General features: G+C 62.5%; 39 protein-coding genes and 1 pseudogene (2 of these 40 only partly in view). 28 read left to right on the top strand and 12 right to left on the bottom strand.

What is annotated here, in order from left to right; genetic code table 11:
• Positions 1–1,239, bottom strand: partial view of a hypothetical protein gene (locus U1R88_RS16785; protein WP_322432255.1) — the 5' portion only. The gene continues 213 nt to the left of window position 1, outside the view; the window shows 1,239 of its 1,452 coding nt (coding positions 1–1,239); the start codon lies at positions 1,237–1,239; its stop codon lies beyond the left edge, outside the window.
• A gap of 299 nt (positions 1,240–1,538) precedes the next feature.
• Here U1R88_RS16785 and dinB point away from each other — a divergent pair, with 299 nt between their 5' ends.
• Positions 1,539–2,810: a DNA polymerase IV gene (gene dinB / locus U1R88_RS16780; protein WP_322432254.1), complete on the top strand. Its 1,272-nt coding sequence runs from the start codon at positions 1,539–1,541 to the stop codon at positions 2,808–2,810.
• 30 nt (positions 2,811–2,840) lie between these two features.
• Here the strand turns inward: dinB and U1R88_RS16775 are convergent, their stop codons facing one another.
• Positions 2,841–3,260 (bottom strand): DUF1236 domain-containing protein, encoded by a 420-nt coding sequence (locus U1R88_RS16775; protein ID WP_068284251.1) that lies wholly within the window; start codon positions 3,258–3,260, stop codon positions 2,841–2,843.
• Positions 3,261–3,628: 368 nt separating this feature from the next.
• Between U1R88_RS16775 and U1R88_RS16770 the strand changes: the two genes are divergently transcribed.
• On the top strand, positions 3,629–3,895 hold the full coding sequence (locus U1R88_RS16770) for a hypothetical protein (protein WP_322432253.1): 267 nt from the start codon (positions 3,629–3,631) through the stop codon (positions 3,893–3,895).
• Positions 3,896–4,055: 160 nt separating this feature from the next.
• Here the strand turns inward: U1R88_RS16770 and U1R88_RS16765 are convergent, their stop codons facing one another.
• On the bottom strand, positions 4,056–5,054 hold the full coding sequence (locus tag U1R88_RS16765; protein ID WP_322432252.1) for a L,D-transpeptidase family protein: 999 nt from the start codon (positions 5,052–5,054) through the stop codon (positions 4,056–4,058).
• 211 nt (positions 5,055–5,265) lie between these two features.
• Positions 5,266–5,967 carry a polysaccharide deacetylase family protein gene (locus U1R88_RS16760; RefSeq protein ID WP_322432251.1) on the bottom strand — a complete coding sequence of 234 codons (702 nt, stop codon included), beginning with the start codon at positions 5,965–5,967 and terminating at the stop codon, positions 5,266–5,268.
• Between the two features lie 437 nt (positions 5,968–6,404).
• Between U1R88_RS16760 and U1R88_RS16755 the strand changes: the two genes are divergently transcribed.
• On the top strand, positions 6,405–7,697 hold the full coding sequence (locus U1R88_RS16755) for a S41 family peptidase (protein WP_322432250.1): 1,293 nt from the start codon (positions 6,405–6,407) through the stop codon (positions 7,695–7,697).
• 777 nt (positions 7,698–8,474) lie between these two features.
• Entirely contained in the window at positions 8,475–8,882 is a 408-nt protein-coding gene (locus U1R88_RS16750) for a tail fiber domain-containing protein (RefSeq protein WP_162275056.1), read from the top strand.
• Positions 8,883–8,966: 84 nt separating this feature from the next.
• Here the strand turns inward: U1R88_RS16750 and U1R88_RS16745 are convergent, their stop codons facing one another.
• The 3 genes from U1R88_RS16745 to U1R88_RS16735 all read right to left on the bottom strand — a co-directional run bounded on the left by U1R88_RS16745 (position 8,967) and on the right by U1R88_RS16735 (position 14,532).
• Complete coding sequence (locus tag U1R88_RS16745) at positions 8,967–11,291, bottom strand: caspase family protein (RefSeq protein WP_322432249.1); 2,325 nt, start codon at positions 11,289–11,291, stop codon at positions 8,967–8,969.
• Positions 11,292–11,595: 304 nt separating this feature from the next.
• Positions 11,596–12,885, bottom strand: coding sequence for a type VI secretion system protein TssA (locus U1R88_RS16740; RefSeq protein ID WP_322432248.1), 1,290 nt, complete (start codon positions 12,883–12,885; stop codon positions 11,596–11,598).
• Positions 12,886–13,164: 279 nt separating this feature from the next.
• Positions 13,165–14,532, bottom strand: coding sequence for a sensor histidine kinase (locus U1R88_RS16735; RefSeq protein WP_322432247.1), 1,368 nt, complete (start codon positions 14,530–14,532; stop codon positions 13,165–13,167).
• A gap of 309 nt (positions 14,533–14,841) precedes the next feature.
• On the opposite strand from U1R88_RS16735, the gene U1R88_RS16730 reads away from it, so the two are divergent.
• The 3 genes from U1R88_RS16730 to tagH all read left to right on the top strand — a co-directional run bounded on the left by U1R88_RS16730 (position 14,842) and on the right by tagH (position 19,107).
• On the top strand, positions 14,842–16,599 hold the full coding sequence (locus U1R88_RS16730; RefSeq protein ID WP_322432246.1) for a type VI secretion system Vgr family protein: 1,758 nt from the start codon (positions 14,842–14,844) through the stop codon (positions 16,597–16,599).
• A gap of 478 nt (positions 16,600–17,077) precedes the next feature.
• On the top strand, positions 17,078–17,632 hold the full coding sequence (locus tag U1R88_RS16725) for a DUF6931 family protein (protein ID WP_068284281.1): 555 nt from the start codon (positions 17,078–17,080) through the stop codon (positions 17,630–17,632).
• A gap of 146 nt (positions 17,633–17,778) precedes the next feature.
• A complete protein-coding gene (tagH, locus tag U1R88_RS16720) occupies positions 17,779–19,107 on the top strand; it encodes a type VI secretion system-associated FHA domain protein TagH (RefSeq protein WP_322432245.1) in 1,329 nt (442 codons plus the stop codon).
• A gap of 35 nt (positions 19,108–19,142) precedes the next feature.
• On the opposite strand, the gene U1R88_RS16715 is transcribed toward tagH, so the two are convergent.
• Positions 19,143–21,602, bottom strand: a complete 2,460-nt coding sequence (locus tag U1R88_RS16715; protein ID WP_322432244.1) for a M23 family metallopeptidase — start codon at positions 21,600–21,602, stop codon at positions 19,143–19,145.
• Between the two features lie 18 nt (positions 21,603–21,620).
• Entirely contained in the window at positions 21,621–22,169 is a 549-nt protein-coding gene (locus tag U1R88_RS16710; protein ID WP_082979501.1) for a DUF1036 domain-containing protein, read from the bottom strand.
• 301 nt (positions 22,170–22,470) lie between these two features.
• On the opposite strand from U1R88_RS16710, the gene tssK reads away from it, so the two are divergent.
• The 7 genes from tssK to U1R88_RS16675 all read left to right on the top strand — a co-directional run bounded on the left by tssK (position 22,471) and on the right by U1R88_RS16675 (position 34,727).
• Positions 22,471–23,805 carry a type VI secretion system baseplate subunit TssK gene (gene tssK / locus U1R88_RS16705; protein ID WP_322432243.1) on the top strand — a complete coding sequence of 445 codons (1,335 nt, stop codon included), beginning with the start codon at positions 22,471–22,473 and terminating at the stop codon, positions 23,803–23,805.
• 11 nt (positions 23,806–23,816) lie between these two features.
• Positions 23,817–25,292 (top strand): type IVB secretion system protein IcmH/DotU, encoded by a 1,476-nt coding sequence (gene icmH / locus U1R88_RS16700; RefSeq protein ID WP_322432242.1) that lies wholly within the window; start codon positions 23,817–23,819, stop codon positions 25,290–25,292.
• Positions 25,292–28,858, top strand: a complete 3,567-nt coding sequence (tssM, locus tag U1R88_RS16695) for a type VI secretion system membrane subunit TssM (RefSeq protein ID WP_322432241.1) — start codon at positions 25,292–25,294, stop codon at positions 28,856–28,858. Before icmH ends, tssM begins: the two co-directional genes overlap by 1 nt.
• A gap of 72 nt (positions 28,859–28,930) precedes the next feature.
• Complete coding sequence (gene tagF / locus U1R88_RS16690; RefSeq protein ID WP_322432240.1) at positions 28,931–29,602, top strand: type VI secretion system-associated protein TagF; 672 nt, start codon at positions 28,931–28,933, stop codon at positions 29,600–29,602.
• Positions 29,602–30,369, top strand: coding sequence for a PP2C family protein-serine/threonine phosphatase (locus tag U1R88_RS16685; protein WP_322432239.1), 768 nt, complete (start codon positions 29,602–29,604; stop codon positions 30,367–30,369). The genes tagF and U1R88_RS16685 overlap by 1 nt, the downstream gene beginning before the upstream one ends.
• The gene (locus tag U1R88_RS16680; RefSeq protein WP_322432238.1) at positions 30,369–32,801 is read left to right on the top strand and encodes a serine/threonine-protein kinase; all 2,433 of its coding nucleotides are present in this window, start codon (positions 30,369–30,371) and stop codon (positions 32,799–32,801) included. Before U1R88_RS16685 ends, U1R88_RS16680 begins: the two co-directional genes overlap by 1 nt.
• 450 nt (positions 32,802–33,251) lie before the next feature.
• Complete coding sequence (locus U1R88_RS16675; protein WP_322432237.1) at positions 33,252–34,727, top strand: PIN domain-containing protein; 1,476 nt, start codon at positions 33,252–33,254, stop codon at positions 34,725–34,727.
• A 288-nt stretch (positions 34,728–35,015) separates the two neighbouring features.
• Here the strand turns inward: U1R88_RS16675 and U1R88_RS16670 are convergent, their stop codons facing one another.
• Positions 35,016–35,306 (bottom strand): PAAR domain-containing protein, encoded by a 291-nt coding sequence (locus U1R88_RS16670; protein WP_068284305.1) that lies wholly within the window; start codon positions 35,304–35,306, stop codon positions 35,016–35,018.
• Between the two features lie 396 nt (positions 35,307–35,702).
• Here U1R88_RS16670 and U1R88_RS16665 point away from each other — a divergent pair, with 396 nt between their 5' ends.
• The 11 genes from U1R88_RS16665 (at position 35,703) to U1R88_RS16615 (ending at position 49,444) form a co-directional block, all read left to right on the top strand.
• Entirely contained in the window at positions 35,703–36,389 is a 687-nt protein-coding gene (locus U1R88_RS16665; RefSeq protein ID WP_322432236.1) for a response regulator transcription factor, read from the top strand.
• 707 nt (positions 36,390–37,096) lie between these two features.
• Positions 37,097–37,615 carry a type VI secretion system contractile sheath small subunit gene (gene tssB, locus U1R88_RS16660; protein WP_322432235.1) on the top strand — a complete coding sequence of 173 codons (519 nt, stop codon included), beginning with the start codon at positions 37,097–37,099 and terminating at the stop codon, positions 37,613–37,615.
• Positions 37,616–37,669: 54 nt separating this feature from the next.
• The gene (gene tssC / locus U1R88_RS16655) at positions 37,670–39,163 is read left to right on the top strand and encodes a type VI secretion system contractile sheath large subunit (RefSeq protein ID WP_322432234.1); all 1,494 of its coding nucleotides are present in this window, start codon (positions 37,670–37,672) and stop codon (positions 39,161–39,163) included.
• 120 nt (positions 39,164–39,283) lie between these two features.
• The gene (locus U1R88_RS16650; protein ID WP_322432233.1) at positions 39,284–39,772 is read left to right on the top strand and encodes an Hcp family type VI secretion system effector; all 489 of its coding nucleotides are present in this window, start codon (positions 39,284–39,286) and stop codon (positions 39,770–39,772) included.
• 234 nt (positions 39,773–40,006) lie between these two features.
• A complete protein-coding gene (locus tag U1R88_RS16645; protein ID WP_322432232.1) occupies positions 40,007–40,561 on the top strand; it encodes a type VI secretion system baseplate subunit TssE in 555 nt (184 codons plus the stop codon).
• Positions 40,562–40,565: 4 nt separating this feature from the next.
• Positions 40,566–42,530 carry a type VI secretion system baseplate subunit TssF gene (gene tssF, locus U1R88_RS16640; protein ID WP_322432231.1) on the top strand — a complete coding sequence of 655 codons (1,965 nt, stop codon included), beginning with the start codon at positions 40,566–40,568 and terminating at the stop codon, positions 42,528–42,530.
• Positions 42,527–43,660 carry a type VI secretion system baseplate subunit TssG gene (gene tssG / locus U1R88_RS16635; RefSeq protein ID WP_322432230.1) on the top strand — a complete coding sequence of 378 codons (1,134 nt, stop codon included), beginning with the start codon at positions 42,527–42,529 and terminating at the stop codon, positions 43,658–43,660. Before tssF ends, tssG begins: the two co-directional genes overlap by 4 nt.
• Positions 43,661–43,662: 2 nt before the next feature.
• Positions 43,663–46,296, top strand: a complete 2,634-nt coding sequence (gene tssH / locus U1R88_RS16630; protein WP_322432229.1) for a type VI secretion system ATPase TssH — start codon at positions 43,663–43,665, stop codon at positions 46,294–46,296.
• A gap of 96 nt (positions 46,297–46,392) precedes the next feature.
• A complete protein-coding gene (locus tag U1R88_RS16625; protein WP_068284326.1) occupies positions 46,393–47,472 on the top strand; it encodes a peptidoglycan-binding domain-containing protein in 1,080 nt (359 codons plus the stop codon).
• A 216-nt stretch (positions 47,473–47,688) separates the two neighbouring features.
• Complete coding sequence (locus U1R88_RS16620; RefSeq protein ID WP_068284329.1) at positions 47,689–48,528, top strand: hypothetical protein; 840 nt, start codon at positions 47,689–47,691, stop codon at positions 48,526–48,528.
• A 79-nt stretch (positions 48,529–48,607) separates the two neighbouring features.
• Complete coding sequence (locus U1R88_RS16615; RefSeq protein ID WP_322432228.1) at positions 48,608–49,444, top strand: peptidoglycan-binding domain-containing protein; 837 nt, start codon at positions 48,608–48,610, stop codon at positions 49,442–49,444.
• Between the two features lie 77 nt (positions 49,445–49,521).
• On the opposite strand, the gene U1R88_RS16610 is transcribed toward U1R88_RS16615, so the two are convergent.
• Positions 49,522–52,722, bottom strand: a complete 3,201-nt coding sequence (locus U1R88_RS16610; protein ID WP_322432227.1) for a cyclic nucleotide-binding domain-containing protein — start codon at positions 52,720–52,722, stop codon at positions 49,522–49,524.
• A gap of 485 nt (positions 52,723–53,207) precedes the next feature.
• Between U1R88_RS16610 and U1R88_RS35675 the strand changes: the two are divergent.
• The 3 genes and pseudogenes from U1R88_RS35675 to U1R88_RS16600 all read left to right on the top strand — a co-directional run.
• Positions 53,208–53,333 (top strand): annotated as a pseudogene (locus tag U1R88_RS35675) (double zinc ribbon domain-containing protein); the annotation flags it as partial.
• 30 nt (positions 53,334–53,363) lie between these two features.
• Positions 53,364–56,447 carry an adenylate/guanylate cyclase domain-containing protein gene (locus tag U1R88_RS16605; protein WP_322432226.1) on the top strand — a complete coding sequence of 1,028 codons (3,084 nt, stop codon included), beginning with the start codon at positions 53,364–53,366 and terminating at the stop codon, positions 56,445–56,447.
• Positions 56,448–56,737: 290 nt separating this feature from the next.
• Positions 56,738–57,412 (top strand): peroxiredoxin family protein, encoded by a 675-nt coding sequence (locus U1R88_RS16600; protein WP_322432225.1) that lies wholly within the window; start codon positions 56,738–56,740, stop codon positions 57,410–57,412.
• A 45-nt stretch (positions 57,413–57,457) separates the two neighbouring features.
• On the opposite strand, the gene U1R88_RS16595 is transcribed toward U1R88_RS16600, so the two are convergent.
• On the bottom strand, positions 57,458–57,671 hold the 3' portion of the coding sequence (locus U1R88_RS16595; protein ID WP_322432224.1) for an efflux transporter outer membrane subunit. Its footprint extends 1,304 nt past the window's final position; only the last 214 of its 1,518 coding nucleotides appear in the window; its start codon lies beyond the right edge, outside the window; it ends in the stop codon at positions 57,458–57,460.

The following is a 57,671-nucleotide window of genomic DNA, read 5'->3' as shown; positions in this document are numbered from 1 at the left end:
GCTTGCGAAACGGGCGGGAGGCGGCGTCTTGCGGGTCTTGGCATTCGCCTCGCGATAGACGCTGATCAGCACGTTTGCGGCTCGTTGCAGATGCTCCTGATGTTGGCTGAACAGCTTCAGCATGCGCGCGCGATTGGCGATGATGGCTTCATACTCGCCCCGCCGCAGGGATAGATCGCTGCTGATATCCTGCATCCTGTCCTGATATTCGTCTCGGACGTCTTTCAGGTTTTCATCGAGTTCCGCCCTGCGGTCGCGATAGGCGTCCCTGGCCGCTTCGAGCCGGTGCTGAACTTCTGCATAGCCGGGATAGGCGTCCGAAAAGGTCAAGCTGTCGATCAGCGCGACCACCGAGAACATCAGGCCGAGCCCGAAAAACAGCCAGGAATTGAGGTCGCGCAACTGCAAAGGGCTGGTGGCCATGACCTGCATGACGCGCTCGCCGCCCCCCTCCAGGAATTGGGCGGATACGTCGCGATAGTGGGCCAAAGCGAGATTGAGGCCGAGAGCGAAGGCCACGTAGAAGCAGAAGGCCAGCACCCCCAAGGCTTTGCGGAACACGCTGTTGTGGGCAATCTGCTTGACGCCGAAATGGCCGATGATGAAGGTGCCGAAGATATTGAGGGCGGCAAAGGAGATGGCTTCGGTTACGCCGCCGAGCAGGCCCTGTTCGCTGCCCTTGGCCAGGAAGTTGCCGTTCGCAAACGCTTCCACCACGAACATCACGATGAGAAGGGCGATTTTCAGGAAGGTCGTTGCGCCACCGTGGACACGGGCGGTGCGGTCGATCTTGTGCTTGCGCCGGAAGGTCTGCTGCTCTGCGTCGAGGTCGCGCAGGTTGCGGCGCAGCGCATAAAGGTCGTCGCGCCCCGCGCGGGCCTCCAGCTTGAAATCGCCGACGGCGGCCGGGGCGGTATGCTGGATCTGCGTGAACCTGTCCTCAAAATCGAGAGCCGCCAGGCGTTCGGCATAGGTGCGCAACTCGTCCTCGATGGTGGCATGAGCGGCCTTCTTGGCGGCCTCGATGCGCTCGATGATCTGGGTCTCGACAGAGTCCATCGTCTCGGACGACGTCGCAGGTTCCTCGTTGCCGCCACGTTCTCTCCCCCGGCCGGCAAGGTTGAGCTCGGCAGCGAGCCGATCCGTGTCGATATCCGCAAAGGTCTCGATCGAGGGACGCTTGTCGTGAGAAGGCTTCGTGATCCCCTGCAACAGGCGGGCGAGGGCAGTGCTCTTCAAGATGCAATATCCAGAAACTCAAACGAAATAATCGGTCGGGATTTCAGCCGACAGCGTAGTTATATAGGCAGTGTTGCGCGTATCATAGCGGTGGTTTTGCAGCCGTGGCCCTCGATTGCGGGGGAATGAACACGGCGCCCATCACGATGGATACGAGACTGCTCGCGGACTCCATCGAACTTTTCGGCCTCGCTGATGTACCATTCGGGCGCGCCGGGGCCGCCAGCCCCTTCCGGGACCTTGACTTTGCTCCCATTGACCAGAACAAATAGGAAACATCTGATGTGGGATTTCAGATCATGGAAACCCCTGCCACCGTCCTCCATGCCGACCTCGATGCCTTCTATGCCTCCGTCGAGCAACTCCTCGATCCCAATCTGCGCGGAAGGCCGATCGCCGTCGGCGGCGGGGTGGTGCTGGCGGCGAGCTACGAGGCCAGGGCGTTCGGGGTGCGTGGCGGCATGTCGGGCCGCAAGGCACGCGAGCTTTGTCCGCAACTCGTTTTCGTCGGCGGCCACTTTGACGAATATCAGCGCCTTGGCGACGCGGCGATCGCCATACTGGGGGACTTCACGCCGCTGGTGGAGCGCATTTCGATCGATGAGGCTTTCGCCGATGTCGCCGGCTGCACCCATCTTTTCGGGACACCGGCCGATATCGCTGCCACCATTCGAGGGCGCGTGCGCACGGAGTTGGGCCTGCCGATCTCCATTGGCGTCGCACGGACAAAGCACCTGGCCAAGATCGCTTCCCAGGTTGCAAAGCCGGATGGCCTCGTCGTCGTCGATCCCGCGCGTGAGCTCGACTTCCTTCATGACCTCCCTGTCGGCCTGATGTGGGGTGTCGGGCCGGTGACCGAAGCCAGGCTCAAGGATCGCGGCATTCTCACCATCGGCCAGCTCGCCAAGACGCCGGGCCATTCGATCGAGCGGCTTCTGGGCCGCGCAGCTGGGGAAAAGCTCCGCTCGCTCGCCTCGAACCGGGATCCCCGCCAGATCCGCACGCAGCACCGGGCCCGATCCGCCGGCGCGCAATCCGCGCTGGGGCGGCAGCCCGCCATCGCACGCGTGTTCGTGCCGGCCGTGCTTCAGCTTGCCGATCGGGTCGCCTCGCGCCTTCGTGCCAAGGCCTTGGCCGGCTGGACCGTGACAGTGCGTGTCCGGTTCGCCGACATGCGCGCCATCACGCGGTCGGTAACGCTCGAGGCGCCAGTCGCAGCGACGATTGTGCTGGCGGAGATTGCCACCAGGCTGGTGCGCACCGCGCTTGCCGACCACCCGCGAGAAACCATCATCACGCTGGTTGCGGTTTCCGTTTCCCATTTGCATAAAGAGCGGGAGACTCAGCTCGATCTTCCGCTCACCCTTCCCGGCGAGAAAAGGCGGCCCGGCGGAGTAGCGCGCGAGTCGGCCGATCGCGCCATGGATCTCATTCGCCAACGCTTCGGGCGCGACGCGGTAGGGTACGCTACGGCGGCGCTGGATCGAAAGCGATCCGTTCCGGATGCCTTCCGAGAACTTGCTCAGAAAGATTTGGGTGACCGTGAGGCGGACGGACAAGCAGGGCCATGACGAGGCACGGCCCCGCTCTCGGTAACCTGTTTATTGCACGATCTGCACGATCCGCCGCGTTCCTGGATCGACAAGGACGACCTCGTCATTCACATACGCGTATCGATAGCTGATAGGCCCATACTCTGCGGGCACTTCGTAATATTCAACACCTTCGGAGGGCAGGACCGTGCCAACCGCGACCGGTTGATCGTACGTGAATACGCGGGGATGCTGCTCGATCACATATTTCTTGAACCGAGGCCTTTCCTTAATACCAATCAAGCCGTTGATCCCGCCGGTAACTGCGCCCACCGCTCCACCGACGACACCGCCGACCGGCCCCGCGGCGTCGTTACCCTGTTCGGCCCCTTCCTTCGCTCCGGGCAATACACCCTGGGCGAATACTGCCGAAGGTGCAGCGATGCAAAGAGCCAAGCTCGTGACGAAAAGCATTGATCTTGCGGTCATTGTCGACCTCCTGTTCGCATCGGATTGTTCCCGTCGTGGGAAATTGTTCCCGTCGTGGGAATCGGGGCCCGAACCCCGCCAGCGTGACGAGGTTCCGCTCGAACTGCGGGGCCGTTGTTCACAAAGGAATACCGATTGTTACGAAAAGGCAGGGCGCATTGCTCCCGCCGTCCCATCTAGGCGAGGCATGATCTGCATGATGGCTGTCTCATAAGCGATTGCAAAATACCGCTCTGGTGGGGCACTGATCTATCGCTTTCAAAAGGATCGAAAAGGGTACCGTACGCGTTCATTGGCCACTTCATGGGTTGCCGCGCTTGTCGTCTCCTTGTTGGGTCTGCGTGACCGACAAAGGAAACGCCGATCCGATGTCGGACAACAAAGCCCAGTGCGCCGGCTTCGGCTTTACGGAGGGCACGGGTTCCTTTGCCAATTGCGTGATGCAGCTGTCATTGCGGCAGAAACGCCAACGGCCACCCGATCACGATACGCTGGTTCGCCAATATAGGGAGCGCAGCATGGCTCGGCGCGGCGACGAGCGTTACCCGGTATGCAATGCTGCAATGATGGAAAGCGAACTCGACACGTCGATCAACAAATGGGTCGGTCCCAACTGCCAGATGGCGCCGGATTAGGGCTAGGCCGGAAACAGCACGGAGCCGGCAGCAGATGGTTGTGCGCTGGCGGCGCTAAGCCGAAAGCGTCCGGTCCCGGGAGTCGAGCAAGATCCGGGCGAACGCAAAGCCGCAGGCTTCAGCCGGTAGAGGCGTGGCGCGGCGCAGGACGAGCGGACCCTTAGTGGGGACGTTCGTTCTCGCCTGGTGCCGCATCGCCCTTGAAGTCGACCTTCGTGCCCGGCTTGACCATGGAGGCGAGGTCCTCGGCATCCCAGTTGGTCAAGCGGATGCAGCCATGCGAGAAGGTCATGCCGACCTTGCCGGGGTCGGGCGTGCCGTGGATGCCATAGCTTTCGATGGAAAGGTCGATCCAGACCGATCCCACCGGATTGTTCGGTCCTGCGGCAATGGTGAAGGGGCGTTTGGTCTTGATCCCTTTGAAGGCGAATTTCGGATCGTAGTAATAGATGGGATTGTGCACCACGTGCCTGACCTCCGTCGTGCCGATCGGGGCCGGCTTCTCCTCGCTGCCGATCGAGGCCGGATAGACTGCAAGGATCTTGCCCGAGGGATCGAGCACACGGACCTGGCGGGAGGCCTTGTCGACCTCGACGCTTGCCGCGACGGGAGGTGGCTCGGTTCGGCCGACATAGGGCACCGTCAGGCTTGCGCCGATCTTTTTGAAACGGGCGCCGGGGTTGAGCATCGTCAGCAATGGCTGGCCGACATGGAAACGCTCCGCCAATTGCTCCCGCAGGTTGCGATAGCCGAGCCGCTTGAGACGAGCCATCCTTTCCATGCGCGCGGGAATTCGCCGGGTGAAGCGTCCGCGCACGTCCTTGCGCGTCACTTCATAGGTCGTCAGCGCGGGGATGACGGAGGTCGCCGTGAGCTTGTCCCAGGTCTCTCGCGTGAGCGTGCCGTCGGATGTCAGTCCGTTCGTCGCCTGGAAGGCAGCGACGGCCCTGGTGAAGCTCTCCGAAGGGCGGCCATCGATCAGGCCGGGCGAGAAGCGGGCGCGATCGAGAAGGATCTGCGCCTTGATCAGCATCGGATCGATATTCTTCGGCGCGCTTGGGCTGAATTGCGCCTGGTCGACTCTAGTGAGGTCGAGTCTGGCGGCCTGTGTCGTACCGAAGACGAGTGTAAATGTGAGGGCGAGAAGCAGCCTGAACATGGACCTCACTCCAGGACTGGGACGAAGTGCCTGTTTCTAGGACGCGGTACGGCTGATCTGGTTCCCGCCTTACTGTCGGCCTCAGCCTGCGCATTCCGCCCGCCCTCAGCGGCGCTCCCACTTGACCTGCATGGTTTTTGCGCAATGCGCCGATGCGGCCAGACCTGAGCTTCGATGCTCCAGCTTATCCTCCTCACCCGCAAGCATGCCGTCAGGAGCCGAGCCGGTGAGCGATGTATTCCTTCAAGGGGGTGATGGCATCCAGGGCATGGGCCAGGCTGCCATATGGCGCGTCGGGGGAGGGCGCGGGCAAGGCACGAGGAGCCGTCGATACGGCGCCGGGTTCCGTCCCATGCCGGCAAGCCTGCAACTGCCCGACCGTGGCGAACCGGAAGCCTCGCAGCTTGAGGGTGTGGATGATGTCAGGCACCGCCGCGATAGTGCTGGCGTGGATGTCATGCATCAGGATCACCGCCCCCGCCGGGGCCCCGGCACCGATCAGCCTGGTCAGAGGTGCTTCGTCATCGAGCCAGTCGAAGGAATCGAAGTCCCAAAGAGCCATTCGGCGCCAGAGTCCTGCACCGCGCAACGCAGTCTTGATGCGGGCGTCGATCCTGCCCCAGGGAGGACGAAGGACATCGGGCCTCTGGCCGGTTTCCGCGATGACGGCCTCATCCGTTAATTCCACTTCGGCGATGGCTTCGCCATCCGTCAAAGCGGTGAGCGCCCGATGGTCGAAAGTGTGGTTGCCAATCTCATGGCCTTCGAGAAATTCACGCCGTACCAGGCCGGGTGAATAAGCCAGCCTTTTGCCGACCACGAAGAAGGTGGCATGGACCTTCTCGCGGGCCAGAATGTCGAGAAGGAGAGGGGTCAACGTCATGTCCGGCCCGTCATCGAACGTCAGCGCCACGCAGGGCGTGAGGGCCTCCCGTGCGTCATGCCTTTGTTGGCCAGCTGAAGCGGGAGCGGCTGGCGGTACCGACGACAGGGCCATGAGGAGGGGCAGGATAGCCGTGCATATCCGGCTCGGAATGTTGCCATGCCTTTGCTTCGAAACGCCCTTCCGGATACGCGACACTGCCTTGAACCTCGCCGAGACCTCGAGGATCGATCAAAATGCTTTTCGAGGGAAAAAGCTACAACCATGACACCGTCTGTCATGGAGACCCCGGCTCCGCAGTCATTGAAGGGTGGGCACGATCTGAACGGCGAAGAATGATCAACAAAATGCAGCCATAATCGCGGTATCAGTGTTGTCGGCCTTCCCTGGGGCGATTTGGAAGAGGGAATGGGAGGCGCATCGAGTACGTTCGAACTCGAACTTGGCCGCCAACAGATGAGACCCTGATGCGTAATCTCGCCCTCATATCCACGGGAGCCGCGCTCGGCGTGCTCGGCACGGTTGCCCTGACGCAGCCCCCTTTTCTTCTCGTCGGCCGAGCCCAGGCCGCATTGGCCGACAGCTACAAGCAACTCAACCTGTTCGGCGAGGTGTTCGAGCGGGTGCGCTCCGACTATGTCGAGCAGCCCGATGACGGCAAGCTCGTTGAGGGGGCCATCAATGGCATGCTGACCTCGCTCGATCCCCATTCGAGCTACATGGACGCCAAGAGCTTCCAGGACATGCAGGTGCAGACCAAGGGTGAGTTCGGCGGGCTCGGCATCGAGGTCACCATGGAGGACAACGTCCTCAAGATCGTATCGCCGATCGACGATTCGCCGGCCTCCAAGGCTGGCATATTGGCAGGTGACGTGATCACTGCGCTCGACGGCGAGGCGGTGCAGGGATTGAGCATGCAGCAAGCCGTCGACAAGATGCGCGGGCCGGTCAACACACCGATCACGTTGAGGATCCTGCGAGCGGGCAAGGGAGCGCCCTTCGATGTCAAGCTCGTGCGCGACATCGTCAAGGTTGCTTCGGTGAGAGATGAAGAGCTTGCCGGAGACATTGGCTATATCCGCATCACTCAATTCACCGAGCAGACTTTCGACGGCTTGAAGAAGAGTATCGACAGGCTGGGCAAGAAGATCGGGCAGGACAAGCTCAAGGGCTATGTGATCGATCTTAGAAACAATCCCGGCGGCTTGCTCGACCAGGCCGTTTCGGTCTCCGGCGCGTTCCTGGGGCGCGGGGAGGTCGTTTCGACACGGGGCCGGAACGTCGACGATGTACAGCGTTTTGCTGCAGAAGGGCCCGATCTCACGGGGGGCAAACCGATCGTCGTGCTGGTCAATGGCGGTTCGGCCTCGGCCTCGGAGATCGTCGCCGGCGCCTTGCAGGATCACAGGCGCGCCACCATCGTCGGCACGCGTTCCTTCGGCAAGGGCTCGGTGCAGACCATCATCCCGTTGCAAGGCGACGGCGCGCTGCGCCTGACCACGGCGCGCTACTACACCCCGTCCGGGCGCTCGATCCAGGCCAAGGGCATCGAGCCTGAGATCGTGGTGCAGGAGAACGTGCCCGACGATCTCAAGGGCGCCGATGAGACCAAGGGCGAGTCGGGCCTCAAGGGCCATCTGGCCAATCCGGATGCCGACAAGGCTGAAGAAGGCGGCTCCTCGGCCTATGTGCCCGCCAACGAGAAGGACGATACCCAGCTCAACAAGGCGATCGGCATCCTGCAGGGACGTCCATCCTAGGGCGATGCACGTTCCGGCGTGATCGCCGATCTGCTCCGACGCGTCTTTGCGATTTGAAGCAACGCATCCAAATCGCAGGATGTTCCAGGGTGATGTCCGTGCAGCCGAGCGAAAAGAGCTGATCTTGCGCGTGTCACCTTCACGGCTGCAAGGCAGCCCGGAGGCTACTGAGCCCAAGAGCGAACGCGGTCGATCGCCGCATGATCCGATTGACCAAATCCGGGAATAAAACGCTGGCGAGGCGAGTCCTGCTTGGAGATCACGCGCTCACGAAAGGCGATCGGCTTCGACCACGATCGGAGCGAAGCCAACGCCTTGGGATTGAAGCCGTGCTTGATGAACCCGGTACGCGGCCGGCGTTGATGCCTTAAGTCATGCGAGTGCTTTGCAAAGATCGAGTACACCTATGTCAAGAACAAGTTTTGTTCTATATTTGCGCCGGGACCGTCGTCTCGGCGTTTGTTTTGTTGACCATTCGGTCAGTTCAAGGGGCGACGTCATCCTATTCGGCGCGCTCCTCTGTGCGGGCTGTCACGCCTGAATCCGCCCGGCTTGCTATGATCCATATCGGCGCGGTGTGTGCCCGCCAGATTTTAGGAGATACCGATGACGAGCAAATTTGAAGTTCGGCGGGGCCTGCTGTTTGGGGTCTTGGGAAGCGGGCTGGCCGTTGTGCTTGCCGGCTGCGCGTCAGGTTACCCCAACGAACCCATCTATGTTGACGAACCGGAGCCGCCGCGCCGGAGGATCAGGCCCACCCGACCTCACCATGCGACGATGCCCCGTCGCAGGCGCGTGATCATGGAGCCGGATGCCGGCGACGATACGCGTGACAGGATGCCCGCAGGCAGTGGCGGCGGTGGGGGCGGTGGAAATGGCGGCGGCGGAAATGGCGGCGGCGGTGGTTCGGGAGGCGGCGGCGGCTGGTCCGATCGCCGGCTCAAGACCGACATCCGTGCCATCGGCCAGTCTCCCAGCGGTTTGACGATCTATCGCTTCCGCTATGTCTGGGGTGGTCCGGTCTATGTCGGCGTCATGGCCCAGGACCTTCTGGAGACCCATCCCGACGCCGTCATCCGTACCGACAGCGGCTACTTCATGGTCGACTATGACCGCATCGATGTGAAGATGATGATGTTGGCGGACTATCAAAGGTCCACGCAGCTGCTCGGGCGCGGCGCGTAATGCTGGTGGCAGCATCGAACCTGGCGGGAAGCCAGGTTCGATGCCATGGAGAAAAGCCGCACTCTGCCGGAATGGCGGTCTGCCTCAGAACAGGTCGAGACGGGGGTTCCGCTTCTGCCAGGCCTTGCGGGCAGCCAGCACGATCGTGTCGTCGACATCCGATGTCGGAGTTACCGCATCGCTGCCCAATTCGGCATTGAGCTTGTCGATGACCTTCTTCTTCTCGGCCAGCGGCAAGGCGCTGAGGTTCTTTCCCTCGTCCTTGTGCTCGCCATAGGCATCGAGTGCGATGGCGAGGCTCGAATACCAGGCGGCCTTCTCCAGGTCGCGCTGCGCCGCCGGGCCCTTGGAATAGATCCAGCCCAGATTGGACGCCGCGTAGAAGTCGCCGCGTTCGGCGCCGATCTCATACCAGCTTATGGCGCTTGCCAGGTCCTTCTTGACGCCGTTGCCCTTGAAATACATGGCGCCGATATTGGTGGGCGCGCTGGGATGTCCGCCCTCGGAGGCTTGCTTGAACAGCTCCATCGCCATGATGGGTTTGCGCGCCACGCCTTTGCCGTCGAGATAGGCGATGCCCATATTGCGCATGGCATAGATGTCGTGCCGCGCCAGCGCCGCTTCGTAGAACTTGATGCCGCGCTTCGGATCGGCCGGCAGGTTCTGGCCGTAATAATACATGGCACCCACAGTATTCATGGCATAGGTGTGCCCGAGTTCCACGGCCCGATTGAGCAGCTTGACGCCCTCGTCCACGGATTTGGGCACCCCGCGCCCGAGGGTAAGATTGCGACCATAGGCGAGCATGGCATAGGGATCGCCACGCTCGGCACCCATTTTGAACAGCCGGTTGGCCTCGACCAGGTCCTGCGAGCGGCCGAGACCGCGTTCGGCCAGGTAGCCGAGTTCGTAGTAGGCGCGTGTATAGCTTGCATCGGCGGCCGCGTTGAAGAGTTCGATGGCGCCCGCGACGTCCTTGTCGGCGAGCTTGGCGCGGCCGAGTTCGTATTTATAGCGCGCAACGGTTGGGAATTTGGCGACGGCCTCGCTGCAGGCGGCGATGGCCGGCTTGGCATCGATCTCGTTTGGCAGCTTGCCGAGAGTGACGCCCTGCGGGTCGAGGGGCTCGCCCGCCTTGTCGTCGCAAATCGGCACGAAGGATTCGATCTTGCCGGAGACGACCTGGCCCTCGCCCCCAGGCTGCTCGACCTTGAGCTGCACGCTCTGCTCCTTGCCTTCCGAGCCGATCGAGGGTTCGAACGTGATGGACCGGACGGCGTTCTGGTCGACGATGTCGCCCTCGGCCAGTGGCGCTCCGTTGAGATACATCGTGCCGAAGCTCGGAGCCGCGGCGATCTGGATCTGCGCGCCGGTCGCGGCGCGCACCAGCGGCAGGTCATCCAGCATGGCGACCTGGCCGACGCCGATCGGAACGCGGCGCGGCTTGTTGAAGGTTTCACCGAGCAACGCGGCGACCTGTATCGGGGCCTGCTGATCGGCGAAGTTGTCCGATCCCTGCTTGGGCGCCGGGCCGATCTTCACGGTGGTATTCTTGGCAAGCTGGACGGGTGCCGCCGCGGCAATGCGAATGACCGGCTTGGCCAGGTAGACAGGCTGGGTCAAGGTACCGACCGACCAGGGGCGCTGGCGCTTGTTGGTTGCCGCCCACACATCGTCGGTCACCTTGTCGAGCGCGCGCTGCACGTCGACGCCCAGCGTGAAGGAGTATTTCACCATAGAAGCCGTGAACGGCGACTTGTCTCCGGTGCCGTCCTCCGCCACCGCGCCGGGCTGGGTCGAATAGGCAATGAGGCTGCTCGGCGGACTGGTCTGGGGCGCGAGGCCGACGCCGGCGATCGCCATCTGCTTTTCGGGCCCGACCAGGAACGAGCGGGACTGGAATGGATTGTTGCGGCACGAATCCAGATAGATGAGCTGCGTCTTGGAGTTCTGCTGCATATAGGCGAAGATCGTCTTGACGTTGATCGTCTCCACCTCCAGATCGGCTGGATCCTTCAGCTTGGCATCGATGGGGATGATGCGATTGTCGCCGCCCACCTGGATGCCGTGGCCGGAATAATAGAACACGCTGAGTTCGGCGCCCGGCAGCGAACGGATGAAGCGCTGCAGGGCCTTGTCGAACTCGTTGCGGTCGAGATCGAGCGCCGACACCACTTCGAAACCTTCGCGTTTCAGGGCGGCCGCGACGGCCTGCGCATCCTTGTCCGGATTGTTGAGCTGGGGAACGACCGTGTAATGGCTGTTTCCGACCACGAAGGCCACGCGCCGTTCCGCTGCCTTGACGCTCGCCGGCAGGGCGAGCATGACCGCGGCGAGGGCGGCGGCCGACAGCCCGGTTCTCCAGTCAAGGCAATGACGCATGTCCCGCTCCTGATGTGAGGTCAGCATCTTCACCGACGCCTCCTGTACTATATCTGATCCAATGATATCAGCTTTCGAAACAATTGCCTGCCACTCTCGAAATAGTGATATCGGCTTAGTCCGAAAGCTTAGAAGAGCAAATAAGAATATCTTACTTAGCTCCTCGAATGCCTCATGATACCAAGCTTCGAAAACGCTGGCGCAATCTCGGCTTGGGCACTTGGTAATTTCCGGCATCAAATCCAAGATTTGCCCAAAATTGCCAGAAGGGACCAGGGGCATCGATAATGCCTCCCGGTATTATTTCACCCCGATACTCGTCCTGGTTGAATCAGGACTTGTCATCCTTCTTCTCATCTTTGCGCGAGATTTCCACGAGAAGGGCATTGAAGTCCTTGGCCACCAGGGCCCGCGCCTTCTCGATCAGCATGGGAATCGGGCTCGAGGGCTCGATATTGTTGTAGAAGATCTCGATCTGGCGCATCAGGGCCGAGGCCTCGCCGCGCGTCGCCACGGAATAGGTGCGGGCCTCCGCTTCGGTCTCGTCGGGCTTGCCTTCCTCGACCGCCAGTGCCGAAAGCTGGGCGAAGTTCAAGGCAAAGGGCATGGTGCCGCCGATCTGGATCTTCGCTTTCTCGACCAGGCCGGGCGCCAATATCTTCATGACTTCGACAAAGGACTTGCCGACGAGCAGATGCGCCTGCTTGAGGAGCAGCCTTGCCGGGCTCGACGGCTCCTTGCCGGCATAGTAGGCCAGGATCGCCGCCAGCGCATTGGAAGCCTCCTTCACCGAGGCGACGTCCGAAGGCGCGAGGGGAGCGGGTGCAGAGGCAGTCTCGGCCACCTCCCGTGTGCTCTCGGCTTCAACCGGTTGCGCCGGTGCCAGGCCCGGCTCCCGCGTCGTGACGATGCCGCCGACATAGGTGCGAATGGCGCGCACCAGATCGGGCAATTGCTCGAATTGCGGTGCGGCCTCGTGTCCGGCCTTGTCGATGAAAAGCTGGCGCAGGCTGTCGAGGTTGGCGAGGATGGTCTCGAGATGAGCCGTCAGGTCCACCAATTGCTGCAGCGGCTCGAAACGCAGGAAGGCATCCCTGACACCCGAGGCCTCGACGGCGGTCTCTCCCTCGCGCGGGGGCAATTTCCCTTCCCCCACCAGGACCGAGCGCATGGACAACGCACCGAGGCGCTTGTCATTGATCAGCGTGGCGCTCTGCAGCGGCAGAACCACCGTCGGCAGGTCGTCGAGCGATTTGAGAAAGGCGGACCTCAGTTCCGCGCCGCCGGCCGCCTCGGTCGGATGGCAATGATCCCACTGCGCTAGAAGCAGGGCATTGGTCGCTGAGACGGCGTCGACGAAACCGGGCAGATCATCCGACAGAATATGATACTTGGCCGCCAGGACGAGATAGCGCAGATCGCGCGATTTATCGAGATGGACACGCAGATCTGCAAGTGTCTGCTTGGATTCGAACGACTTCTTGTTGAAACTGCGATAGCTCGCCGGCAATTGGCCTTCGGCGACGGTCAGGAAATTCTGGGCGTCGGAGTCGGCATCAGGATCCGGCCCACAGGGTGCGTCGGCTGAAATCTCCGTCTCGATGCCGGCATAGACTGCCATCTTGGCCTACCTGCTGGGGTCCCACTGGAGCAAAGGGCGATTTTTCCCAACCGCACTTCTACTCCCACTTTTTTGTCCGGTGCGTCTTTGCGATTTGCCGCGGCTCATTCAGGTGACAAAACGTCTTTGGAAATCATGCTGTTCTGCGTCTCTACCCGCAACCCCCCATATAGGGGAGGCGGCGAAAATGCTGCGCCGATCATTGCCGATGACCATGGCCGCCCGTCACAATGATTTTTGATTGGTCAGTCCTTTATTTCCGGCGTCCGAGCGCCTCCTCTACCGCTCCGCGGCCTGGCCCTCCTCCAGATTCAGCCCCTGCTTGCGGACCAGCGGCAGCCAAAGGATGGTGGCGGTGCCTTCGCCCCGTTTGCTGAGCACCTCCAGCGTGGCTCCGAGGGCGTCAGCACGTTGGAGCATGTTCCGCCGGCCGCGGCCTGTGGCCGGAGCTTCCATATTGAAGCCGCTGCCATTGTCGGCAATCTCGACGCGAAGGCCGGGCCGCCCCTGCAGCAGCGCCATCTTGCATTTGAAGGTGAGCTGCGTCGCCTTGCTGTGGCCCATGGTATTGCTGACCGATTCCTGCAGGATCCGCAGCACATGCAGGGCGCTCGGCGCGTCGAGCCAGTCGAGTTCGGGTACGTCCTCGACCATCCATTTGACGCCAATACCCGATTTTCGCAGTTCGGGTTCGTAGCGATAGCGCAGGCTGGCGAGAAGGGTGGCGACATTGCCTTCCACCGGCTCGAGCGAGTCGACCGCGACGCGAAGATCGGTCAGCGCGCCCTTGAGGGCCACGACCGCCGTCGTGCTCTCCTTGCCCTGGCGTTCGGCCGAAGCCAGTGCCGCCACGAGGCTCGAACCGATGCCGTCATGGATTTCCCGCATCAGGCGTTCCCGCTCCAGCTTCACCGCATGGGCAATTTCGAGGGCATGCCTCGCGCTTTCGCTCGCCAGCAGATTGGCCTTGGTGGTCTCGATACGTTGGCCGAGCGCCTGGTTGAGCCTTTCTCGCGCCTCGGCATTGGCCAGGATGTGCCGCAGGATGACGAAGCCACTGAAGCCGAGGAGGATCACGCCGGCATAGGGTGCGAACGACACACCTTTGCCGGGCCAGATCGTTCCGGCATAAAGATCGATGCCGACCGTTGCGAGACCGAGCGCGTTGAGGACTACCAGCGCCAGTTTTTCAGGCGTAGCGATCTGCGTTTCCGCCCTCATTGCAAGGAAGCCCAGCAGGAGCAGCGCTGCGCCCAGGCTTGCAAGACCGGCGATCCGCGTGGCTGCCAGGTCGTGAAACGGGATCGCCGCGACGCCGAGGCCGAAACAGGCCAGCGCCATCGCGACCACCAGGCCACGAGGAAGGCTTGCACCAACCAGGCTCGCTGCCAGGCCGAGGGTGGTGAAGAGCAGGGGATAGAGCAGGGCGGCCCGGCCGATCGCAAAGCCGAAGGGCGGTGTTTCAACCTGGGGCAGGCCCGCGAGGTTGAATGCACACCAGGCGATGCCCGCACAGCAGAGCCAGGCCAGGACGCTTTCCCGCCGGCGCAGCAACCAGCTCATCAGGGCAATTGCCGCGATGACGGCCAAAGTATCGGTGGCGAGCAGATGTCCCAACCGCCTCAGATCTTCCGCAACCGGGCTCATCGCACCGTCCTCAAACCGCAACTGGCGATACGCCCAAAGCGTTTTGCTCCAGGGTCGACCGGCTAAGTTGCCCATCAACTGAGTGAGAGGCGTCTAAATCATGAGGGCGACCGACCCTCTGACAAGAATAGCAAGAATGTCGAAACCCGCCAGTCCCAGATGCGGGAACTATGACTGGGACCCCCAAAATGTGGGAGGCGTCAAAGCGCCTATGGCGTAGACGTTGAACTTGAACAGAGCTAGCCTTCATTGGCCGACGTGGTAGAGCGAGGGCAGGCTGTGGCACAAATATTCGGTCAAGACACACGAATGGGCTCTTTCACGAGTAGCCTTGGCAAGGACAAGCTCGTCGTCACCCGTTTTGAAGGATCGGAGGGGCTGAGCGAGCTTTTCGAATATCGCCTCGAGGTCGTCAGCGATGACAATGAGGTCGATTTCGACAAGATCCTCGGCACCAAATGCCGCCTGGAAATCCAGTCCCACCACGAAGGCGTCAAGCGCAGCTTCAACGGCGTGCTGGTGGAGACGCAATGGATCGGCAGGGACCAGGATCTGCGCTATTACCGCCTGGTGCTCCGCCCCTGGCTGTGGCTGCTGACCAGGACCACCAATTGCAAGATCTACAGCCACATGACCGTACCCGAGATCATCAGCCAGGTCCTGAACAATCGTGGCTTCATTCAGTTCGAGCAACGCCTGTCGGAAAGCTATCCGCAGCTCGAATATTGCGTGCAGTATCGCGAAAGCGACTTTGCCTTCATCTCAAGGCTGATGGAGGAATACGGGATCTATTATTATTTCGAGCATAGCGAATCCGACCACAAGCTCGTCATGGCGGATGCGAGCGCGGCTCATGAGCCCAAGCTCGGCGGTGCGGCCCTCGAATTCGCGGCTGTCGGCCTCGACAACATCATGACCAAGGACAGGCTGAACGAATGGGCCGAGGGCCGGCGCTTGCGTTCCGGCAAGGTCACGCTCGACGACTACGACTACCACAAACCCAGTACCGACCTGATGGCGGAAAAGGCAGCCAGCGCCAGGTACCAGCATGGCGACCTCGAACTCTACGACTATCCCGGTCGCTATACGGAGAAGGGCGATGGCACCACGCTGGCCAATGTCCGGCTCGAGGCGGAGCAAGCCATCGACAAGCGCGTGATGGCTGGCGGCGACGCCGTCACCTGCTGCCCCGGCTTCACCATGACGCTCGATGGCAATCCCCCGGCCAGCAAGGGCACCAAATATCTGATCGTGCGGGCCCATCATCTCTTCCGCGCCCAGGCCTATCGCTCGATCGGCGCGTCCGGCGAGGAGGGCTATTCCGGCAGCTACGAGTTCCAGCCGCTCGACATCGCGTTCCGGGCGCCGGCCGTGACAGCCAAGCCCGTCATTCACGGCCCGCAGACTGCCCTGGTGGTCAGCGACGTGGACGACCAGTGCCGCATCGAGGTGCAGTTCTTCTGGGACCGCGACAAGAGCCAGTCCCGCTATGTGCGGATCGCCCAGAACTGGGCCGGAAACGGCTGGGGCGACGTCAAGATCCCGCGCATCGGCATGGAGGTCGTGGTCAATTATATCGAGGGTGACCCGGACCAGCCTTTGGTGACGGGCAGCGTCTACAATGCCGAGAATGTCGCGCCCTATGTGAAGGACAAGCTCAACGCCGTCTCGGGCACCAAGTCGCAGACGCTGAACGGATCAGGCTACAACGAACTGATCATGGACGATACGGCCGGAAGCGAGTTGATCCGTTTTCACGCCCAGCACGACCTCGAAGGCAAGGTCGAAAACGACGAGCGGCGCGAGATCGGCCAGAATGTCGAGGTGAAGATCGGCAACAGCCGCGACGAAACCATCATGTCGACCTGGACGGTGAAGGCCAATCAGAAGATCGAGTTCACCGTGGGGAACAGCACCCTCACCATGACCCCGGTTGGCATCAAGCTCAAATCGACCATGATCACCCTGGAGGCCGATGCCTTGATGAATCTGAAGTCGAACGCAATCGGCCAGGTTTCGGCTGCAGCACCCTTGATGGTCCAGGGGGCGCTGGTTCTGATCAATTAGAGCAAAACGCGTTCGAGTGTGAACGCTTCTTTGCTCCAACTCCCTGTTTCCAAGCCAATCCAAAGAATTGGCTGAAGCGTCTGTAACTGCTCACCGGGGTTAGGCCACCTTGGTGGTGGAGGGAGTGACTGCAAGTCTTTGCGCTTCTTATCGACTCCGGAAAAACGCGATAGGGCGTATCGCCGCCGTCCAACCGGCACGCGACACCAGAGATCCGCAGGATCGCGATGGATTTTCAGGAATCGATTGCGACCCAGCGGAGCATTTTTGGTTGGACGAAAGCGCTGGAAATTGCAAAAATACGTTTAAACAATGAGTTAGCGCTGAGAATGGTGCCGTCTTGTTGGCTCACTCGTGTCATCCCGGCCACAACTTGTTCGCAAGGTGCGGCTGAGCACGTATCGCAGCACGAAGTGATGCGATACCGAGGCGTGACCGTAAGCCAAGAGTCTGTATTCGAACGGTCGCAGGAGACGAGATGAAGCATCTTCGGTTCTCGACGGCCAGGCAGGTGATCGACGCCTTCCCGAATCTCGATGGCGAGTTTTCCGGATATAATCTCGACCTTGAGCCTTTCGCGTTCATCGAAGCCTTGCTGGCACAGGGCGGCGCGCGCAAGGCCATGGCGTTCTGCGCCTTCGTGCTGCCACGCCGCGAAGCCGTGCAATGGCTGAGCCTGGCGCTGCGCCAGCGCCAGCAACCGCCGAGCGCGGCGGAGACCAACCTGCTCCGCCTGGTCGAGGACTGGCTGAAGAAACCCATTGAGTTCACGCGCCGCGCGGCCCTCGATGCCGGCATGGACGATCCCGACAAGGGCGCTTTCGCCTGGGCTGCCCTGGCGGCGGGCTGGAGCGGAGGCAGCCTGTCGCCCAATCCCGAACAACCGGTCCCGCCGCCACCGCATCTGACCGGCCACGCCGTGAATGTCGGCTTGACGTTGCTGGTTGCCGGCCTGCCCATGGCCAAGCAGGCTGGCGGCATGGAGGATCTGGTCGGCGATGCCGTGGCGCTGCTGCGCCGCGGCGGTTCCTGACCGTGGCAAGGCGCGATTTCCCGGAAACCTATTGAGCTCTAAGCCTCTGTTTTGGCGCGTTTTCTTGATCGGAGGGCCTATCAATTCTTCCACAAAACGCTTTATTTATCGTTTGCCTCATGACGTGACAGGACGTTGCAACCGCCATGCTGACACTCAGGATCGAAAACTTTGATCGCCTGCCCGATGGCGGGCCATTGGAGTTTGCGATCGACAGGCGCGGTTTCGATTTCGGGCGCGACCAGCATCTCGACTGGACCTTGCCCGACCGCAACCGGGTGATCTCCGGCAAGCATTGCGAAGTGCGCTTCTACGACGGCGCCTATTGGCTGACCGATACCTCGACCAATGGTACTTTTCTCAACGGCGCCAGCAAGCGCCTGCAAAGCCCCTACCGTCTCGCCGATGGCGACAGGCTGGCTGTGGGCGACTATGTGCTGGCGGTATCGATCAAGCTGCCGCAGGCGCCAGTGCAGCCGGCTCCGCCGCCGCCGAGTTCGAGCCCGAACCCGTCCCTGGCAAGCGCGGATATCTGGGACAGCCCGCACGAGGCGCCACCGCCCATCGATGCGAGCCAGTTATTGCCGCCGCTGAGCGAGGCCGACCGCGGGCCGGATTTCCTGCACCAGGCCGCCTACGTGCCGCCGCCCCTCGAGGAGCCGGAGCCGATCCGCAAGCCTAGACCTTCCCTGCCGATGCCGGCCATTCCGACGTCGACACCGGCCGCAGCGCTGTGGGAAAGCGAGGATCCTCGGCCGGTCGAGCCCGCCAAGGCCGAACCGGCGACGGAAGAGGCGGCGCCGGTCGTGGTCAAACCCAGGGATCCGGTGGAGGCCCCCAAGCCAGCCGTAGCGAATAATGTCCAGGCTCCGTCTTCAGGCGACGTCGGAGCGGCCGAATTCATTCGCCGCTTTGCCGCTGGCGCCGGCATTCCCGACAACATCCTTGGCGGGGTCGATGCCGGCGACCTGGCAGAGGATGCCGGGCGACTCCTCAATATCGCCTGCCTGCATGTGATGGCGTTGCTGCGGGCGCGGGCCGAGGCCAAGGCGCTGTCGCGCGCCGGCAACCGCACGATGATCAGCGCCGAGGACAACAACCCGCTGAAGTTCATGCCCACCCCGGAGGAGGCCCTGCGGGTCATGCTCGGGCCGCGGACGCGGGGCTATCTCGACGGCAAGGCCGCACTGGAGAACGCCTTCGGCGACCTCAAGATGCATCAGGTCGCGTTCCTGGCCTCGATGCAGGCGGCCCTGACCGAACTCTTCGACGAATTGTCGCCCGATGCCATCAAGACGGCGGCGGATGCCAAGAAATCCCTGTTTTCCGGCAAGGGAAATTACTGGGAGCTTTATGCCGAGCGCTGGGCGGCCAGGGTCGGCCGGCGTGAACACGGCATGCTCGGCGCCTTCCTGGAGCTCTATGCCGAGCAATATGACAAGCTGAGCGCCTCGAACCGGAACCGGCATTCGTGAGGCAGGCCTGCATCGGGACGAGTCGGCACTCCGCATCACTGTAGCAGCGACAGCACGGAGCTCTTGAGTGCGGCGAAGGCGGGATCGCTGGCGAATTTCGCCAGCGGTTCGTTGTTGACCGCGGTGGTGCCCGTATCTTGCGATGGCGTCGAAGTGCCCGCGACCGCCGCACCCATCTTCTTGGCCGCCCAGGCGATCAGGAAACTCAGCGTCTTGCCCTGCTCGAAGGGGTTGGCCCGCACATGGGCGGCGCCGAACACGTCGGAGATCAGGCTGTTCTGCGGGCCTCGGAGCGCCTTCACCGCCCCACCCGAGCCGAGGAAATGCGCCAGATAGAGATTGCCAGGCGTGACGGCATGGCCTGCCTGCCGGATCACCGCGGCATTGTCGCGGGTATGGGCTGTCGTCATCGCCCGCGCGAGGTCGCAATTGGTGCGCATCGCCAGCACCTCCTGGCGGCTGCGGCCGACCAGAAGATCCGGGCGATGCAAGCGGATGGTGGTCATCCAAGTCGATTCGATGAACTGGCCAAGCCCGACCGCAGTGGAGAGTGGATTGGCGGCATTGCACTTGTTGCCGCTTTCGATGGTGATGATGCGGCCGACGAACTGGTCGACAGTGCCGTTGGCGCCACCGGCGGTGCTGGTGGCAGCGGTGGCGCTGGCGGTGGTGGCGGCGCTCACCTGGCTGTCGGCGACCGGATCGACCGGTACGCCATTGTTGCGAACCTCGAAATGCAGGCGCGGCTCGCGGCTGGAGGCCGGTGTGCCGACATAGCCGATGGCCTCGCCGGCCTGGACGCTGGCGCCGACGGCAAGCCCGGTCGCCGCTCGCGCGAGATAGCCATACATCGAAGTCTTGCCGTCGTCATGGGAGAGACGCACCACCGTGCCGAAGCCGCTTTCCTCGCCGATTGCGGTGACCTTGCCCGGATAGGCGGCGACCACGGGCGAACCCACCGGGGCCGTCCAATCGACGCCGTAATTCATGGACGCGGCCGAATTGTCGGAGCCCTGCGGGCCGAACCTGGCGACGATCACGCCGTTGACCGGCGTGACCATGCCGCCGCCGTCGGGCAGGCTGCCTTGCCCCGCCGACGACACGCATTCGAAGGGGGCACCGACTTGCGGTTGCATCACATAGCAATCGAGATTGCCGGTGGTGCGTCCGATGCTGACGAAGACGATGCGACCGAGGCCCTGCTTGGAATCCCGGGGGGCAGGCGAGTAGATCAGCGAAATCGTATCGCCCGGCTGCACCTTCTGTTCCAGGTCCTGGGCTCGCGACAGCAGCATGATCGCTTCGCCGATCACCGGCGACGGCAGCCGGTTGCGTAGCGCCGTGAGATAGATCGCATCGAGCAGGCGCGGCTGGTTCTCCGGATCGACCTGCACGGGCGCCAGCGGCGCCGCGAAGGGATCGCGCCGATACCAGGGATCTTCGGAACGCACATAGGTGCCGACATCGTTGAGGGCGATGGAGCCGACGAGCTCGGTCTTGGCATAGACCGACACCTGCACCGGCTGCATGCGGTTGGGATCGCCGTCCAGGGCAACCGCGCGCACCACATAGCGGTCGTCGGCCTCGAGCATGGGGCGGTTATAGAAGGTGTTGAAGGCATCGCCGGCCGCACCGGCCCGCTGGGTATCCAGGCCGAGATTGTTGAGCGCGTCGGCGAGGCGGATCCGAGCCTTGGCCTTTTGAGCAAAATCCGCGACACGGTCGCCCGTGCTCGTGCTCGAAGCCGCAATCGAGGAGGAACCGGTGCTGGCATCGGCGCCGGCTTCGCTGTCCGCCGCGCCGCTACTGGCGGGCGCCTCCTGGGCGATGGCGATGTCCTCCTGCGAACCCAGCACCGCGACTTGCGATTGCGGGGTGGGCAGGTCCAGCACGTCCTTGAGCCGGAACACCTCGTTCTTGATGCCGAGGCTACCAGCCGCCTTGCGCTGCGTATCGCTCGCCAGCTTGATCAACTGGCGTGGAGCGTCGGCGAGTTGGGGCACGATCACCGGATCTCCGCTGAGATCGATGATACGCGGCTTGATCGCAGCCCGGATCAGGGCTTCGTCTTCGGCTTCATTGTCCTCGCCTTGCACTGGAACCAGGCTGGCCTGTAGATCGCTGTCCGTCACCGTGACCTGTTGGCGGGCTCGGTCGGGAGCAAGCAGATAGATGGTGGTCACGGCCGAGCCGAGGCCGAGAAACAGGAGGGCGGCAGTCATTGTGAGATAAACCAGCACGCCCGCGGGGCGGGCGGCAGATGGACCTGACTTGGCGGTGTCCGTGACCTTGGGCGCGCTACCGGGCGGGCCGGCGTTGTCGGCGGCAGGTTTGGCAGCCTTCTTCGCGCTTCGTGCGGCAGGTTTGGCCGGCACGATGATGGTGGCATTGGTATCTTCCCCGGCCGGTTCGGTCTGCGGCGTCGCCGCGGCTGGCCGGGAGGGATCCGCTGGATCGGAGGGTGCTTGCCCAGCTATGACTGTCTTGTCGTCCATGGCGGGGGCGTGCCACGCTCAGGGTTTATCGTCGGGGCGGATGAAGACTGTCCACGAGCCGGTATCGCCGGTGTCGACCTCCTTGAACTTGGCCTGTACGAAACCACGCACCCAGCAGTCCCAGGGCTGGTCCTGCACCTTTTCGATCTTGAAGCGCTTGGTGTCGACGCACATGTCCCAGTTTCCCTCGAATGCGCTGTCGCCTGTCGCGGTCGTCGCGTAGATATAGACATATCTCAGCTTGAGGTCGGACAGATCTTCCTTGATCGGCGTGACGCAAGTATTGCCTGGCAATGTCCACCAGCCTTCGGTGGCGAATTTCTTGTCTATTTCGGCGCCGATCGCGACATTGTACAGAGTGACCGATTGGTTGCACACTCGAAAAGCCGCTTCGGCCTGGTCGACATGGCCCAGGGCCAAGCCAAACGGCACCGTGGCAAAGCCCAGGGCGAAGCGCGTTCTGGCCAAAACGCCCTTTTTCTCTGATTTCTTGTTTCGAGGCGTCCTGGCGATGCTTGGTATTTCCAATACATCGCAAAACGCCTCAGCCTTCGCATCCGCAGACATTGGGGGAACAGCTTCGAGAGCACCGATCGATTGTAGCACGCGAATACAAATTTCGTATCTGCCGCACCTCTTTCTGTCTACCTCACAATGGGGGAGGCGAGAGCCGGGCGCTTGTTCTAGACTACAGTGGTAGGGTCGATGTAAGCCGGTGGATCGCTTGACTTCCTCAGGTCATATGGCACAGTTCGCAAGAAGCCGAGAGAATTTGCTCGCGCAACGGCCGAACGTTTTTTGGCGAGGCCTTGCGACAGCATTGCCGAGCCTGACAATCACACAACCAAATCCTTCGGGCGGCTGATCGATGTCCTGGTATAGCAAAGTCGCTTGGTCGGAAGGTCTGTTCCTCCGGCCGCATCACTTGCAGCAGGGCGATCGCTATCTCGAACATCTGCTCGAGGGCCGCACCAGCCAGATCACGCCCTATCCCTGGGGCTTCAGCGAAATCGAGATCGATCGCGACCTGGCGCAGCAAAGCAAGTTCGGCCTGCGCCGTGCTGCAGGCATCCTGTCGGACGGCACGCCGTTTCGCTTCCCCGGCGACTGCCCGCCGCCGCCGCCCGCCATGGTGCCCGAAAATGCCGCCGGTCTGTTCGTCTGGCTGTGCATGCCCATGGCCCAGCCCAATAGCCGCGAGGTCGACGAGCCGGAGAGCGAAAGCGGCAGCCGCTATGTCGTGCAATCGGAGACGCTGATCGACGCTTCCTCCGCCCTGCAGATCGAGGAAGAGATCGACGTCGCCGTACCGCGCTTCAGCTATGAGATCCGCCGGACGCCGAAGCCGGGCTTCGTCTGCATGCTCTGTGCCCGGATCGTCGAGGTCAACGACAAGACCATCGTCTTCGACGAGCGCTTTGCCCCGCCCGTGCTGGTGGTCGCGGCCCATGCCGCGGTTACCGGCTGGCTCGACCGCGTGATCGGCTGGGTCGAGACCAAGCTCGACGAACTGGCGCGCTTTGCCTCGGACCCGCGCTCCAGCGGCGGCATGCAGAGCGTCGACTATTTCGTACTGCAGATGCTCAACCGCGAAATTCCGGCGCTTCGGCATATGCGCCGCTCGAAATATACCCATCCCGAACGGCTCTATGTGGAATTGTTGCGTCTGGCCGGGGAGTTGGCGACCTATTCCACGCGCGAGCGGCGCGCCAACGACTATCCGGCCTATGACCATGACAATCCCGGCACCACCTTCGCCCCGGTGCTGGCCGACATTCAGCGTTTCCTCAGCGTCGACATCAGCCGCGCCATCCGGCTCGAGATCGTGGAGAAGGCCGCCAACGCCTTCCTGGCGACCGTGACCGACCGCAATCTGTTCCGGGCCTCGACCTTCGTGCTCGAAGTGGCGGCGCAGCGTTCGCTCACCGAGCTGCAGACGCAGTTCCCGGCTCTGTTCAAGGTCGGTCCCAATACGCGGATGAACGAGATCGTGCACGCCCACCTTCCCGGCATCGGGCTCATTCATCTGCCGACGCCGCCGGCGCAGATCCGGGCGATCACCAGTCACGTCTATTTCGCGCTCGACCGCATGTCGCCGCTCTGGCCGGAATTCAGCACGGCGAGCGGCATCGGCATGCATTTTTCCGGCGACTGGCCTGGGCTTGAGCTCAATCTGTGGGTCGTCAAGGAAGACGTGAAATAGGATGTGGGCACATGACGAACGGCAAGGGCCCGTTCGGGTCTAACCCCGACTCCGAAAAGACGGTGATCAAGCCCAATCCGGGCGGCCGGCGTGACGGCCAGGGTGTGCCTTATCCCAGCGGGACCCCTGCGGCAGCGCAGGATATCTGGGGTGGGCCCCGCGTGGCGGCAGGGGCCGCAACGCCGCAGCCCTCTCTGGGCCAACCCTACCAATCCCTAGCCGAGACGCCGCGGGCCCAGCCGGCCCTGCCGATCGGCCCGGCCACGGTGGACCTCGAAGCGCTCGGCGTCAGCGACAGGACCGGCGGGCCCAATCCCATCCTCGAAGCCGCCATGCCCCTGCTGCTGGTGCTCGCCAATATCCGCATCGCCCGGCAGGTTCCCCAGGTCGCGCCGATGATGAGCACGGTGGCGCAGGGTATCGAGACCTTCGAGGCCGAACTCAATGCGCGCGGCATTCCCGAGCCCCAGGTGCGCACCGCCAAATATGCGGTCTGCGCCACCGCCGATGACATCGTGCAGAACCTGCCGAGTTCGGACCGCAATCTGTGGACGCAATACAGCATGCTGAGCCGCTATTTCCAGGTGCGCGACAGCGGCGTCGGCTTTTTCGACGAGCTGGCCAAGCTGCGTCAGCACCCGCAGATCAATCACAACCTGCTCGGTCTGATGCATGCCTGCATGTCGCTCGGCTTCGAAGGCAAATACCGGGTCGCCGGCGGCGACGTTCCGCATCAGCAGATCCGACGCGACCTCTACGAAACCCTGCGCGCCCGCGAGGCGCGGGTGACGGACCATATCTCGCCGCATTGGCGGGGGCAGGACATTGCCGCCGCCTATGTGCGGCGGACCGTGCCCTTGTGGGCGATCACCTCCGTCGCCGCCGGCCTGCTCCTTCTCAGCTTCCTGGTGTTCCGCTGGCTGCTCGGCGGCATGTCCGATACGGCGAGTGCCGGCCTGCTGGCCCTGCATCCGAATGGCGACATCCATATCTATCGTACCGTTCCGGCGCCGCCGCCCCCGCCTCCGCCGATCAAGGTCACCACCCAGCTCGAGCGCATCCGCGAGCGCCTGAAGGACGACATCGCCGCCAAGAAGGCCTCGGCCGACTATTCCGGCAAGGACATCGTGGTACGCCTCCTCAACGATTCCCTGTTCGACAAGGGCAGCACCACCCTGCGCCCGGATGCCGTGCCCGTCATCGGCCATATCGCAGCGGCACTCGACAAGGAGCCCGGCCAGATCCGCATCGTCGGGCATACGGATAACACGCCGGTACGCGCCACCCTGCGCTACAAGGACAACCAGCAGCTTTCCGAGCAGCGGGCGCAGGCGGTCGAGAAGATCTTGGTCGGCGGCATCGCCGATCCCAAGCGCCTGACGACGTCGGGGCAAGCTGATACAGCGCCGATCGATCTCAGCAATACGGCCGAGGGCCGGTCAAAGAACCGGCGCGTCGAAGTGTTCATCCCGCGCGAGGATATGTGATGAAGCGCTGGATCATCTTCATCGTCAGCTTCCTGGCCGTCATCGCGCTGTGCGCGGTAATCTGGCTCGTGTTGCCGCTGGTTGCCGTCGGCGGCATCGAGCCCTTCGACAGTCCCTGGCTGCGGCTGGCGCTGATCGGCCTGTTGCTGGCCGTTTACTTCTGCTGGCTGGCCTATCGCATCTACAAGCACGGACAATCGGCCCGGGCGCTCGCCGAGAACATCGCGGTGCAGGAGCCGGAGGATGACGGTTCCGATGCCGGCGTGCTGGCCGAGAAGATGCGGGACGCCCTGCTCACGCTCAAAGGCTCGCGCCGCACCAAGGGCGACTTCCTCTACGAACTGCCCTGGTATCTCATCGTCGGGCCGCCCGGCGCCGGCAAGACCACGGCCTTGATGAATTGCGGTCTCAAATTCCCGCTGGCCGCCCATACCGGCCCGATCGCCGGCAGCGGCGGCACGCGCTATTGCGATTGGTGGTTCACCGAGGATGCCGTCTTCATCGACACCGCCGGCCGCTACACCACGCAGGATTCCGACACCGAAGCCGACCGCAAAAGCTGGCTCTCCTTCCTCGACCTTTTGAAGCGCCATCGCGAGCGCCAGCCCATCAACGGCGTGCTCGTGGCCATCTCGATCGGCGATCTCCTGTCGATGAAGGAGGCCGAGCTCGGCGCCCATGCCGTCGCCATCCGCAAGCGCCTGGCCGAACTCAACAACCGCCTGCAGGTCGATTTTCCGGTCTACGTCGTCTTCACCAAGGCCGACCTCATCGCCGGCTTCATGGAATATTTCGGCACTCTCGATCCCGAGGAGCGCAAGGACGTCTGGGGCGCCACCTTCCAGACCAAGAACAAGAAGGAAAACCGCGTCGGCGATGTCGGGCCCGAGATCGACCTCCTCGTCTCGCGGCTGAGCGCCGAACTGCCCGATCGCCTGCAGGAGGAACCGGACCCGGTTTCTCGCGTGCGGCTCACCGGCCTGCCGTCCCAGCTTGCCGCGCTGAAGCCGACCATCACCCGCTTCCTCAGCCAGATCTTCGAGCCGACGCGCTACCAGACCAGCGCGGCATTGCGCGGCTTCTATTTCACCTCCGGCACCCAGGAAGGCACGCCGATCGACCAGCTTCTGGGCTCGCTGTCGCGTGACCTCGGGCTGCAGGCCGGCGCCAGCCTCGCCTATTCCGGACGTGCCAAGAGCTTCTTCCTCGAACATCTGCTGACCAAGGTCGTGTTCGGCGAAGCCGGCTGGGTTTCGACCAATGCCGCCGCGGTACGCCGCCGATTCCTTCTGCAGACTTCGGGCTATGTGCTGGTCGCCGGCGTGACGCTGGTGGCGCTTGCGGGCTGGTTCACCAGCTATTACGGCAACAAGTCCCTGATCGACCATACGGATGCTGCCTCGGCCGCCTATGCGAGCGACACGGCGGCGCTGCTCAAGCAGGACCCGGTCGATGACGCCGACTTTCCCAAGATCATCGGCCCGCTCGACAGGCTGCGCGACTTTCCCTGGGGCTATGACAAGCTCGATACCGAGCCGCAGATCAGCGAGACGCTGGGGCTCGGCCAGCACAAGCGCATCGGCACGGCAAGCGTCGCAGCCTATCGCGACGGGCTGGACCGGCTGTTGCGGCCGCGCATCCTCTTCCATCTCGAAAAACGGCTGGCCGACCTGCAGGACAAGCCCGAACAGCTCTACGAGCCCCTCAAGGTCTATATGATGCTGGGCGGCGACCCCGCCATTCCCGTGGACACCGCCCTGATCGAGGGCTGGATGCGGGGCGACTGGGAAAGCCTCTATCCGGGCGAGCCCAACAAGGCGGCACGTGACAGTCTCAGCCAGCATCTCGATGCCATGCTCAACATCGAGGGCACGCCGCGCCCGATCGCCCTCAATGGCGATCTCGTCAAGTCGAGCCAGGTGGCCTTGACGCGGCTGTCGCTGGCCGAACGCGCCTTCGCCATCATCAAGTCGACCGCGCATGACCAGAGCGTCAGGGATTGGACCGTGGCGGGCAATGCCGGCCCCGATGCTGCCGTCGTCTTCGGCACCAATGACGGTTCGCCCATCGAGAGTGTCGGTGTCCAGTCGCTGTTCACCTATGACGGCTTCTACGCCCTGTTCCTCGACAAGATGAAGTCGGTGATCACGCTTTTGCAGAACGAGCGCTGGGTCCTGGGCGAAGCCGGCAGCACGCAGGCCATCGACGAGCAATATGCCAATCTTGGCCCCGATCTCTACCGCATCTACGATCAGGAGTTCATCAAGGCGTGGACGGCCGCGCTCGGGAAGCTCAAGCTCAACAGCTTCGCTGCCGACAAGCCGGGCTATGCCACGTTGCGGGCCGCCACTGGCGCCGCTTCGCCGATCAAGCTCCTGTTTGAGTCGATTTCGGCGCAGACCAGGCTGACGGAAGCACGGCAGGGGGCCGAAGGCGATGTCGGCGGCAAGCTCAAGGATGCTGCGGTGAAGGCCGCCACCAAGGCTGTCACCAGAGCTGCCGGCAGCAAGCTCGACGACATGGCGGCGATCGGCCTCGACGCCGCCAAGAAGGCCGCCGGCCGAGGCGGCAATGTCGAGGCGCCCTTCGTGCCGGGCGCCATCATCCAGGAACATTTCCGCCGCTACCACGATCTTGTCCGCAAGAACGGCGACAAGAGCCAGATCGACCTCCTCGTCGAGCAGCTCAAGGGCCTCTACCAGAGCCTGATCGACGAGCAGGACTTCGAACGTGCCGCGCAGGCGCGGCAGAACATGCAGACCTTCCTCGGTTCCATCGCCACCAGCTCGTCGCGGCTGGAGACCCCCTTCGACATCGTGTTCCGCGACGCCATGGCGGAATTCGAGCAGAAGATCATCGGCGACAAGGTCGATAACCTCAAGGATGCCCTGAAGGGCTCGGTGACCCGCGAATGCCTCAACATCGTCGGCAACAAATATCCCTTCTCGCCCGGCAGCAAGCAGGAGGTGCCGATCGGCGAATTCGGCCGCCTGTTCGGGCCGAACGGGGTGTTCGACACCTTCTTCCGCGAAAAGCTGGCCGGACTGGTGGATACTTCCGGCGCAAGCTGGGGCTGGAAGCAGAACTCGAAGTTCAGCCAGGCGCTTTCGCCCGAGACGCTGCGCCAGTTCCAGAATGCGGCGCGTATCAAGGAAGCCTTCTTCAGCGGGCGCGGTACCTCGCCCAATGTGAAATTCGCATTGGTGACGCAGTCGATGAGCCAGAAGACCGCCTCGGTGAGCTTCGAGGTCAACGGCACCAAGCTCGACAGCCCGTTCGGCGTGGTCTCGCGCGGGGACTTCGAATGGCCGGGCCGCTCGCCCGACGGTACCGCCTCGATCACCATGCCTGAGAGCGACGGCACCTCGCCTGCGCTGCGCTTCACCGGCGGCTGGGCGCTGTATCGCCTGCTGCAGAAGGGTGATATGCGCCAATCCGGCAACAAGGCGACGGCCCGTTTCGTGGTCGGCGGCCGCGAGGTCACCTATCAATTGACCTTCGACACTCTCGACAACCCCTTCACCATCCTGTCGCAACTCAAATTCGCCTGTCCGTCGGATCTATAATCCCTTGTTTTGCTGCGTTTTCTTAAGCGAAAGTCTATCAACCTTCCTGGAAAACGCTCTAGAGCGGTCGTCATGATGACAATGTGCGGCATGTTCGGAAAGCTGCCCTCCAAGCGGGACTTCGTGGCCTACAACATGCCGCGGCCCTTCCTCGACCAATGGGAGGAGTGGCTTCAGGCCGCCGTCGCCGCCAGCCGGCATGCGCTTGCCGAGCGCTGGCAGGAAATCTATCTCAGCTTTCCGATCTGGCGCTTCTGGTGCGGGAGGAGGGTCTTCGGCACGCCGGTGACTGGTGCGCTGATGGCCTCGGTCGACGGGGTGGGGCGCTATTTTCCACTGACGATATGCGCCTGCGAGCCGGCCGATGCCTATCTGGAACCCCCACCCTCCCGCGGGCTCGACCAGTGGCATGAGGGCTGTGAGCAGTTCCTGCTCCATATGCTCGACGATCAGTTCGAGCGCGAGCCATCGCATTTGCTGGCGCAAATCCCGTTTCCTCCCCTGGCATCGCGCCTGCCGCCGCCGCAGCGCGACGGTGGTCTGCTGTTCTGGCCCGGCGAGGATCTGCCGATTGCCGCCGCCTTCCGTTCGCTCGACATGACGGATGGAGATGCACGCAACGGCGGCCGCAGCTATTGGTGGACGCATGGCGGCCAAGAAGGACACCCAGCTAGGCTCCTGGTAGCCGAGGGCAAGCCGGGCGCCCAATTCTTTTCATTCCTGATGACGGGGGAGGCTGTTTGATGGACCCTTGGGCATCCGGTCACCATCTGAAATTTGAAACGGCTGCGCTGACTCACCCTGGCCATGTACGCCGCTTCAACGAGGACAGCATCTTCGGTGATGGCGAGCGTGGCGTCTGGGTGGTGGCGGATGGGATGGGTGGCCATCGCGACGGTAATCTTGCCAGCGCGATGATCACCGATGCCGCTCGGGATGTGGGCAAGGCAGCGTCGCTGACGGAGCTGTCCTTTGCGTTCCGGCGCGGCATCGACGCCGTCAATGCCGAACTGCTGTCCCGTTCGCAGGGCCACCCCGATCGCATCGTCGGCTCAACGGTCGTGGCGCTGTTGACCCACGACGGCAATTACTGCTGCCTGTGGGCTGGTGACTCCCGCTGCTATCTGGTGCGCGATGGGCGCATCGAGCAGCTCTCGCATGACCATACCGAAGTGCAGGACCTGGTGGACCGCGGCATCATCAGCCAGGAAGAGGCGGCGAGTTGGCCACGCCGCAACGTGGTGACCCGCGCTGTCGGCGCCATCGATGATTTCGAACTCGAACAGGCCACCGGTGTGATAAAGTCAGGAGACCGTTTCGTCCTGTGCAGCGACGGCCTGACTGGACACGTCAAGGATGAGGAAATCCTTGCCGTGAGCACCGGGCTGAGCGCGACCCAGGCGAGCCACGAACTTCTCGAACTTGCCTTGGCGCGCGGCGGCAAGGACAACATCTCTGTTGTCATCGTCAATGTCGTCGACAGAGGCGCGACAACGCTTGTGATGCGATAATGGCGCCGATGGAACCGTCCTCGAACGATGAGCGAACCCGGATTGCGATCCGCGGCTCGGCCGTGAGCATCGGCGCCGAACTCAATCAGACCTATCGCATCGATGCCCTTCTTGGCGTCGGCGGTATGGGAGAGGTTTATAAGGGCCACAACATCCAGACCGGCGATCCGGTGGCGATCAAGATCGTGCTGCCGGAATATGCCGAGGACGAGACCATCCTCGGCCTGTTCCGCAAGGAAGCGCGCATCCTCAACCATCTCTATCATGAGGCCATCGTCCGCTATTACGTGTTCTCGATCGATCCGGTGCTGTCGCGGCCCTATCTGGCGATGGAATATGTGGATGGTCCTTCGCTCGCGGCCCATGTGAAGAACGCGCCGCTCACTGCTGCCGAATTCATGCCCTTGCTGCGCCGGCTGGCGGACGGCTTGCATCGGGCGCATTTGGCTGGCGTCATTCACCGCGACATGTCGCCCGACAACGTCATCCTGCCGGGCGGTTTGGTCCAGAATGCCAAGATCATTGATTTCGGCATTGCGCGGTCTGCCAATGTCGGCGGCGAAACCCTGCTGGGCGGCAGTTTTGCTGGAAAATACAACTTCGTCTCCCCCGAGCAGCTCGGCCTTTATGGCGGCGAGGTCACGCCCAAATCGGACATCTACAGCCTGGCCCTGGTGATGGTCGCCGCCATGCGCGGCCGGCCGCTCGACATGACCGGCTCTCAGCTCGACATTATCGAGAAGCGCCGCATCCTGCCCGATCTTGACAGTGTCCCCCGGCAGTTTCACGCCGTGCTCGCGGCGATGCTGGCACCCGATCCGGCGGGGCGGCCGGAGGACATGGCGGCCATTCGCGACTGGCCGGACGGTCCGGCGGCATCCAAGGCGAAGACCGAGAGGCCGAAAGCCGAAAAGCCCAAGGCCATTGCCGCCAGATCGTCGGAAGCTTCCTCGAAAAAACCCTCGCACGTGCTGCGCAATGCGGCTTTTGCCGTCACTGCCGTCGCAGTTATCGGTCTTGGTGTGGCGGGGGGCTGGATCTACACGAATGGCAGCCTGTTCTCGGGCAGCAACGTGCCCGTGGACAGGCAGCCCGATAACAAGCCGCCGGACGGCAACAACCAGGAAAACCTGGCCAAACAAGCAGCCGAGCGCCGCGAGCGCCTGAGCAAGCAACTTGCGGGCGCCGGCCAGGATGTGGCCGCACTGAAGAGTTTCCTCGACCAGTGCGGCGCGGACTGCCCCGATGATCTTGCCCGCCAAGCGAGGAGCAGCATCAGTGCCCAGGAGGCGCAGGCCAAGCACCGTACGGACCTGACAAACCAGCTTGCGAGCGCTGGCCAGGACGTGGCGGCGCTGAAGAGCTTCCTCGATCAGTGCGGCGCGGACTGCCCCGATGATCTCGCCCGCCAGGCGAGGGCCAGCATCAACGCCCAGGAGGTGCAGGCCAAGCGCCGTACGGACTTGGCAAACCAGCTTGCAAATGCCGGGCAGGACAGAACCGCCCTGCAGAGTTTCCTCGACCAGTGCGGTGCGGACTGCCCCGGCGATCTCTTCCAGCAGGCCCGTACCCGTATCGATGCCGCGAAAGAATTGGCCGTGCAGCATGACCGCCTCACGGCGCAGCTCACGGCTGCCGGCAAGAATGCCACCGCACTCAAGCGGTTCCTCGATCAATGCGGCGCTGATTGTCCTGATGATCTGGCTGCAAAGGCGAAAGCCGCGATAGAAGGCACCAAATTGGCGGCGGTTACATCACCGACGCCGGCAGCGCTCAGGGATTTCGTCGCCGGCTTTGGGGCGGATAGCTGCTTTTCTGCGACGGCGGACGATGTAACGGCCAGTTCCGCAACCGTCACGGCCCTCGGCACGGCTGCGACGGACCAGAGCTTCGCCGATGCCTTCAAGCTCAAGGCCGGGTTTGCGCCGACGGTGAAACTCGATGCGGTCTCCGATCAGCAATGCGGCTTCGTCGGGGCGTTGCGCCGCATGTCGGTTGCCGGCGCACCGCCGTTGAAGATGGTGTTGAGCAAAGCGGAAATTCGGGGCGGCGACCCGAAAACGGAAGCTTTAGGCGATTTACTCACAGTTACCGTCACTGGGGCGGGCGAACGTAACATCTATCTGTTCGTGATGGACCATAAGGGCGGGATCCAGAACATCAGTCGCCAGTATCCCGAATTAATCACCATGACGGCTGGGGAAATCAAGGCCGAGCTCAGCCTGTTTGCGCCGGCCAAGGTTGAGGATGAGGCTCGGCCGGCCTTCTTCCCCATGCTGGTGTTCGCGGTGGCCTCGTCGCGGCCGCTGATCAGCATCAATGCCCAGTCCGACTTTGCGGCAGATGATTTCATCGCGCCTTTCCTCAAGGAGATCGCCAATGCCCGCGACGTCACCACGGCGGTGGGCTATCTCAAGCTGCGCGACCAGTGACGGCGCACAAAAAGCAGATTGACGGGCATATCCTGGGGCGCGCGCCCCTTCTTCCCCGGAGACATCGGAAGCTGAGAAGCTCTACAGCATCTCCTGAGAAGAGACGTGATGCTTTTGCATGTAAAAGCCCGGCATGTTTCACTTTTCTTAAGAGAATACCGATCTTTCTACCGCATCGTGTTCGCTCACAATATCGAACTTGACGCCAAAAATAATTGTTGTCGTGTCTTTTTTCGAAACGCGGTACGCGCGTTTCAGCGAAATGTTCTGGTAAGTGCTTTTAAGCACTTACCTACGCTCCTTGAATCGATAAAAAGAATCGGTCGAATTACTGATGATGCTTATTCATAATATTTTCTTTTCCGAAAATATTTGGATCCGGCACGCGGCGGCATCGAAGTTTAAAAATATTGTAAAACTAAGTAACGTTGAAAGCAAATTGGAGCCCTTATGGCCGATCCCATCATGCTGGATAAGAACGTACTTACGTCGATCGCAAGAAATAATCAGCCGGCTGCCGAGGGTTTGAAGAAATACCTAAATGCCGGCACGCCAGTCTATATTTCACGCGCTGCTTATGACGAGTTGGTGACACGGGCACAAACTCAAAAACAAGGCGGTGAGTATGATTGGCTGCTCAAGGATGCACGGATCACCATCGCTCCGTCAGGCAGCATCAAGGACCGGGGCGACGTCTATGCCGACAACATCCAATATGCTCCTGCTCCCAATCGGCCGCAGCTGAAGGATTTCTCACGCAAGGACGATACCACGAAGCCGGGCGACGTGTTCGTCGTGGCAGAGGCCAAGGCCATCAACGCGCGTTTGTGGACCTTCGATAGGAAGGTGCAGAATGCTGCACCCGCTCTCGGTGTCAGACTGGCGCCGGAGTGCAGCATTGGCGACCGCAGCGGCGCTGAGGACGTGGCTGTAGGCCGGAAATTACTCGGACTGAATCCACGCACCATTGGCGCCGACGGCAAGCCGGTGCGGCCATCGGGAGGATCGGGAGGAGGCTCCGGCGGCAGTTATTCGATCGGGATAGCGGACAATACCGTCCCGGAATTCGCAGGACCATCCCCGAAGGGCATGGCAACGATAGCGGGGATCCAGCTGGCCTTCGAAGGGGTCAATTTCGTCCTCAACCTGGTCAACGACTACATCCAGAAGCAAAAGGTTACGCAGGCACTCGATCAGGTCCGGCAAACCATAGCCGGCGAACGTGCCTCGAATCCGCGGATGGGTGTCCTGCTGTTGTTTTACTATAGTCAGTATCAGGTTTCCGATGAGAGCCTCATCAAGCCGGGCGCTGTGTTCGATCACTTGGCCTGGGGAAAAGGGATCACTCGCGACGAAGCGCTGCGCGATGCATTGAGCGTGCCGACACTGTCGCGGGGCGTCGGGCCAAGTGAACGTGCCTTTTCGCAGGAAGTCTGGATTGCGCCGCTTCAGAAATCCGTCATCACCGCCGCCAAGTGCCCCTTTAAACCTGTTGCGGTAGGGCGATTCTTCCTTGGCGATTCCAACAAGGCGAAATTCCAACAGGTGGAGTTCGGTATTCTTGGCGGCTTTGACGATGTGGTTGAGACGAGTGCCGAATTGCCGGCCAATACCAATGTTGATTTTGTCGTCCTTGATCCACCAAGCCAGATCTACTGGTACAATATGAACGGCCGGCAAGCCGTCCAGGTTCCGCTTCTGGAGGATAAAACGGCGAACGAGAACACCATCAAGGTGGTAGATCTCGATCCATGGAGTCCCTTCCATGCGAAAGCAGCCATGGTTTTTCCCGTGGACGAATGGGCGGAAAAGGTATTTGGGCAAGTTTCACCCACGGGCAATTATTTCAGTCTCGGGACCTATGTGAATTTCAGCATGATCCGTTGGGTGCGCGCCAAGAATATTCATCTGTTGCGTTTCTTGTAGCCGTCCATGACGGATGATCGGGGCCAGGGCGCCGCAATCATTGCGCGGATCCGGCCCGCAATCCTTCCAGGCAATCTAATTTGGACCCTTGGCGGCGCTACGCGGTTTGAGCGGCTCCCAGACATAGTCCCAATTAACGACGTTGCCGGTCAGCCCCGGCGTATATCGGCATTTCGGGCGGTTGCCGGGCAGACCGGGTGTCGCTGTCGGGCCGCCCTCGAGTGCGGCCTTAATTGCCTTGGCAAACAGCCGTGAAGTGGATGCGGGGGCCGGCCGGCGTTGAGATGACTACCCGCCGATGAGCACTGTCGGCCACATGCCCACAATCGTGCCACCATGAGCGGTGAGGTCGCCGATGCGCGCCGCCAACTGGCCGTTGACCAGCACGGTGGTCGAGCCCAGCGCGATGACGTCGGGTGGGCCGACACAGATGCAGAGATCCCCGACCCGTGCTTGTGGCTGGCCGCCGGTGAAGACGTTCATCGACGCCATCACGATTGGACCACCGACATGTGGCACCAGCACATTCACCAGCGGGCAGACATGCATGTCGCCCAGACGTGAAGCAGGTTGTCCCATCAGCCACTTCCTGTTCCGCGTCAATGAGGAGCGAACGCGCGAGCTGGTTGCGTACTCTGTCCGACTGCAGCGGTTTTGTCACGCCGCGGCAATCGTGCAGGCCGATCATAGGCCGAGGCGGTTCATGGCACATCCTTCAAACAGGGGGGCGGGGCGGGGAGCTCTGGCGAGGGGGTGGGGTCTCGTTTCGGCCGCTGCGGCCGGTCTATCCAAGGCGCGCCGGATCGGGCGGCCCGTGACGGCGCGATTGACGCCAAGGGCAGGGATTGGCAAGCTCGCGAGGATCAGGCAAACAAACGGTTCCGGCAGCATCGGGCGGACGGGTTGCGAGTGCGCTTTGCAGCGTTGATCGCCGTTCCGTCGCGAAGACAACGCCGAACTGGAGGATCTCACACCATGACGGATGCACCCTCCGCGCAAGCACCCCAACCCATCGTCCGGGTTGCCGTCGTCGAGGACGACCCGGCGGCCCTCGAACGCATCACCGCAGCGCTGGAAGCGGCGCCGGATATCTCGGTCACGGCCAGCGCGCCGAACACCGCCACCGGCAAAACCCTGATCGACAAGGGCGGGTTCGACGTGTTGCTGTGCGATCTCGGGCTGCCGGATGGCTCCGGCATCGGCCTCATCCGCTATGCGGCCCAGAAATATGCCGATGTCGATATCATGGTCATCACGATTTTTGCTGACCAGGACAAGGTGTTGGAGAGCATCAAGGCCGGCGCTCGCGGCTATCTTTTGAAGGATGAGCGTTTCGACAGCTTTGCCGAGAGTATCCGCGAGGTACGGCGCGGTGGTTCACCGATCAGCCCGGTCATTGCCCGCCAATTGCTCAAGGAGTTCCAGCCGCGCGAGCAGGAGGCGGACAAGAAGGGCCTCGAATTGCTGTCGAAGCGCGAGCTCGAAGTGCTCAAGCTCCTGGCGCGCGGTTTCACCTTCGTAGAGATCGGCGACATACTCAAGATTGGCCGCAGCACCGTGGCGACCTATGTCAAGAACATCTACCAGAAGCTCGAAGTGAACTCGCGTGCCGAGGCCGTCTTTGAAGCCTCGAGCCTGGGTGTCATCAACATGCCGCGCTAAAGCGCGCCAAAAATCCGGCGGAACGGCCCGAAGCTCGAGGATATCGAAACCCTCTTCGCGCGGGGAGAACGCCTGGAAGTGGCGGCTCCTGGGGCGGCGCACACTTGTCGGACTTTTCTTCCGTATACCAACCCGATTGCATACTCCTTTTTAGGGCTCATCTTGGGCTTGGAATCAATCTTGCGTTCTATACTGAGTTAAGAGAAGATACGTTCCCAACAGGCTCAGTCATCGCCGCACGCTTCTCTGATCGTCGTAACATTCACAAGGAGGCGAGCAGGGGGAAGTCTTCGTCACAAGATTGCCGGCTCGCGATTGCATCGGGCCGGTGCCGGGTGGATCGAGGCCTCTTGCAGGTGTGTTCCCTGCACGGTGTCACGCCGGAATCACTTGGCCTGTCTAGACTGACAATTGGGCCAGTCTCGTTACCCGAAATTCCCGCAGCATGGCCGGTTTTACCTTGAGAGAGCCGGTATGTGCCATCGATCACAGTATTCGACGGAGGGGGCTCGGTGCCGGCCCCCCAAATAGGGGATTACGGGGGAGGGGGTTTGGCGCAAGATTGGTTTCGCAAGGGGGATGACACCGCCCGCTGGGCCGGCGCTCACCAACCTCAATGAATTCAAGTGCGATGGTTGGACCTCTTCTGCCGGTCTCCTTCGGCGGGTGGGAACTCCCAGCGCAGTGTCGAGGAAAGAGGCAAAGTCATGGCTGACAGCGGACAGAAGTTCATCAAGCGCAACCGCCCGCCGCGCGTCCAGATCCAGTATGAAGACCCCTACAATGCGGAAAAACTCGTCGAGATTCCCTTTGTCATGGCGGTGATGTCGGACCTGTCCGGCAATGCATCCGAGGTCGAGAAGGCGCCGATCGCCGAGCGCAAATATCTCGACATCGACATGGACAATTTCGACGACCGCATGAAGGCCATCAAGCCCGGTACCACCTTCAAGGTGACCAACCGGCTCGGTGACGCCAAGGGTGACGAGAAGATGTCGGTCAAGCTCAGCTTCGAAAAGATGAGTGACTTCAACCCAGCTCAGGTCGTCCGCAACATACCGGCGCTGGCCAAGCTGTTGAAGGCGCGCGAGCAGCTCGCCAATCTGCAGCGCTACATGGACGGCAAGGTCGCGGCCGAGGATCAGATCAAGGCTCTGTTGAAGGACCCCGAACTCATGCGGCTGCTCAAGGACAATAGCGAGCAGGCAAAGCCTGAAGAGAACTGACGGCGACTCCCGCCAGTAGATCAAGCCAGAAGATCAAGTCAGGAGTTCAGCCACATGGCCGAAACAGCCGCTACCCCCCAGACCGTTCCCGCGACCGAAACCCGTGACCTGGAGAGCTTTTCCAGCCTGTTGCGCAAGAGCTTCAAGCCGCGCAACGACAGTGCTGCGACCGAGGTCGAGAATGCCGTCAACACCCTGGTCCGCCAGGCACTCGAAGATACCTCGCTGGTCAAGGAAGACGTCCTTGATACCATCGACTCGATGATCGCCAAGCTCGACGAGCAACTGTCGATCCAGCTCAACGAAGTCATCCATGCGCCCGAATTCCAGAAATTGGAGAGTGCCTGGCGCGGCCTCAATTATCTCGTCTTCAATTCCGAAACCGACACTACGCTGAAGATCCGCTTCATGAACGTGTCGAAGGAAGAGCTCTTCCGCGAGTTCAAGGTCTATCCCGGCGCTCGCTGGGACCAGAGCCCGATCTTCAAGAAGCTCTACGAAGCCGAGTATGGGCAACTGGGCGGTGACCCCTATGGCGCTCTGGTCGGCGACTATTACTTCGACCACTCGCCGCCCGACGTGCAGTTGCTGCGTGATATCAGCAAGGTCGCGGCCGCGGCGCATGCGCCCTTCTTCGCGGCGGCCAATCCGGCCTTGTTCGGCATGGACAGCTGGAACGAGCTCACCAATCCGCGCGACATCGGCAAGATCTTCGATACGCCCGATTACGCCGCTTTCCGCTCGCTGCGTGATCAGCCCGATTCACGCTATGTCGGCCTGTGCATGCCGCGCGTCCTGTCGCGCCAGCCCTATGGCGCCAAGTCGGAACCGGTGGAGGAGTTTGCCTTCGAGGAGGACACGGACGGCCATCAGGGTAGGAAATATGCCTGGATGAACGCGGCCTACGCCATGGCAGTCAATGTCAATCGCGCCTTCAAGGAATATGGCTGGACGGTGCGCATCCGTGGCGTCCAGTCAGGCGGCGAAGTCGTCAACCTCCCCACCCATACCTTCCCCACCGACGATGGCGGCATCGACCTCAAATGCCCCACCGAAATCGCCATCAGCGATCGGCGCGAGGCGGAATTGTCGAAGTCGGGCGTGCTGCCGTTGATCCATCGCAAGAACACCGACAAGGCTGCCTTCATCGGCGCTCAGTCGCTGTACAAGCCCAGGAAGATGGATACGGACGACGCGACGGCCTCCGAAAACCTCTCGGCCCGCCTGCCTTACATGTTCGCAGTCTCGCGCTTTGCGCATTATCTCAAATGCATGGTGCGGGACAAGATCGGCGCCACGATGGAGCAGGATCAGCTGCAGAAATGGCTGCAGACCTGGATCAATCGCTATGTCGACGGCGACCCCAAGAACTCGACCGAGGCGATCAAGGCCAAGAAACCGTTGGCTGCGGCCAAGGTCGAAGTGTTCCCCGACGAAGAGAACCCCGGCTACTATGCCGCCAGGTTCTATCTGAGGCCACACTACCAGCTGGAAGGAATGGATATCGGTATCAGTCTCGTCTCGAGACTGCCCAATAGCCAGAAGTAACACGACAATCCAAGCGGGCCTGCCTGAGCGCTCCGGCGAGCGAACGATCCCGCTTGGCCAATTCAATCCGACGGATGCCTTCGGAAAAAGGCACATCCGCTCACATCACAGGAGAGTAAAATGGCCCAATCAGACGCACTACTTCAGATCAACGGTATCGAGGGCGAAACCCAGCAGGACAGCCTCGACGGCTACATGGAGCTGCTGAGCTGGAGCATCGGGGGCTCGAACTCCTCGACCTTCGGCAGCGGCACCGGCGGCGGCAAGGGCAAGTCGGTCCTGCAGGACCTGCATTGCACCAAGGCGGCGGACAAGGCTTCCGCCAACATCTTCAAATATTGCGCCTTCGGCAATCACATCGACGAGGTCAAGCTCGTCGTGCGCAAGGCGGCGGGCGAAGACAAGCTCACTTACATCACCATCACCCTGAGCAACTGCTTCATCACCAGCTACCAGACGAGCGGTGGTTCCGATGGCGGCGCGATGGAGAGCTTCTCGATCACCTATGAGAAGATCAACCACGAATACCAGCCGCAGGACAAGTCGGGCGCCGCCGATGGCGGTTCGATCGAGTTCACCTACAACGTTGCCACGGGCAAGGATCAGTAATTCCTCGCCTTTCGGAGCCGGGCGACCGCACGAGCGTGATAGTCGCCCGGTCCCGGCAGGGGCTGATCCCTCGGCCGGTCGGACTTGGCACTGCAATTGCTAGTAGGACCTCATGGCGGTTTTCAGTGATGGCCGGGCGATCATCGGCGCTGAAAACACGATTGCGGTACCAATTCCTTGTATCGACGCGTCTTCGAGGTTCAGCTCAAGACGCTCCAGCATGTGGAAGATCCATTGAGCCGTTTCCGGGCCGTCAAGAGCGATCGTTTCGTGCCTCCCATCATGCACGCCTTTCGGGAGGCCTTCCGCCTGCGCGATGCCGCCAAGCCCATCGACAATCGCAACGATGCCGGCGAGCGGGTTATTGCCGGGCGGCGCACCTCGCCGCGTTCGGCCGTCGGCGAGACCGTGCTGCGTTCGGAATTGGGCGAGGACCTCGCCTCCCTGCTCAACACGGTCGAGCTGGCGGCGATCGAGGATCTCAACGGCTTCGACGCTGTGGCGGCCTCGATCCTCAATTTCGGCGTACCCGATCTGACCGCGATCGTCGCCAGTCCCGAGGCGGCACGGCGGGTAGCCCATCTGCTCAAGCAGAGGCTGGAGCTTTATGACTGTCGACTGGTCCCGGGCACAGTGACCATATCCGGCGAACCGCTCGACGATAGTGCTTCCGGCCAGCTGAGGTTCCATATCAGCGCCGAAATGGTGTCGACGCCCACCGATATCCCGATAGAGTTCGTGGCGGACGTCGAGGTTGAGAGCGGCAAGATCAGAGTCTTCAAATTGTGATGCCATGAACCGTGAATTTCTCGAGCTCTACAATCGTGAACTTGGTATTCTCAAGGAGGAAGCCAGGCAGTTCGCGGCCGAATTTCCGGGCGTGGCCGAGCGCCTGGGTGGGCTTTTGGAGAACAACACGGATCCGATGATTGCGGGGCTGCTCGAAGGCACCGCCTATCTGGCCTCCCGCGTGCAGCTCAAGCTCAAGCATGAATATGCCGAGTTTACCGACAATCTGCTCGACCAGCTCGTGCCCGATTATCTGGCGCCGGTGCCATCGGCCGCACTGCTGCGGGTAGAGCCGCCCTATGGCGACCCCAATCTCAAGGACGGCATGAAGATCGCCGCGGGCTCCTATGCCGATGCGCGCTTCGTCGAGCGCGAGCGCCGGATTGCCTGCAAATACCGTCTCGCCAGCGAGATCACCCTATGGCCGTTCGAGCTCGGCCAGGCCGAATTCCTGAGCGGGCCGGCGACGCTGCAGGCCCTCGGCATCGAGGCCGGCCCCGCCAGCCAGGCGGGCCTCAGGCTTTCCCTGCTGCGGCGCTCCGCCGCCGACCGCCTCACCGAGCCCGTCGACAAGCAGGTAGCACAGCGGCCCGATTGCTGGTTCGCCAATTGCCGGACCGATGAGCTGACCTTCCACATCATCGGCCAGGAAGGCGACGCCGTCAGGCTTTACGAGCAGCTCTTTGGTGCCACCACCGGCATTTACGTCCGCTATCTCGACGAGGCCGGCGATCCTGTCATCGTGCCGCTGCCCAAGAGCTGCCTGGCCCAGATCGGCTTTGCGCCGGACGAACCGCTGTTTCCGTCCGACCGGCGGGTGTTCAGGGGCTTCGATCTCCTGCGCGAATATTTCGTGCTGCCGGCGAAATTCCTCGGCTTCAAGCTCACCAATCTCAAACCTGTCCTGTCGGCGATCCGCACCAATCGCTGTGATATCGTCATCGCCTTCAGCCGGGGCGACAGCCGGTTGCAGTCCGTGGTGAGGGCCGACAGCTTCGCCCTCTACGCCGCCGCTGCTTCCAACCTTTTCGAGATGCAGCTGGCGCGAGTCCCCGTGAAGGACAATGAGCACGAATATCATGTCGTCACCGATCGCTCGCGTCACCTCGATTTCGAGGCCCACCGCCTGATCAGGATGCATGCCCATGTCACCGGCAGCGCCGACAAGATGGAAGTCTATCCGCTCTACGCCGCGCCGCCGCTTGGGGTCTCCGCCACCCAGACGATGTTCTATACCGTGCGGCGCCTGCCGCGCCGCCGCTCGCAGGAGGAGCGGCGCAATGCGCAGCCGACGCAATATGTCGGCAGCGACATGTTCGTCACGCTCACAAACCACCGCGACAGGCCGGATGGCCTCCATGTCGCCGAACTCAGCCTGCGGGCGCTGTGTTCCAACCGCCATCTCACCGAACATCTGCCGATCGGGCAGGGGGGCGCCGATTTCATTCTCGAAGACAAGACCACGCTAAGGGTGGACTGCGTGGTCGGGCCGACCCTGCCGCGCGATTCCATCGCCACCGATCCGGAGGCACGCAGCCAGCACGGGGCAGGGGGCACCTCGGCCTGGCGGCTGATCAGCATGCTGAGCCTCAATCATCTCGGATTGTCCGGCTACGGGACGCGGGATTCGGCAGCGTCGCTGCGCGAAATGCTCTCGCTTTTCGCCACGCGCGGCAGCGCAGCCATCGAACGACGCATCCAGGGCGTCATTGCCGTCGACAGCAGGCCGATCACCCGGCGTATCCGCCAACGCACCGGCGCGGGCGTTGTGCGCGGCCTCGAGGTCTCGGTGACGCTGGATGAAAAGCATTTCGAAGGCAGCGGCATCTTCCTCATCGGCGCCATCCTCGATCGTTTTCTCACCGAATTCGTCGGCCTGAACAACGTGGTCGAGACCGTGATCCGCTCGACCGAACGCGGCGAGATCATGCGCTGGCCGGCGCAGCTCGGGCGGCGGCAGCAGCTATGAGCACGCCTCCCGACCTTCCGCAGGAGCGTCCTCCCGAAAAGTCGATGGACTTTTCGGTCAAGAAAACGCTTCAAGACAACGAGTTGGATAAAAAGGGCGATTCCGATAAATCGCCCTTTGCCCAGGAGCAGGGAAGTCGTGATTTCCTTGACCTTCTGCGCCGCCTCGAACATCTGGCAGGCACCAAGCCGCGCATCGGCGAAAGCGCTTCCTCGGCCGAGGCCGTCGCCAGGCTGAGCCAGCAGCCCCATATCGATTTTTCCGACGGCAACGTCAGCCGCGTTGCCCCTTCGCAGCAAGGTCCTGCCGAGGTGGAGAGCCGCTTCCTTGGATTGCTGGGGCCGCAGGGCGCTCTACCGCTGCACACCAGCTATGAAGCGACGCACTGGGCCAATATGCGCGACGTGGCCTTCGCGCGTTTTCTCGACGTCTTCAACAACCGCTTCCAGCAATTGTTCTTCCGGGCCTGGGCCAATGCCCGGCCGGCAGTGCAGGCGGACCGGCCTGACGAAAACCAGTTCCTCACCTATCTCGGTGCCATGATCGGCATCGGCACGCCGGCCATGCGCGGGCGCGGCCAGCTCCATGATTTCTCCAAGCTGGCGCTGGCCGGCCTGATGGCACCGGCGATCAAGAGCGCCTCGCGCATCGAGGGCATGCTCGGCTGGCTGTTCGATGCCAAGGTCGAGGTGCAGGAATTCGTTGGGGTCTGGCTGCCGCTCGAGGCGCGCGAACAGGCCGTGCTGGCGGCGGGCAGCTGTGCGCTCGGCGTCGACAGTATCATCGGCCGCTCGGCCTACAGCCTCAAGGACAAGTTCCGCATCAGGCTGGAAGTCGCCAACCTCGACGAGCTGGAGACCTTCCTGCCCGATGGCCTTCATTTCGAGCCCCTGGCCGACATCATCCGCTTCTATCTCGGTGAGACCTTCATCTACGACGTCGAATTCGGCCTGGCGGAAAGCAAGACCAAACCCGCTCAGCTCGGCGGTTTCGGCCGTCTTGGATGGACCTGCTGGATGGGCAGGAAGGGCGCCACCGATCCCGCATCCGATCGCATGCGCTGGGACTGCCATTTCCATCCCGCCGAGATCCGCGCCGAGCGGCGTCGCAAACCGAAAAAAGGGTCGTAGCCATGGCCGATGTCAGCCTCGAAGTCCTCACCGGCAAGCTCAATCCGCTCGGCTATGAAAGCTTCATGCAGGCCTTCCGCCTGGCGCAGGGGGCGGGCAACCGCAATCTGGAGCTGGCGCATTGGCTGCAGGCGGTGCTGCAGGCCGACCGCAGCGACATCGCCCTGACGGTTGCCCATTTCAAGCTCGATGCCGGCCGGCTCTCGGCCGACCTCAGTGCCGTCACCGCCGGCTTTGCCATGAACAAGACCGAGCTGCCGGGCTTTTCCGACGACATTTTCGACGCACTCAGCCAGGGCTGGAACTATGCCACCCTGATGTTCGGCGAAACCCAGGTGCGCACCGGACATGTGCTCACCGCCATCCTGAAGGAACCGCGCCTGGCGCGCACGCTCAACGGCCTGTCCAAGCAGTTCCGCCTGATCGACGTGGAGCAGCTCACCAACGAGCATCGCAAGATCTGGCGGCAGTCGGCCGAAGAGAACATGCGCCCGATGGATGGTTCGGGTCCGGTTGCCAAGGGGACGGGCGGCGAGGCCGGTCCTGCCGCCAAGGGTACTTCTGCGCTCGATCGCTACGCCGTCGACCTCACCGAGCGTGCCGCCGGCGGCACGATGGATCCCATCGTCGGCCGCGACGAGGAGATCCGCCAGGTCGTCGATGTGCTGATGCGCCGGCGGCAGAACAATCCCATCCTCACTGGCGAAGCCGGTGTCGGCAAGACGGCGGTAGTCGAAGGCTTTGCCCAGCGCATCGCGGCCGGCGACGTACCGCCTCCGCTCAAGGGCAACAAGCTCTACGCACTTGATATCGGCCTGATGCAGGCCGGGGCCTCGATGAAGGGCGAGTTCGAGCAGCGCCTGCGCTCGGTGATCGACCAGGTCCAGGCCTCGGCGATACCGATCATCCTGTTCATCGACGAGGCGCATACGCTGATCGGCGCCGGCGGCGCGGCCGGCACGGGTGATGCCGCCAACCTGCTCAAGCCTGCGCTCGCCCGGGGCACCCTGAGAACGATCGCGGCGACGACCTGGTCGGAATACCGCCAGCACATCGAGAAGGATCCGGCGCTGACCCGCCGTTTTCAGCCGATCAATGTCGGCGAGCCCGGCATCGAGCAATGCTGCAACATGATGCGTGGCCTGCTGGCGCCGATGGAAAAGCACCACAACGTCCATATCTCGGAAGCCGCCGTAGTCGCGGCCGTCAAGCTGTCGAGCCGCTACATTCCCTCGCGCCAGCTGCCGGACAAGGCCGTCAGCCTGCTCGATACAGCTGCCGCGCGCGTGGCGGTGTCGCAGAACGCCACGCCAGCTGCTGTCGAGGATGTACGCGTCGCCATTGAGGCAAACGAGCGGGAGCTCAGGGCCCTGGAGCGCGAGCGCGATGTCGGCAACGCCGACGAGAAGCGCATCGGCGAGGTGACGGAGACCATCGCCGCCGCCAGGGACAAGCTGGCGGCGCTGGAGAAGGCCTGGGCCGAGGAGAAGGCCATTGTCGCCGAACTGATGTCTGCGCGCCGTGAAATTGCCGAGGGGGGCGAGGGTGCCGATGCCGCCCGCGAGAAGCTTACCGGCGTCATCGCTGACCTCGCCGCCATCGATCCCGAAAAACGCATGGTCTATCCCTATGTCGACGAGCAGCCCGTGGCCTCGGTGGTCTCGGACTGGACCGGCATTCCCGTCGGCCGCATGGTCAAGGACGAGGTCGAGACCATCCTCAATCTCGGCGACATCCTGGCCAGGCGCGTGGTCGGCCAGGACCACGGCCTGAAGATGATCGCCCGGCGCATCCAGACCAACCGCGCCAAGCTCGACAATCCCGACAAGCCCATCGGCGTCTTCATGCTTGCCGGCCCCTCCGGCGTCGGCAAGACCGAGACGGCGCTGGCGCTCGCCGAGGCGCTTTACGGCGGCGAGCAGAACATGATCACCATCAACATGTCGGAATTCCAGGAGGCGCATACGGTCTCCACCCTGAAGGGGGCTCCGCCCGGCTATGTCGGCTATGGCGAAGGCGGGCGGCTCACCGAGGCCGTGCGCCGCCGGCCCTATTCCGTTGTCTTGCTCGACGAGGTGGAAAAGGCCCATCCCGACGTGCATGAGATCTTCTTCCAGGTCTTCGACAAGGGTGTGATGGAGGACGGCTCGGGCCGGCGCATCGATTTCAGGAACACGCTGATCATCCTCACCACCAATGCCGGCACCGATATGATCATGGCGGCTGCGGCCCGTGGCGCCGAGAAGCCCGAGCCCGAGGCGCTCGCGGTCGACCTGAAGCCGCATCTCCTCGATGTCTTCCCGCCGGCCCTGCTCGGGCGCATCGTCACCATCCCCTATTACCCGCTGTCCGGCGACATGCTGGGTGCCATCGTGCGCCTGCAGCTCGATCGCATCGGCAAGCGCATCCGCGACAATCACGGCGCCAGGTTCAGCTATGACGATGCGGTGGTCGAGAAGATCGTCTCCCAGTGCAACGACCCCGATTCCGGCGGGCGCATGGTCGACAACATCGTCACCAACACGCTGTTGCCGGCGCTGTCCCAGCATATTCTCGGCAAGGCGATTGCTGGAACGCAGATCGAGGAGGCGAGGGTGGGGGTGGAGAGCGGGGAGTTCTCTTATGCAGTGCGTTAATCGGCGGATCTCCGCCACCTAAGAATCCTCAGCCAGACCAGAGATGCACCAGGCCGGTCGGGTACAGGCACCCGTCGAGAAGTCCAGGAGGAGGCGATGGCACTACAGTCGAAAAGCTTCGGCGGGGACAGCAGGCTTGAGGCGGCGGCGGTTTCCGATCCAGCTCATATCCTGCGCGGTGCGTCCGGCGAGCACGTGTCCAAGGTTCAGCGTGCCCTCATGCAGTTGTTCGATGAGGCAAATATCGAACGTGCCGAACTGAGTGATGCCAAATATGGCGAGACCACCGAGAAGACGGTGAAGGCCTACAAATCGCGCAAGGGCAAGGAAGTCATCAACCACACCTATCAACAAAGCCCGGATGCCATCGTTGGCAAGATGACGATGGCAAAGATCGACGGCGAACTCGTTGAAAAGGAAAAGGACGATCCGGACTATTTCTTCTTCAAGGACGACCAGAAGGCGTTGGTCAAGGACGATATTGCCCGAGCCAAGGTCATGGTAGCCAACGTGGTCGCGAGGCTTCGTCTGGTTGGCGGGATAGGCAAGGACGGTGGCTTGGTTATCATGCCGCGCAACTACCTTTACTATGAGACGAAATTAAAGATACTCAACGTCTTCCACATCAACTCTTTCCGGGAAGACGATTTGCCCGCGCCAGCGGATGTCGTGCAACGACTGACCCGGGAATTCTCGGGCTTCAAGGGGCTGCCTGAGCAGGCCGGCGATATCTCCGATCAGCTCAGTTTCTCCATCCTGTTGGAGAATTACGCCAACCTGCAGGCAAGCCTGGACCGCCCGTTCAGACGCGAATTCTACACGATGGGAACCTTTCGCGGTTCGCCCCTGAGCTTCTTTGCCGCCTTTGTCGATGCGCGCAATCCAAAGGACGAGACCGTCCGCTTCACACGCCACTATTTCGACGAGCAGATCATGCCAACGCAGGATGATAGGGCCGTGACCGTGGCTCACGAGCGCTGCCATACGATCTTTCGCGCAAACGGGCATCCAGGTACGGGGGACAATCCCTTCTGCGTGACGCCCCATCTGGGCGATCCAAATGTGACCTCCTCGGAGGAAGCCTTGATGAACCCCTATTGCTACGAATGGTTCATCGTCGCGATGCAACCCGCTTATCTGCCCAGGCAGAATCGAAACAACGGCTGTGGCACCTGATGGCCGCTTGGTACCGCCACAGTTCGACATGATGGCGATATGGCCTGGAATTCGTAAGGCGCCCTGCGCGACGCCGACCACACCGTCGCCATCCCTTATTAGCAGCATGTGCTGTTGGTGCCGTGGAGAGTAAGATCAGAAGTAGATAGATCTATTCAAGTGTTCATAGTTGAGATGGAAGTATTTTTTCAGTCCATCGAAGGTAGAGGGGGCGATGTGACACCAAAAGAATATCTGGATCGATACACCTATCTGAAGTTCTACAGCCCGCTCAACAATGAGCTGATCTCGGCTGGTATCAGCATGTACGGTTCGGGCTGGGACTTCCGAAACGGCAAGGCCGGCACCGGCCAGGTGATGCAGCGCGAGCATGCCGCCTTCACGGCGGCGCTCCGGATGGCCCACCATGGCAATGTCAACAAGCCGTGCGGGACCAAGTTCTTCTTCGACCAGCAGCCGCTCGGCCTGATCCAGCCGACCGAGGACTTCTACGCCACCACCTTCATCCAGGCGTTTGTCGGCAAGGGCAGCCCCGACGAGATCATCGACACGCTCCGCCTCGCTTATGCGATCGGCCGTATCGGCACTGGCAAGGATGTTGCGGGACAGCCCTGCGCCCGGGCGACGGCCCAGGCCTATGCGACGGATTTCATCACACTCGACTGCAATGGGCTGGTCGGCAACTATTATGGCGGCAGCCCCTCGGCCTCCATCGATGCCTATGCCTCGACCGCCCGGCGCCGGACCAGGATCGAGGATATCCAGCAGGGCGATGTGGTCGTCACCCATTGTGCTGCCTCACCCTATGAGCATATCGCCCTGATCGACTCCTGCACCGTCAGCGGTTCGACAGCGAACATCCAGCTGGTCGAATGGGGCTGGTATGGCGGCGAGGAAGTCCACTATTCGAAGGAGGCGAAGGCCTATTCCATCGTCCAGGGGCCGGAAAAGGCCTATGGCATCGGCTGGGCAGCCAGAAGCAACGTCAAGCCGGTTGATTCTTTCAGATACATCTTCAAGCGCCCGAATGATGAAGAGCCGCACGGATGGTCCTGATCTGCCATGTCGAACACCTGGATAGTGCTTGGAATTGTTCGGAAACATCGTCAAGCAGACAGCGAGAAGGAAAGCCATCATGGCTTTGACATCAGTTCGTTTCAAGAATGAACCCTCTCTGCAGCGCATCGAGGCCGGCAATGACGTTCTGCTGCGCGGCATGTCGGGCCGTCATGTCCATCTCCTGCAGATGGCCTTGATCGATCTCGGCTTCGCCATGCCGGTTTCGACCCAGAGCCAGGACTACAGCCCTGATGGCGTCTACGGCATCGAGACGGAGACGGTGGTGAAGGCGTTCCAGCGGCGCAACCCCCCTCTCGCTGACGATGGCAAGCTGGGGCAGGCGACGATCCGGGAGATCGACAAGCAGATCGGCGACTTCAAGCATCGCGTGCGGGTGCATTTCCGCTCGTTGGCCCTGAGCGACGTGCCGTTCGAGCGCATCCTGTCGAGCGCCCAGGCCGTCTATGCCCAATATGGCATCGAGATCTTCTTCGCTTCCGGCGAGTCGCTCGGCCTGACGCCGGAGGAAGAAAACCGCTTCAACGTGGTGGGCCAGAACTGTATCTGGCAGATGGATTCGGGTGAGTTCGCGGAACTTCACGGGCTCGGAACCCCCGTCCCCAACAATGATGTGAAGCTGTTCTTCGTCAACCGGTTCCAGGAGAACAACGTATTGGGCTGCGGCGGCCATGCCACCGGCAAGCCGGCCTGCGCCGTCACGCATGATTGCTCGCGTTGGGATCCGGCGCACGAGATCGGGCATGTGATGCTGACGAGTTCCTTCGCGCCGGTGCATTCGGGCAGTACGCGCAACCTGATGTTCGCTACATCGAGCAACGGGGCGACGCCATTGGCGCTGACCGAAAAACAGCTGAAGCAAATCCGCAGCTCGCCGGTCTGCCGCGCGGTGTGATGCGAGCGGGGCCGAGCGGCATCGAGCCACCAAGAAGCTGACTTTTGGACAAGGATGGCCGCGCTCCCAGGCGTAATTCAGGAAGACGTCGGCTCGCGTTGCAGCAAGCGAGTGAGGCGTTCCTCGGCAAGAATCAGCCGCCTTACCTGGTCGCGCATCACCACGAGCGCGACTGAGGGCAGTTCGACAATGAGATTGAGGAAGATGTCCTTTTCGATCTTCAGGGCCGTGATTTCGGTGGCCGCCACGATGGTGGCCGAACGAGGCGCGCCGCTGATCAGACCCATCTCGCCGATGATGGAATGGCGCTCGGTACTGGAAAGGTGGAGCCTTTCGTCCGCCAGTTCCATGAAGGCATCGGCGGTTCCCGAGAGGATGATATAGGCCGCATCGGCGATGTCTCCCTGACGGAACAGGACCTGGTCCTTTTCGAAAGAGATGCGTTCGCAGGTGAAGGCGATCAGCTTCAGGCGCGGCGTGTCGAGAGCCGCGAACATCGGCACGTCGCGCAGGGCCTGGATCTCGGCCAGTTCCTCGGTCGGCGTCTCCGGTCCTGCTTCCTCGACGGTCGAAGGCGCGGAGGGTTTCGACACCGATTCAATGCGGTTGCCGCGGGTGGTGACCACGATATCGAACGAGTCGCGCACCGTGGTATCGCGCATGGCGACGATGAGCGTGCGGCCCGCCATGCGCCGCTTCGCCACCTCCAGGATGGTGGCGCGCTCGCCCTCGGGAAACATCAGGTCGAGCTGGTCGAGGATGAGAATTTTCGGGCGCTTGATGAGGCAGCGGGCCAGGGCCAGGGCACATCGATGGGTCGCCGACAGCAAGCGCCCGCCCGGACCGGCCTTCTGGTCGAGGCCGAGTTGATAGATGACCGGCTCGAGACCGCAATCATGTACGACCTTGCGCAACGTGACCATGACCCGTTCCTCGGCGTGTGCCATGGCATGGTCGATACGCCCGAACAGGAGGTTGTCGCGTAGCGGCGCGGCGGGACACAGCCGGTCGGGAGCATGGAATTCCAGCATCCGGGCGAACCGGGCGGGATCGAGCGCCATGATCCGTCCGCGGGCTCGCACGATCTCCTCGGCGAGCGCGCCCGTCAGCAGCCCAAGCCGATGGCGGGTCTCGACATAGTGGAGTGCCAGCAGGAGCAGGGATCGGCGTTCCGGATGAGCGAGTGCGCCGGTACCGCGGGTACCGGCGCGGGAAGCAATCTCGGCAAAACGCGGCAGGTCGCTCGAGGAGATGAAGGAGAAACGCTCGAACACGGCGTGATCGCTGGAGATCTGCGAGAAGATCTCCACCATGGTTGCGGCGACCTTCAGTCCCAAGGCGATGAGACTGTCGTCGAGCCTTCCTTCAGCGAGCAACGCGGCAATTTCCGTATCCTCGATCAGTGTCTCGATGGCACCCTCGGCGACCGGGACGCCGAAGAACAGATTCTCGCCGATGGTGGCGTAGCGGTTGAAGCGGGCTGGATCGAAAGGCTCGATCAGGTCTGCCAGATGGGTTTCCTCGAGTTCCTGGACGAGACGTCGGCGGCAGTCGATGAGGCGTTGGGCGAGATCGCTATCGGGTTCGGCGTCGAATTTCCGCGAGAGCCCGAAGCCGTAGATGGCGTCCGCCAGGCCGATCTCGCGCAGCAGGGTGACGATCATGTCGTCGAGTTCCCCGGCATTGGCGGCACCGGCCCTGCGCAAATCGATGGTTGGGGCTGCAGTTTCCGCTTCCCCATGGGTGCCAGGTCCGTGGCCGGGGAGATGGCTTCCTGGATCGGCCAGCGGCGGATCTTGCTTCACGGGCGGACTGCGCAGGCTGTAGACGATGTTCTCGCGAAGCGAACGGCCGAAAACGGCGCAGTCGGGGCCGAGATATCCAAGGCTCTCCCCGATCCAGCCCGGAGAGAAGGCAGCGAGATCCTGCCCGGCAAGGCGTACCCTGCCGTCGAATTCCGTCAGGCGCCGTGCGAGAAGCTGGGCCAGGGTGACGAAGCCTTCGCCTCGTGATCCGGTCAGCAGGACATGCGCACCCAGCGGCAAGACCAGATTGGCATTGTCGAGCAGGACGTCGCCGCTCGGCGCGCGTACTCTCAGTGCTTCGATCGCGATGGTGCTGCCGGCAGCCAGGTCCGGTGCCTCGCCGGCGAACTCGGGCAATTCGGCCAGGGAGAACTGTTCCAGAATCTGCTCATATTTGACTTCGACATCCTGGCGCTGCTGGTCCCAGTCGATCAGTTCCTTGATGGGCGGCGGCAGGTCGCGATAGGCGGCGATCACCGCCACGAGCTGGCCGATGTCGAGGGAGCCGCGCAGGGCGAAATACCCTCCCAGCGCGTAGAACAGGAAGGGAGTCACCTGCGCCAGCACGGAATTGATGAATTTCACCATGAACTTCCGGCCGTAGAGCCGATAACGGATCCAGAACAGTTCATCGAGCAGGCCGGAGATCTTCTGCCGTTCATAGGCAGCCGTGCCGTGATTGCTGACCTCTCCTATGCCGTCGACGATCTCGCCGATATGGCCGGCAAGCGAGCGCGAACGTGCCTGGCGCTGGCGGCCGAGCCTGAGCTGCTCGCGCCGCAGACGCGGGATGACCGCACCCTGCACCAGCACCATCGCAGCAGCCAGGAGGCCGAGAAGGGGGCTTTGCAAAAGGATGAAGCCGAGGGCGGTGAGCGCCTGGCTGCCGAGGAAGGCAGGCTGGATATAGGCATCGCCGACGAAGCCGCCGATGGGCTCGACCTCGTCGCGGATGATGGTGGCCACTTCGGCCGAGCGGACATTGCGCACCGCCTCCGGCCGGAAGCGCAGCAGCAGGTTGAAGAGATCGAGACGCAGGCGGCGCAGCAGGTCCTCGCCGAGCTTGCCCTTCTGCATGTTGATGACATAGCGAAAGGCACCGTTGATCAGCACCAGCAGCATGAACACGCAACTCAGCACCATCAGATAGGCGATGCGGGAGAACGTCATGCCGGGATAGTGCAGGGTGCCGCCTCCCAGGAAGGCCGGTAGGGCCAGGTTGAAGGCGAAAAGTGGAGCCTCGGTGACGCCATGCTGGAAAGCGCGTCCCTGGATGGCGTCGTTGACGATGCTGCGTGGCAGGTCGAGCGACAGAAAGTAGAAGGGCAGGGACGCGAGCACGATGATGAGAATGACGATCTGCTGCCGACGGCTGTTCTGCCAGATGTAGGAAAACAGGGGTGGCAGCCCTTTGCCGGCCGCTGCCGGTTCGGAAGATTTTCGGGCCGACCCGCCAGACGATGTGGTCGCCATGAATACTCGCTTCACCGGGAACCTCGTACCGACAGCACCCACAATTCGATCGACGCTTTTCAAGTGTCGTCCGAAGTCAAAAATGCAAGTAAGCAAATGATTATATTGAATTTATCTTATGCGTTGGGGCATTTCAAATTTCTAGCGGGCCTATCGGCAATTGTATCTGCCTCTTCCGAAGGAAGCAGGAATCAACGCTCGAACTCTGCCGCTTGGTCCCGTCCGCTCCCTCGGATCGAACTTCCCATGCCATGACCGGACGATCGTCGGACAGGTTGGTGCCCGGCGATTGCAAGCTGTGACAAATACGAAGCCTGCTGTGCAGGTATGGGCTGCCCAAGATCGAAAAAAGTGAGTAAAATCCTGCCTTTGGAGCAGGAAGATGGGTTGTCTTCCGCTGACGACGTCCGATCCATCGGAGCCGAGGCCGGGCTTGCGGCCGAAGGCAGGGTGGGGCGCTCGTTTCACCTGCGGCGGGTCGTTCCATGGCGTGTACGGGTTGCGGTCTGGAACTGGCATCGGACTTTGCGTTTTGTCCGCATTGCGGGCGGGCGCAGCCAATACCCTGTGCGAATTGCGGTTTTGCCTGCGAGCCGGGTTTTGCCTTTTGCCCGCGCTGCGGGACGGCGCGCGGGTCCGGCATGCCTGCCGCCGACATTGCACCCGTGCCCGTTGTCGATGCGGTCGTATCGACCGGGATACCCGATCGTCCCGAGGCGGACCGGCGGCAGGTGACGGTGCTTTTCGCCGACGTCTCCAGTTTTACCGCCCTTGCGGAGCGGCTCGATCCGGAGGACGTCCGGGCCTTCCAGAACGCCCTGTTCGAAACGCTGGCGAATGTGGTGGCGCATTATCAGGGCTTCGTGGAGAAGTTCGTCGGCGATGCGGTGCTGGCCGTGTTCGGCGCGCCCCTGGCCCATGAGGACGACCCGGAGCGGGCTCTCGACGCAGCGCTGGACATGACCGTCGAGGCGGCTCGGCTCGACGAATGCTGGGCCGGGCGCCTCGGCCAGCCGGTGAGCCTCCATATCGGCATCCATACCGGTCTCGTCGTGGCCGGTCATCTCGGCCAGGCCGCCGGGGCCAGCTATGTGGTGACCGGCGATACGGTCAATACGACGGCCCGCCTGCTGGCGGCGGCTTCGGGCACCATCCTGGTCTCCGAGGCAACCCAGGCGCTGACCCAGCACCGTTTCGGCTTCGAGCCCGTGCCCGGCCTCACCTTGCGCGGGAAGGCGACGCCGGTGGCGGCCTTTCGGTTGACCGGGCGGTTGGCTGCGCCGGCTTCAGGACGAGGGCTGGCCGGACACGGGCTGGAAAGCCGGATGGTCGGCCGCGACGAGGAACTGGCACGGCTCGTCGCGCTCTTCGACCAGATGCAGGCCGGCTCGGCCCAGGTCGTCAATCTCGTGGGGGAGGCCGGCTCCGGCAAGTCGAGGCTGATCGCCGAATTCCTCGCCACGCTTGAAGCGCAAGGAAAGCTTGCCGGCGGCGCTATCCGCCGTGCCGCCTGCTCCTCCCTCGGCGAGCCCGCCTATGGCGTCTTCTCTGCCTTGTTCCGCGAAGCCTATCGCGTGCACCGGGACGATACGCTCGAGGTCGCGGGCCGGAAACTGGCCGCAGGCCTCGTCGCGCTCGGCGCCGAAGCCGACATGGCGGAGGCCGTAGCGCCAGTCCTGAACTACATGCTGGGCGTGGAGGGCGAACCGCCGGGCGACCTCTCACCGGAACAGGTGAAACGCCAGATTGCGGCTGCCGCCCGCATGCTGATCGACCGGCGCTTGGATCAGGGGTATCTTCTCATCGTCGTCGAAGACCGCCATTGGGCTGACGCGGCCTCGGTGGACCTCCTGTGTGACGTGGCCGATCATCTCGCCGACAGGCGCTTGATGATCGTGCTGTCGCATCGCCCTGGTGGGCCGTCCTTGCGCCTCGCGCGGGCCTCGCAGTCGAGCCTTCACCTCGGCCCGCTCTCCGCGGATGAGACGCGGACCTTCGTCGGCGCGCTTTTCGGTGAGGCCGATGGCGATGCGCTCGAGGATATCCGGGCCTTCGTCGCCCGGCGGGCGGGCGGCAACCCTCTCTTCGTGGAAGAGATCGTTCGCAGCCTCGTGGCCAGGGGGATCCTCAAAAGGGAGGGCGATCGCTGGATCCGCGCGGCTCCGTTCGACGCCGAGGAGGTGCCGCCGACCTTGCAGGGGCTGCTGCTCTCGCGCGTCGACGGCCTGGCCGCCGGAGAGCGGCGCGTGCTGTATGCGGCGGCCGTGCTCGGCATGGCGTTCGAACAAGCCCTTCTCAGCGATGTCGCACCGGAACCGACCGCCGTCGGCGCTGCACTCCAGCGCCTGGCCGAGGCCGGTCTCGTCTGCCGGCTCGGCGGTGAGGGCGGGAGCCATCGCTTCACCCATGCGCTTATTCACGAAGCCGTCTATCACAATCTGCTCCTCTCCCGCCGCACAGAGCTGCATGAGCGGGCGGGTCGAGCGCTCGAGCATGCCGTGGGCAGTCGCCCCGAAAGACTGAGCGATCTCGAAGCGTTGGGGCATCACTGGAGCCTGAGCTTCGACAAGGCCAAGGGTGCGCGCTATCTCATGGCGGCCGGCGACAGGGCCCGCGCTGCCTACGCCAACGAGGATTCGATCCGGCACTATGAGCAGGCCCTTCGCACATTGGCCGATTGCCGCGGCAGCGAGAGCGATATCCGTTCCACGCGGGAACGGCTGGCAGATCTCCTGGCATTGACAGAGCGGCGAACCGAAGCAGCGGGTCACTATGAGGCGGTGCGCCAGGCACTCGAAGCCGCAGGCGACCAGGCGGGCGCGGCCCGGCTCCAGCGCAAGATCGGCGGCCTGCATTGGGAGGCGGGCGATCGCGAGGGCGCCAGGGCCTGTTTCATGCGGGGCCTTGCGCTGCTCGGCGAGGAGGGTTACCTGCCCGAGCGTGCGCAGCTGTTCCAGGAGGTCGGCCGGCTGGCCTTCCGTGCCGGCGACAATGAAGGAGCGATCGACTGGGCGGAGCGGGCGCTGGCCGAGGCGGATCGGGATGCCGATTCCGATCTCGAACCGGATCGTATGCGTGAACTCGCGGTGATACGCGCCCAGGCCTACAACACGATGGGCGTGGCGCTGGCACGCACCGGCCGCTCGGCGGCCGCCGTGGAGCAGATCGAGCGTAGCGTCCGGCTGGCCGAGGATCATCATCTGTTGCAGGCCGCCTGCCGCGGCTACACTAATCTCGGCGTGCTCTACAGCACCTTCGATCCCGAACGCAGCATCGCGACGTGCCTGCGTGGATTGGAAACCGCCAAGAAGGTGGGAGACCTGGGTTTCCAGTCCCGGATCTATGCCAATCTCGCCGTCGCCTATTGCGCCCTGACGGATCGGTGCGAGGCGGAGGGCGTCAAGGCGGCGCAAATGGCGGTCGAGCTCGACCGTCGGCTGGGCCTGCTCGACCATCTGGCGGCGCCGCTGATCATTCTTGGCCAGATCTATCAGTGCCGGGGCGAGCATGCGCTCGCCTTCGCATCCTATGAGGAGGCCCTGCGCCTGGCCGAGCAGATGGGCGAGCCGCAATTCCTGTTTCCCTGCTACGACGGTCTGGGCACGCTTCATCTGGATGCTGGGAACCAGGACCAGGCAGCGCTATACTTGGCCAAGTCTGAGGAGGTCTGTCAGCGTGCCGGCCTCGAACCGGATGCCCTGATGGTTCTGCCGTTTCTGTGCTAAAGTGTTTTCCAGAAAAGTTGACAGACTTTTCGATTGAGAAAGCGCGTCAAAACAAAGAGTTAAAGCGAGAGTGCGATTTGGAGAAATCGCACTTTGCTCTAGCTCGATTGCCTGTCGTTGCATCGTTTCGGCCGAAAGCCGGTATCTCATTTTTCAACGCGATATTTTGGCTTGAGCGTTCTGCGACTTGATCGAGACCCCTTGAATCTGAAGCGCCTCGAAGCGAGGAGCAAAAAGCCAAAAACCATTTCACGACAACGCGTTCCGCATCGAGATGAAAGGGGTTTCGCATGAACATGCAGCCGATACAGGTGCCGGTCGCCCCGGGCGAATTTGCGCCGGATTTCTCGCTGCCCGCCCTCGACGGGTCGGGCACGGTGTCGCTGGCCGATTATCGCGGCAAGAGCTCGCTCTTCCTTGCCCTGTTCGTCGGGCTCTGGTGTCCATTCTGCCGCAGATCGATCGCCCAGATGGCCGCTGCCGGCCCGCAATTGCAGGCACTGGGGGTCGAGACGCTCGGTATCGTCGCCACCGACCTTGAAAATGCACGTCTCTATTTCAAGTTTCGCCCGAGCCGCCTGCGCATCGCCACCGATCCGGAGCTTTCGACGCATCGGGCCTATGGCGTCCCCAAGCCGATGCCGACGCCCGATTTGATGGCTGCCTTGGCGGAGATCCGCGTCAACCCCACCGGCGATCTGCCCGAACCCCTGCCAGTGCGGCAAGCCGCCGATGCGCTGGCTCGCCTCGACGGCTATGTCGAGAACCCGACCGACCATGCCGACATGGAACGGCAATGGCCTCAGCTCAAGGGCCAGTTTCTCATCGACAGCGACGGGCTCGTGCGCTGGACCCATATCGAATGCAGCGAGGGCCTGGCTGGGATTGGGAAGTTCCCGTCCACCCAGGAGATCGTCGCAGCGGCCAAGACCTTGCTCGGGCATGGGGCCGGCAGGCCCCACTGATTGCCCGGGGCGAGGCCGGCTCCGGTACGCGTCCTGAGCCGGCCTTCACTTCCGGCCGACCAGATGGGGGCCGGTGTTGGTGTCCACCACTTCCGGCCTCCGACTGTCGATGGCGCCGTCCCATCCTCCGCCCAACGCCTTGGCCAGGGCGATATAATATTTGGTGATCGCCACCTGGCTCTGGAGCTGAGAGTCCTGCGCCGAATAGAGCGAGCGATCGGCCGTGAGCACGTCGAGGAAGCTCTGCGAACCGACCTGG

Source organism: Labrys sedimenti (assembly GCF_034424805.1).
GTDB lineage: Bacteria > Pseudomonadota > Alphaproteobacteria > Rhizobiales > Labraceae > Labrys > Labrys sedimenti.
This window is presented reverse-complemented; position numbering and strand designations above follow the sequence as displayed.

Excerpts from the sequence above, each read along its gene's own strand:
- U1R88_RS16710 (WP_082979501.1), bottom strand. The coding sequence starts at position 22,169 with ATGTCTGCGGATGCGAAGGCTGAGGCGTTTTGCGATGTATTGGAAATA.
- U1R88_RS16680 (WP_322432238.1), top strand. The coding sequence starts at position 30,369 with ATGGCGCCGATGGAACCGTCCTCGAACGATGAGCGAACCCGGATTGCG.
- U1R88_RS16750 (WP_162275056.1), top strand. The coding sequence starts at position 8,475 with ATGCCCCGTCGCAGGCGCGTGATCATGGAGCCGGATGCCGGCGACGAT.
- U1R88_RS16605 (WP_322432226.1), top strand. The coding sequence starts at position 53,364 with ATGCCTGCCGCCGACATTGCACCCGTGCCCGTTGTCGATGCGGTCGTA.
- U1R88_RS16650 (WP_322432233.1), top strand. The coding sequence starts at position 39,284 with ATGGCCCAATCAGACGCACTACTTCAGATCAACGGTATCGAGGGCGAA.
- U1R88_RS16755 (WP_322432250.1), top strand. The coding sequence starts at position 6,405 with ATGCGTAATCTCGCCCTCATATCCACGGGAGCCGCGCTCGGCGTGCTC.
- U1R88_RS16730 (WP_322432246.1), top strand. The coding sequence starts at position 14,842 with ATGGGCTCTTTCACGAGTAGCCTTGGCAAGGACAAGCTCGTCGTCACC.
- tagF (WP_322432240.1), top strand. The coding sequence starts at position 28,931 with ATGATGACAATGTGCGGCATGTTCGGAAAGCTGCCCTCCAAGCGGGAC.
- U1R88_RS16665 (WP_322432236.1), top strand. The coding sequence starts at position 35,703 with ATGACGGATGCACCCTCCGCGCAAGCACCCCAACCCATCGTCCGGGTT.
- U1R88_RS16745 (WP_322432249.1), bottom strand. The coding sequence starts at position 11,291 with ATGCTGACCTCACATCAGGAGCGGGACATGCGTCATTGCCTTGACTGG.
- tssM (WP_322432241.1), top strand. The coding sequence starts at position 25,292 with ATGAAGCGCTGGATCATCTTCATCGTCAGCTTCCTGGCCGTCATCGCG.
- icmH (WP_322432242.1), top strand. The coding sequence starts at position 23,817 with ATGACGAACGGCAAGGGCCCGTTCGGGTCTAACCCCGACTCCGAAAAG.
- U1R88_RS16685 (WP_322432239.1), top strand. The coding sequence starts at position 29,602 with ATGGACCCTTGGGCATCCGGTCACCATCTGAAATTTGAAACGGCTGCG.
- tssG (WP_322432230.1), top strand. The coding sequence starts at position 42,527 with ATGAGCACGCCTCCCGACCTTCCGCAGGAGCGTCCTCCCGAAAAGTCG.
- U1R88_RS16735 (WP_322432247.1), bottom strand. The coding sequence starts at position 14,532 with ATGAGCCCGGTTGCGGAAGATCTGAGGCGGTTGGGACATCTGCTCGCC.
- U1R88_RS16600 (WP_322432225.1), top strand. The coding sequence starts at position 56,738 with ATGAACATGCAGCCGATACAGGTGCCGGTCGCCCCGGGCGAATTTGCG.
- U1R88_RS16625 (WP_068284326.1), top strand. The coding sequence starts at position 46,393 with ATGGCACTACAGTCGAAAAGCTTCGGCGGGGACAGCAGGCTTGAGGCG.
- U1R88_RS16740 (WP_322432248.1), bottom strand. The coding sequence starts at position 12,885 with ATGGCAGTCTATGCCGGCATCGAGACGGAGATTTCAGCCGACGCACCC.
- U1R88_RS16610 (WP_322432227.1), bottom strand. The coding sequence starts at position 52,722 with ATGGCGACCACATCGTCTGGCGGGTCGGCCCGAAAATCTTCCGAACCG.
- tagH (WP_322432245.1), top strand. The coding sequence starts at position 17,779 with ATGCTGACACTCAGGATCGAAAACTTTGATCGCCTGCCCGATGGCGGG.
- U1R88_RS16715 (WP_322432244.1), bottom strand. The coding sequence starts at position 21,602 with ATGGACGACAAGACAGTCATAGCTGGGCAAGCACCCTCCGATCCAGCG.
- U1R88_RS16670 (WP_068284305.1), bottom strand. The coding sequence starts at position 35,306 with ATGGGACAACCTGCTTCACGTCTGGGCGACATGCATGTCTGCCCGCTG.
- tssF (WP_322432231.1), top strand. The coding sequence starts at position 40,566 with ATGAACCGTGAATTTCTCGAGCTCTACAATCGTGAACTTGGTATTCTC.
- tssB (WP_322432235.1), top strand. The coding sequence starts at position 37,097 with ATGGCTGACAGCGGACAGAAGTTCATCAAGCGCAACCGCCCGCCGCGC.
- tssK (WP_322432243.1), top strand. The coding sequence starts at position 22,471 with ATGTCCTGGTATAGCAAAGTCGCTTGGTCGGAAGGTCTGTTCCTCCGG.
- U1R88_RS16675 (WP_322432237.1), top strand. The coding sequence starts at position 33,252 with ATGGCCGATCCCATCATGCTGGATAAGAACGTACTTACGTCGATCGCA.
- U1R88_RS16775 (WP_068284251.1), bottom strand. The coding sequence starts at position 3,260 with ATGACCGCAAGATCAATGCTTTTCGTCACGAGCTTGGCTCTTTGCATC.
- U1R88_RS16770 (WP_322432253.1), top strand. The coding sequence starts at position 3,629 with ATGTCGGACAACAAAGCCCAGTGCGCCGGCTTCGGCTTTACGGAGGGC.
- tssC (WP_322432234.1), top strand. The coding sequence starts at position 37,670 with ATGGCCGAAACAGCCGCTACCCCCCAGACCGTTCCCGCGACCGAAACC.
- tssH (WP_322432229.1), top strand. The coding sequence starts at position 43,663 with ATGGCCGATGTCAGCCTCGAAGTCCTCACCGGCAAGCTCAATCCGCTC.
- U1R88_RS16725 (WP_068284281.1), top strand. The coding sequence starts at position 17,078 with ATGAAGCATCTTCGGTTCTCGACGGCCAGGCAGGTGATCGACGCCTTC.
- U1R88_RS16765 (WP_322432252.1), bottom strand. The coding sequence starts at position 5,054 with ATGTTCAGGCTGCTTCTCGCCCTCACATTTACACTCGTCTTCGGTACG.
- dinB (WP_322432254.1), top strand. The coding sequence starts at position 1,539 with ATGGAAACCCCTGCCACCGTCCTCCATGCCGACCTCGATGCCTTCTAT.
- U1R88_RS16615 (WP_322432228.1), top strand. The coding sequence starts at position 48,608 with ATGGCTTTGACATCAGTTCGTTTCAAGAATGAACCCTCTCTGCAGCGC.